Genomic DNA, 50,967 nt, shown 5'->3' with positions numbered 1-50,967 from the left:
CACGATGAGCGTGTCGGTGGATTTCCACAAAATGGATGCCGTCATGGACATTCTGATGAACCGATGTGGACAGGCGTTCTACATCGATGCTCAATCGGCCAAGCGTCTTCTGCCCGAGTTTGCCGGAGACGACGCGGGCGAGAGCGACTTGATCGAAGGCGAGGCGGAAGAGTCCAAAAAGGGACCGGGAACTCCACCGCGCTTCGCCGCATAAGTGCATTGAGGCGCAATACGTCAATGCGTATCATTGGTGCGATACATGCTACATCGGAGTTGTCAGTCATGACGCAGGAAAACGACAAGCCGCCGCTGTCGCAGTTGCCCCCCGATCTCCTTGGGGCACTCGTGAAGTTCCGTGCTGAAAATGGTCGGACGTGGAGGCATAAGTTGCTTTCCGGTTGGCTGCGGGCCGCATTTCCCGGCGAGCTGCAACGGCTGCGTAACGAATTCGGGCCGGAATGGCTCACGGGAGTGAAGGACGCCGAGTTCGACAAGCTTGCAGAGGTCGCTGCCAACGTCGAGCCGGCCGTCGGAATTCGTGGCCACGAGGCTCCGGCAATGCTCAGCGAGGCCAGCTACAAGGGCGAGTTCGGCAACAAACGTCATTTGACGCGCAAGGAGAGCGTCATCATCCCGGTATCCGCGCTTGCGCACATGCGCGGGGTGCGCGGCGAACGCCGCGACTTTACTGTGGATGAGTCGGGCAGTCAGCGGTTCGGCAATTACGAGGTCGCCGAGTGGGAGCAGTTCAAGGCGGATCTCGCGAAAAACGGCATGTCCGAGCCGGTGACGATCAACATCGATGTTGGCGAAGAGGTCTGCATCTACGAAGGCAACCATCGCATTCAGGCCGCATTGCAAAGCGGCTGGAATGTCATTGCCGCTGACATCCGCTATTACGGTGGAGCGGAGACGACATTCGAGGGCGGGTCATTCTTTCGACAGACCATCGCTCGCCTCGAGGAAGGCAACGAATCGAAGGCGTCTTCAGTGCGCCCACGCATGTAAGGAGTGTCGAAATGTTCGTATCTGAATTCATGACAGAAATCGGCTTGGCAGGGACCGACATTCCTCCACGGGTCACGTGGTCGATGGACGCTCCCGGCGCAACGGTCACCGCGAGACTCGACCGAGAGGATATGCGGGTGGAGTTCGGCGTGTATGAGACGTTGGACGGTGAGTCCACCGTCATGAGTGGTGTCGCCCTGCTGCAATCCGGATCTGACGAAGTGCGTTTCCGCGATGAAACCGACGAGATGTTCTTCGAGCGGTTCGCCGAGACAGTGCGCCTCATGCGCCTGGAGCAAGAAGAATGAACGAGGCACAAGTGAACGTCGTGAATGCTTCCACGGTGCTGGTCGAGCCGGGGCAGATGGCGGCATTCGAAAAGCGCCTGGAATCGCTCAACAAGAAGGCCGCGAAGTTCGGGTTGTCCCACATCCGAATCGTTAGCGTCGCAGATACGCTCTACGAGCGTAAGAGCGAATACGTCGGTCGCGACGCGGACAGGCTGCTCACCCACCTCGTGCCCATTCAGGGATCGCGGAATGTCGATCATCCAGTGCTTATTAAGCGGTTGGAGATCGAGTACCCGGAGATCAAGCTCGGGCATTGGCGCGTGGTCGGGAAGCTCGAAGCCGTCGAAGGTGGGAACCTTGCCTTCGCTGTCTCGCGCGGCGAATCCGATGTTGCTGCGCTGGCCGAGCGCGCCGATTGCCCTATCGAGTGCGAGCACTGCAACACCAATCGTCGCCGCAAGGACGGATACCTGCTGCGTGATGACGAAAGCGGCGACTACAAGGAGGTCGGCAGCAACTGCCTGGAGGATTTCACGGGCATCGACCCGGCTGCGGCCCTGTTCATGGCTCAGATGTGGAACGTCGTCAAGATCGCCGAGGACGACTTCGCAGAATTTGGACGCTCAACTCGCGCCAATGCTGTCAGGACCGATCGGTATCTGGCTGACGTGTGCTTCATTACCGAGAACTACGGGTTCACGTCTGCTGCGAAGGCGCGGGACACGGGCGTCATTGCGACATACGATGAAGCGCTCTCGTTGCCGCGCGCGCTGGAGCGCGACAACGGGCTGCGACAGAAGTACGAGGAACAGTTCGAGCGGCATCTGGAGAGGGCAAGCGCTGTCCGTGGATGGATCACTTCCAAGCCAGAAGAATCCATGTTTGACCGGAATCTGAAGTTGCTATTCGCGAGCGATGCACTGTCTCTCGACCGAAAACACCTTGCCTTCGCCGCGGCGGCCGTCCCCCTATACAACCGCTTCCTGGCTAACAACGTAGCTACGCGAAAGCCGAGCCGCCATGTTGGTTCGCCCGGCGAGAAAGCAGAAGGAACGTTGACGGTCGAACGTCTGATACCGCTCGAAACGCCCTACGGCGTTTCCGACCTCGTGCTGATGAAGGATCAGGACGGAAACAAGTTGAAGTGGAAAACGACTGCCTGCCCATCGGAAATCAGGAACGGTGGCGTCGGCCGCTCGATGGCCGCAACGTTCAAGATCAAGGAACACGGCGACTACAAGGGGATGGCGCAGACCGCCATTACGCATCTCAAGGTGCTCCGCTGGATCGACGCGGTTGGTAGCGATGCGGACGAAGGCGGCGTTGCTCCGGTCATCAGCGAGGATGATTCGCCAGCCGTCCGATCCGCCAAAGCTCGCTTTCTTTCCGAGCACGGCGTGAACAGCGTTGATGTGTCAGTGCCGCCTAAGGAACGCTATCGCCCATAAGCCACTTGATTTCGCTTGCTCTCAAAAGTGCGTATCATATGTGTGATACGCAGTCGTTGACCGCGAAAGGAACTGATAATGAGCCGATATGAATATTGTGTCGCCGATAGCGACAGGACTTCGGGGTGGGCGGGGTCGGGGCAAGGCGTGAATGAGCCGAATTCCTATGGTATGAGGCCGATTGAAGTGGCAGCACAAGCGGCAGATGCGGAAGAGTTCAGGATGATTTTCGCCTCTCCTGAATTTGACCCGACGCTCGTCAATCCTTTCAGATTTGCCGAAGTTGGGCGGATGGTGCGTGACTATCAGCATGGTGCGGAGGAGCGGTACGCGGCTATCCGGAAAGCACTGAGCGAATTCAACGACACGTTTCCCTACGACGAAGAGCGTCGGTGTCGTGTGCGAGCGGAAGCGCTTGCGCCGGTCGTCGCATCACTCCCGAAAATCGCCGACGGCGATTCGCCCGCGGCTCGGGCAGCGAAGGCAAGATTCATCGGCGAGCATGCCCCCGAGAGCCAGCATACCGTGGCTTCAGGCGAGCAGATCACCCCGCGCCCCGCCGCATCGCGCATGCGCATGTAAGCACTCTTCCGGGCTATTCAAGAAAGTGCGTATCGATATCGTCATACGCATAAATCGGAGCTATCAAAATGTCACTCGCGTCATTTGCTCAGAAAGAACGCGCCAAGCGTTTGATCCCTCGCCTGGACGCCTGCACCGGGAGGATCGATGAGGGAAGCATCGTCAGATCCCACGCGATGGTCTATGCAGCCTTCCTGTCGGATTACGTGGCCGGTCGAATCGATGCGGCTAACCCCGAGACGGTCGGAATGTTGAGCATGGCCGACGAGTTCTGCGATCTCGTTGAGCACGAGTATCCGGTCATCAACTGAGGTCAGCCAATGAGCGAGTTTCAAAAGAAGGCGGAAGGTCTTTTCGCGCGCTTTGCCGAGAAGCTGTCAAAGGTTGATCTCAAGTTGGCAGTCAGTCTCCCGGCTGTAATCGGCGCAACGGTAGTGGTTGCTGGTTGTGCGCTCGAAGCGCACGGCGAGCTTGGCCTTCTCCGGCACGGAAACGATGTTGGCCCGGCGCTTCGGGGGAGCATGGACGCGCTTGGCGCATACAAACAAACGCTTGGGCAATACCCGTTCGGAGAGTTCCTCCTTCGTGGCATCGAGGGCAAGCTTCCGTCGTTCGGCGGCAACACGCAGGCTCGCGGTTTCGCATTCATGGTCGCTGCGCCGATCATCAGTGCGGCAGCGGTCACGCTCTCGCGCGGCTTCCAGAAAATCAAGGCATCGCTGCACGGTCAAGGCGAGCGTATGCGCCGTGAGGCGACGCAAGCGCTTGTCGCCGTCGAACCCGAACCGGTGGACGATGAGGGGCGCTATACGTGGGCGCGGAATCGGTCAACTGAAACGGGGCAAGGGCAAGACTGGCGGCACTCGACGCAGGTCGAGATGCGAGAGCCACCGGGGACGGTTGAAATGCTCAGGCGAATCGCCCTGGCGCATCGCGTCAACGTGCTGGATCTGGAACTGCGCGGCGACAAGGTGGTACTGAACACCGCGCGTTCCGCGCAGCAACACGCGGCACCGCCGCCGTGGTCCGACAGCAATTCACCGGCATTCCGTCCGATTTGCGAGGTCGATTCGCCTTTCTGGCGCGAGACTGAACGCCAGGTCTACATCCTCAATCGATATGCGCGCCAGCATGGTTTGAATGCCGGCGCATTGTACGTTCGTGATGATGTGGTCTATGAAGACAATCCCAATGCGTTCGTGGATCGCAAGGTCTGTGACGTCAACTCGCTGGAATGGGATGCGGCGCATCGTCAGTTGATCGGAGAAGAGCTAGGCTATTCCCCGACCGGCCTCGAAGACCATAAGCGATGGGAGCGGGAGGAGCACGAAGCTTACGGCACCTCGCCAAACCACCGCACCAAAATCCGTATGTCGTAGGACGAGCGTCGGAGGCCACGTTGTGAACGGTTATTTCGTCAAGAACATTGGCGCCAACCGCGGGAAGCCGCGCATTTGGCTTCAAGGATTGGAGCTTGAAAAGGCAGGGTTTCAGCCGGGCGCAAGCTACGAAATCGATGTCAAAGGCAATTCCGTCGTTCTTACGGTGAAGGCGGATGGCACAAGGATCGTGTCTCCAAAAAAAGTCCGTGAACGGACTCTGCCTGTCATCGACTTGAATAGTAAGGCGCTGCTCGCCATTTTCGACGGGATGGCGGCCGTTAGAGTGATCCCGAAGGATGGCGAGATCTATATCGTCCCTCTCGCTTCGGAGATCAAGAAGCAAGAGCGATTTCAGCGGTTGCGAGAAAAGTTGGAGCAAGGCGAGCCGCTCGCGATCGGCAGCCTCTCGCATGGCGGGGGGATTCTTACCCACGCGATTCATGAGGGCCTGCGTCGTGCCGGTATCGAGGCAAAGCTGGCATTTGCAAATGACATTCGGCCGGAGCTAATCGAGCATGCGTCGCAGAACAATGACGCCTGGTCGCATGACACCGTTCCGCTGGCTGCGCCGATGCAGGAGCTTGCCTTTGACGATCGTGCATTGGCGCAGGTGCCGAAGGTTGAGATCCTCGAGGCCGGAATCCCGTGCAGCGGTGCGAGCAGGGCGGGTGTCGCAAAGCGAGGACTGAAGCACCCGGAGGAACATCCGGAGGTCGGACATCTGGTGGTTTCTGCGTTGATCCTGCTCAACAAGGCCGCCCCTGCGGTCGTGTTGATCGAGAACGTCGTCACCTATGCCACGTCAGCGTCAGCCAGCATCCTGCGCACGCAGCTACGCGACCTCGGCTACACAACTCATGAGCGCGTACTGCGCGGTAAGGAATGGGGGGCCATCGACAATCGAGAGCGCTGGTGCATGGTGGCCGTCACCCACGGGATCAGCTTCGATTTCGATCAGCTAATGCCTCCAGATACCGTGCCGCGTGAACTCTCGGAGATTCTGGACCCGATTGGGCCGGACGATTCGCGGTGGTCCACGATGCAGGGCCTCAAAGACAAGCAGGTACGGGACAAAGCTGAAGGCAAGAATTTCAAGATGCAGATCTTCGACGCATCGGATACGAGCGTAGGGACGCTCACGAAAGGCTACAGCCGCGTTCGAAGTACCGACCCAAAGCTTCGTCACCCGACGAACCCTGAATTGCTGCGGCAGTTCACTCCAGCCGAGCACGCGCGCATGAAGACGATACCCGCTCATCTGCTTGAGGGGGCATCGGACACCGTGCAGCATGAAATGGCGGGGCAGTCAGTGATTTGGGAGCAATTTGTGGATGTCGGCCATCACGCCGGAAACGCACTCAACCGCGTTGTAGGTAAGCCGGAAGTCACCCGTCCTGTCGTCACGGACAGTGATCCGCCAGCGGTTAGGGCTGCGAAGGAACGCTTTCTCGCTGAAAACGCTGAGTTGGTCCCGGACGACTACATGCCGGCGACCCATGACGTTCCGCAGGCTCCTATTCGCAAACTTCGAATTATGTAAGGGTCACTCGATGACTAAGCGAACCATCCTCACCGAAAAGCCTGACGTGGCGAAACACGTTGCTGAGTTTTTCGGCATCGAAAAACGTCTGCCAGGCGCGTATTTGCTGAAGAACGGCGATTACGTCACTAACAACATCGGGCATCTACTCGGAATCGGGTCTCCCGAGGACTACATGAGCGAGGCGCAGAAGGCCGCGCGTGGCTTCGATCAGTTGCCGATTCTGCCGCCGAAGTTTCGGCACTTCGCCGACAAGGAGAGGGCCGACCAGCTTCGGACGGTCGTGAAGCTGCTCAAAGAGGCGGACATCATCGTCAACGCGGGCGATATCGACCGTGAAGGGCAATTGATTGCAGACGAGGTGATCGCGTATGCCGGGATCAACCCAGATGGCAGCGTGAAACCAGTTGAGCGCGTGTTGATCACCGCGAACAACGAGGCTTCGCTGCGCAACGCCTTTGCTCCGCAGAATCGCAGAAAGAACGGTGAGCCTCAGTTCGTGAACAGGCGATTCGCCGGCGAGGCTCGCTCAGAGGCGGACTGGCTCATCGGCATGAACGGTTCACGCGGTGTGAGGGCGGCAATCGGCGTTCGCCTGGACGAAGCGCTGTCAGTCGGTCGAGTCCAGACTCCGACGCTCGGTCTCGTGGTCATGCGTGAACTGGAAATCCGCAATTTCAAGGCAGTCACGTATTACGTGCCGGAGATCGAATTGCCTGACGGCCGAGTGCTCGAATGGACCGGGCGTCTGGAAGGTGCCGATCAGGCTGGCATCGACAGCGAAGGCCGAATCATCGATCGACGCGTCGCCGAGGCCATCGTCGCACGCATCAAGGCGGGTTTGGAGGGCGTTGTCACGCACTACACCGCGATCGAGCGCGAGCAGGAACCTCCATTGCCGTTCAACCTGGCGAAGCTTCAGTCGGAAATGTCGGCGCGGCACGGTATGTCGGCAAAGGAGACGTCGAAAGCTACGCAGTCGCTGTATCAGAACCGCAAGATGGTCACCTATATCGGTACCGATTGCCAGTTCCTTCCACAGTCGATGCATGAAGAAGCGCCCGACGTGTTGAAGGGAATCTCCGGACAGTACATGAAGCTCGCGAGCGGTACGAACCCGGCTTTCAAGTATTCGTGCTGGAACGATTCCAAGGTATCTGCGCACCACGCAATCATTCCGACAGGCGAACTGGCCAGTGGCCTGACTACGGAAGAACAGCGCGTGTTCGATGCAGTCGCACGTCGCTATATGGCGCAGTTCTATCCGAAGCACAAGTTTGTCGAGAACAAGCTCGAGGCCGAGTACGGACAGGACGTGTTTGCCTCTGGATGGCGAAAGACGCTCGTGGATGGCTGGAAGGTTGTGGATCAGCAAGCAGACGAAGACGTAAAGGATGCCGAATCGTTGGAGAACAAGCCAGCGATGCGGATTCGGAATAAGTAGCTTACTAACCCAGGTCGGAGCAATCAATGAGTGTCTATATTCAACCGTTCGAGGAAGCCTTGCATAACGGTGAGCGATCGCAGGTCACGATCGGCGTCAACAAAGATGCCGTGAAGATGCTGGAGGCGGAGTTGGCGCGTGGAGTGCCGATGCAGGGAACCTCGGGCGATGCTCTGGCCGAGATGGGTCGGCGTCTGCATCGTGCGTATTCGTTCGTCCACGACATTCACATGCAGATGCGTCCTCAGTTCGATGCCAGCGTCGGGCAGGCCGATGCAGAGACGCTGCGGATGCTGCTGAAGGATGCACGCTCACACCTGGTCGATCCCGCGAGCGGACACGACGACGGGCTTTTGCTGGCGGATCTCGTGGACCGCATCGATGCCGCGCTGAATGAGCCTGCCGCGTCGAATGTATCGCGTCCGCGTATGCGCGGTTGATTCTTGACTGGAGAAACTATGGCAACGTACATCGTGATCAGCTTACCCGACGGATACAACGGGCACACTGCGAATTTTGTCGGCGAGCCGGTCGAGCGCGACGGCAATCACGTGAAGCTCAAATGCGCAGAGCGCGGCCGGGAGTACATGATCCGCTGGATTGCCGATGCAGATCTTCAGGCGGCGATTGACTCGCAATTGGCCAACGCAAAGGCATGGGAGTATCGCGACGAGAACGAGGGCGTTTCGTTCCAGTCGCTTGATCGGCTTCCTGCCGAAAAGCGGGAACAATGGACGAGCGAGCGTCCGCTCGATGCCGTGCCTGCCTCGTTGGTCGGCCTTGGCGTGGAAGCGTCCGATCAGGCCACGGAAATGGCCGCTAAGCCGCGTATGCGGCCGTAGCGAGGTCACGCCATGTCGAGAGCCCTTAGTGTGTTGGTAGCCGTCTCAGACCCGCTGCGGTGCCTTGGCATCGAGGCGCTGGTGTTAGGCGCAGGCATCGCTGATGCCTGCGATTTCGCCTCATCGACGCGGGATCTCGCTGAGAAAATGCGTCGCCTGGAAAGCTACGCGGCCGCCGTCATCGATCTGGACCTAAATGACGCGCCGGCGTTCGATCTAATCGGCCGCATTCGGTCGCTCTCACCGGCGATGGGCGTTCTTGCCCTTGATCTAGCGGCGGGTGCCGATCGCACGGTGCGGGCGCTGCGCAGCGGCGCGACCGGTGTCGTCGGTGCGCAGGCGACGCGTGCGGAAATACTGGATGCGTTGCGTGCCGTGGCCGCCGGCGTCAGGTTCGTTCAGGCGAGTTCGCTCACGACGCTGATCAACCAGATCTCCGGACAAGCTTCCGAGCCTTCCCACGAAGACCTGTCGAATCGGGAATACCAGACGCTCTGTATGCTCGCGCGTGGATTGAGGTTGGTGGACGTGGCTGGAGAGCTGTCAATCAGCGTCAAAACGGCCAGCACCTATCGTTCGCGCTTGCTCGAAAAGCTTCAGCTTCGCACCAATGCGGATCTGATCCACTACGCGCTCACGAACGGCCTGGGCGTGACCGGACCGGTTGCGGGCCGGGTGCGCGCTGGCACACTTGCCGAGAGGAGGTAGATGTTGCGCGCAGTACCATGCCGAGGAGTATAATGTCAACCAGAAGGTGTCCAATGGAGTGGATCATGCCTGCTGACAAACTCGGCCGTTATATGACCAGCGACGTGTTTCTGGCACGCGCCAATGCGGCGGTGAAGAAGGCCGTCCGTAACCTTGAAGAAAAGGGCATCGAACCTGCCTACGTCGTGCGCGAGCCGAAAGAGGCGGCGACGGAGGTGTCCGGCGATGTCGTCAAGGTGAGCGTCGGAGCGTCCAGCGCGAAGCGTAAAACCCTTAGAGTCGCATGACCATCACGAACGAAGAAGAAAAGGGCATTCCCGCAGTCATCGTCTTCGCCGGGCCGAACGGATCGGGGAAGTCCACCATCACAGAGGCAGTCGTCGGTGACCCGGATCAGTTTTCCGGAGAGTACATCAACGCCGACGACATCGCCCGCACTCTCCAAGATCAAATTCCCGATTACCGCGAGCGCAACCTGAAAGCGGCGCAGATGGCGGAGGAACGCCGTCTTCAGGCGTTGCAGGAGGGGCGCGACTTTGCCTTTGAAACCGTCATGTCCACGCCGGAGAAGGTCGCACTGATGACGCAGGCAAAGGCGCTCGGCTACCGCGTCTCCCTGTTCTTCATCACGACGGAAGATCCTGAAATCAACGTGCGCCGCGTCGCCGGCCGGGTTGCGGACGGTGGTCATGCCGTCGAGCCGGACGCGATCCGCCGTCGCTATGCTGCGACTATGGACCTGCTGCCGGCCGCGTTCGAGCATGCGGACCAGGCGACGGTGCTCGACAACTCGGAAGAGCCAGGCAACTTGCGGATCGTTGCCACGAAGGCTGATGAAGAGGTGGAGTTTCCGGTCGAGGATGCGGTCCTGCCTTGGGTGGCCGAGAAGCTGACTGATCCCTACATGCGGCGGCTCGCGTCACGCAAGCTGCTGACGGCAGCGCTATCGGATGGTCGATCTGTTCGCGTCGCCGAGGCGGCGCACGGCAAGGATTACACCGGCCTGGTGGTCCGCGTCACCGAGCACCACGCGTTGCAGGACGTGGCGGGCGAACTGCTGCTGCACGATCGGCAACTGGCCGCCACGATGACGTATGTGGTGGGCCAGGAGCAGACCGTGAGCTATCGGTACGAGCACGGCAAAATCGTGCCGGTCGATGCTCCCGCGCAAACAGCGCGACAACAGCAGTCACCGAAGCAAAACTAAGAATCGACGGCGCGGTCGCGCTCACCGGCCGCGCCGTATGCGTAGTTGTTGTCGATCCAACGTTTCGCCCACTCGATACCTCGCTGATGGGCTTGAGAGCGAAAGACACGGTTGCCAAGATCAACGAACACAAAGCGTTCTCCGTGCTCGCGCTCGACAATCGCGCATGACTGGAAGAGCCTCTGCTTTGCCAAGATGAGAGGCGCAGCGTCTATCGTCCAGCCTTTGTAGGTTGCCATGCGCTTCATTGCACCCTCAACAGTCGCGTCGTCAGGTGCTCATGGTACGCCGTCAGGCTGCGACCGTCTTGGGCTGCCTTAACGGTCTCGTCTGTACTGCTTGGGGTTGTACACTGCGGACTTCCATGATGGATCTCGCACGTGGCCATCGCGTTTGAAGAGAGGAAACAACGATGGAACCCACATTGCCGCGGCGATCATCAGCAACGCCAGCGATCGCCACGTGAATCCTGCATCGTCGCCACGTGACATGACGGACGCATTCTCAGTGAAGAAGCCGACACCGGTCGGGCCGAACACTTCAAAGTTCTTCTGCATCACGTGCCCGCGCACGCTTACGTTGCGATAGATGCAAGTTCCGTCTCCCGGCACCGTGTCTTTTGCCACACCCGCCACGCAAGCCGCTGGTACCCATACGTCAACGTGTTGATGATGGACAGAGTAGCGAATCGCCAACAGTGCAGTAACGGCAATCGCACAGCGTGCCAGGGACTTAATCCCGATTTTCATCTTTCACCTGCTGTTCATGAGCGGCTTTATGGCCCTCCAAACAGACCGCTGCGATGGCGAATGCGCAGCCGAGGGCGAGTGCTGCCATCAGTGCATACGGCAGCAAGGCGACAGAGAATAGCTCAACTTTTGCGATGGGCGCCAATGCCTCGATCGCGTTATGAATGCTCATCTCGGTTCCTCCATTTGGTGTTCGGATTAGAGTGTGATTGAGGTCATTTTCGGAGTGGAAGGCTCGACCCCTGCATGGCTTAACCTTCGATTCGTCGCGGCGGAGCTTCGCTACCGAACTCGTCTTTGAATTCTTGCCTCATATCCATCTCATAGAGAATCTGCTTCACGTCGCTGGCCTCCAGCGGATGGAAATTGAGTGAGAAAAGCCGTTTCCAGCCGATGTTGTCCGCGTCGGTGGAGCAATCGGTACAAAGCTGAAACCGGACGGTGAAGTAGTTGCCATTCCTAGTTTTAGCTATGACGCGCCATGCTTTTTCCGTTGACTTCACGGTACCCAAATTTAAGTAGGGAGCACGGCCATCATCCTCGTAGATCGCGATAATCTTCGCGTCCTTACCACTCCAATGCACGTCCGGTTGCATTGATTGGAGAGCTGGCTGCGTGGTTGACCAGTGTGACATGGCAGTCGTGACGCTCGCCTTTGCGTTTGCAACGACGGTTGCATTGGCGTCATCTCGAGCTTTCTTGGGATCGAGCAAGGCTATTTTCACAGCCGTCATCACAAAAAGGCATGCTGCTAGTATGACGGCCACACCCCGGAAGAAGCCCTTCGTGGAAGCGGGGTGCTTTGGTGCCGTGTTCTTCGCGATGTTCATGCCTTCCTCTCGTTGTCATCAATCAATCCGTGTTCACGGAACAGAGCTAGATCCTCAGAGTCGATACCATCGATGCTTCCCCCCTGCCTGAACAGACTACGCACCACGGTCGTGGCACTTCCTTCTTCCCGTAGAAGCATCGCGATCGCGCAGAAATAGCCGTTGCGCCAGCCGTCGTTCCTGTCTTGATTGTGAGCCGGGGAATGTGTCGCCGTAGCGGCCTTCTTGTCGCATTCGATGCATCGCAATTCAACCGGCAATGCCATGAAGTCAGCGAGCGGCACAAACTTCGCGCGCGTGCTCGGCCGCGATGTGTAGCGGCATCGTGAACGGCCACCGCTGTCGGTAGCGAGATGAATGCGTTTCATGGTTACGGTTTCGTCTTGTCTGACTCGATGCGATTGGCCGCTGGCACGCGGTGCGGTCGAGTGGTTTTCAGCGAAATCGCATTCGCTCGCCCGCCGCAGCGCGGGCATTCCCACTGAATGCTGCTGGCCATGCCTTGACTGTCCGGTCCCACGTAGAAAAAGCTGTCGTCACGTGCTTTGTACGTGATCGGCTTCGCATGACCGAATAATCGGCACCAAAGGCGTTTCAGCATCGTCGTTTCCTAGTGCTGGCAGTAAGCGTCGCGGCGAGCTTTCCACAGGACCGTGATGGCGTCCAGGTTGGTCGCAAAGCGTCCGAGTTCCCGGCAATCGCTATCCGATGCGCTGTCATATGGCGCATTGATTGACGCCCGCCATTGGCCGGATGCGCAGCGCTCGTACCCGCCGACGCACTCGTAACCGCCTGGCGTCGAGGTGGACGTGGGGCATCGGCGAAGCAGAAAGCCGTTGGCCTTGGCCGCGTCCCCGTTACTGTTGCGCTCAATGTAGAACTCGGCGTCATCGAGCAGTATCAGGTGCCTGTCCATTGTCGCGTTGTTAGCCATTGCTGCGATGTGCTTTCGGGCTGACCGGAATCCAGCGCAGCGGATCGCTACGGTCGCGGTCGATTGCACCATCGGACGTTCTCATATGGACGCCGGTGTCTTCACATACGAACCCGTCACGAACAGCGCCAAGCGAATATGCGTCGTTCTTGAAGTAACAGAACGAGAAGGGGTCTTGCGACGGCTGGTGAGTGTCCAGTTTGCCTGCGACCGGCTGACGGATCGCAAGTTGCGCCTGAGCGAGTCCTTGTGCTGCGTCAATGGCGGCTTGTTCAGCAGTCTGAGACGCGAACGTCGAATTGCACGCGACTGCCAACGCAGCCAACAGGAACTGCTTCTTCATGTTCTTTTTCTCCGTAGGGTGTGGACGAGTCGGACGACTCACTGCTGCCGCCTGTAGCGGCAACGATCAGGCGTCTGCGGCCTTCTGCTTCTTTACTTGCGGCACACCGCAGGTTCCGACTTCCAACGTCGTGGCGGTTCGAGGTCGGACTTCGGCGTGTAGGGCCTGACAACGACCGTGCATTTCTCGTTCGCAACCATGACAGGCACGACGTACCCTCCCTGTCCGGCGGTGGGCTCACCGGCCTGAATGGTTGCCTTCTGAACGGCAAATTCGGCTTCGCTCTTGATGTCGTAACGATCAGCGGGGTGTAGCGCCTGACCACTCGCGGCAGTCGAGAAGGCGCAGGCTGCAATGAGCGCCGACGTGCAGGCAATCTTCACGGTGGCTGTTGTCATTTCGTGTTGTCTTGGCTAGTGATGCCGCGCTTGAAGTCGGAGAACTTCTGGACTGCGGCGATCATGAGGTAGGGCGTAGCCCCGGACACTTGGATGGTGGCCGATGCATCCCCTACAGCTTCTCGAATGGCCGCGATGGTTTGCTCGAACGCTTCGCCCTGAAAACGGGCTTTCTGTTCGGCCGACGCCGCGGTGAGATTGATCGTGATTTCCATGGCAGGGTTACAGATTGCGGTGGTTGTAGTCGTAGCCCGTCACAACGCCGCGCGAATTGAATCGCACGGTCAGCTCGCTGTTCTTCTCCGAGCGGCCGAGCAGGTTCAGGCCGGGCAGGAAGGCAAGCGCCGAGTTCTCGACGCGCTGGTAATGCCACGTGGCGTTGCCCTTGTCGTCGCTCGTCTGTTCGCTCGGCTGACCGAACTTGGTGAGGACATCCTTTTTCGTGGTGCGTCCCGCCTGGATGGTCGACACTGCTGCTTCGTCAGCGACGGCGGGGGAAGCCCCAACGGCGCAGCCGTTCAGCAAAGCTGCTGCGAGGAGCATCGTTGCCGTCGTGGTCAGGATTCGTTTCATCTTCTTCTCCGTGCAGTGGTTGGCCTTCCGGCGCTGCTTGCGCTTTTTTGTCCGGTAGGTCCGATTCGTCGGGCATTTCGCCCTTGGATTTCTTGATGCCGTTTTCGGCGGCAATCTTCATAGCGTCAATAACGAACAGATCGCGCTTTTCCTTGAGCGCTTTTCTGATCCACGAGTGCGGCACGTATGCTTCACCGTTGTACACACCGATCACTTCCGGGGGATCAGAAAGAGAGCGCTTCTCAGCGCCGTCTGCGCCGTCAGGATGAAGCAGGGCGGGAATCATCGCTTCGCCGATGGCTTCGCAATAGCCGACCCAACCCATGTCAACGCCGCTGTTGCTGACGATGTGGAAAAACGCCACGGGCGTCCGTCCACTCCTGGCTCGCATGGCTGCCATCGTCAGAACGGCGCTTCGATTTCAGGCTCGTCCGACGCGGCTGCCGGACTTCCTGCCGTAGCAGCGGGCCGGGAAGCGGCCGGTGAGGGCGGAGTTGAGTCGCGTTGACGCTCGGCTTCTTCGCCAGTCGGGAAAACGACATTGGCAACGACCTCGGTGATGTAGCGATCCTGGCCGTCCTGCTGGTACTTGCGCGTGCGGGTGCGCCCCTCAACGTACACTTCCGTGCCTTTCTTCAGGTTGCGCGCCACTTCAGCCGGCGGGCCGAACACCGAAACACGGTGATAGTCTGCGAATTCCTTCCAGTCGCCGCTGCCTTTGTCCTGATAGCGCTCGTAGGTCACGAGTCTGAGGTTGGCGACCATACCGCCGCTCGGAATGCTGCGGCCCTCTGCGTCAGCGGTAAGGCGACCGAGAAGGATTTGCTTGTTGATGCTGCCCATATACCCCCCGATTAATTGCGTATCGTATATATGATGCGTGAAATTTGCCTGACGCGCAATGTCGGTTTTAGCCCGACTGGTTGCCTGAATCGGACCACCGGATACGGTGCTTGTCGTTGAGATCGCGGTGCAGTTTCAGATCTTCGGTGTGCGAGTAGATGGATGTCGTCGAGATACTTTCGTGCCCCAAGACCGCCTGCACCGTGCGCAGATCCGCTCCGGCATTCAGCATGTCCGTTGCGGCGGTGTGGCGCATCCAGTGCGTCGAAGCGGCCTTGAGCCGCGAAGCGCTCTCCGGATCGCTTCGGGCGAGCACCGACTCGGCATGCTTGAAGATCTCCTTGAACAAGACCCAAACCGACTGTCGCGTCAGCGGCCGGAATGCCGTTTTGGTGCGAAGCGAGAATACGAGCGGAGTCGCCTCGGCCGGCGCAGGCCATGGCGATAGGCCGAATGCCTCGCGGTAGCGTGAGATCTCGGGCAGGAAAGGGTCCGGGATCGGGATTGAGCGTTCCTTGTCGCCCTTGCCGATCACGGTCAGGAAATAGCGTTTGCGCGCGTCCTCGCGGTCCTGAATGGCGGAGAAGCCTCCCATCGTGCCGTTGATCGCTTCCGCGGTGCGGATGCCGGTCATATAGAACAGCGTCGCCATCCATCGCCAGCGGGCATGGTGTTGCCGCTGAAAGACGGTTTCGCGGGGTAGTTCCTCGATAGCGGCGAGCACCGCGTGCCACTGATCTTCGGTCAGAAAGCGTGATTGCGAACGCTCCGGCTTCTTCAGGCGACGGCGGTTGCGAATGATGGGATTTCCTGCCAGGTAGCCGACGCTGCGCAGCCACTCGAACATCGACCAGATAATGCCCTGCGCGTAACGGATGCTCGATGGCCGCAGCGGTCCGGCGAAAGGCCGATAGTCTTTCGACACACCGCCATCCTTGTCGCGCCGGCCACGCTTCGTCCCGACCCACACGGATCGCGGTTGAGGATCGGTGAGGAACGCGAGATACGCGTTCCAATCCTCGTAGACGACGGATGACAATGGCTTGCCGCGGCTCGCCAGCACCCATATATAGAAGCGCACGACCTCCTTTTCATAGGCGTCGTAGGTCTTCTGCTGATCGGTGAACTGGCTCAACCAAAGCCGCATCGCCTCCCAATCGGTATTGGCCGTGATCTGCTGCCTGCCGCCACCCCGGTTCGCGCCCGAACTGCCATCGAGCGAGGGCGGAAGCGTGGCGTTGAGCGCGAGCGCGAACGCCTGGTTGGGAGTCGTCGTAAGTGCCGTCATCGTTACGCTGCTGCCTGGGTCTTGTGTTGGGTCACCACGTCGTCCAAGCTGAACTCGGCATCGCTGTCCTCGGCATCGCCTTCTGCCGCCGCCGTGGTGGCTGCTCGCGCCCGCTTGTTCTTCTCGCGCTTTTCGGATTTCGCGTACACCTGCTGCACCTCGTGGTGCGCGTCGAAAAGTGCCTTCAGGCTTGCGGCCGACATCGTGACCGTCTTGCCTTCCAGTTCGTCCTCGTTGCCGGTCAGGAGCGTTTGGAGATTCTCGCGATCGCTTTCCGACAGCCGAGTGTAGAAGGTATCGAGCGAGGAAACCACCTTGCTGACGACCTGGCGCGGGATCGCCGGTCCGTAAAGGGACTTGGCCGTTACCTTCTTGCCGCCGTTGGCGCGCTCCTTTTCAAGACCATCGATGAGAATCTCGAGCGTCTTCTTGCTGCCGTGCTTGCGCAGCAGCGGGATTACCACGTCGGCAGACGTCTGCTCCAGAACGAGCATTTCCTGAATCGCAGTATCCGACTCAGCGAGCATGATGCACTGCTCGACGTGCGTGTCCGAGCGGCGCACGTGCGCGGCGATACGCTGGACAGGCCAGCCCCAATTCGCGAGGCGTCGGTAGCCATGACCCGATTCCAGCGGCATCAGTTGCAGGCCCTGTTGTCCGGTGGAGACCATATGGGCGACGCGCTCTGCGTCGTTCCCACGAAAGTGCCGGCATTCCACAAACTGAATATCGTGACCTTCATCAATCAGTTCCAGATCCATCAGGAGCCGGTTTTCACCATCAACGAGGAACACTTCGCCGTCTTCGACCCGAACGTCCAGCGGCGGGAATGTCGCACCGGCGAGCTTCGCTTGCTTGAGGCTGTCGATGTACGTGCGGCGGGTAGGGGTCATCTGCCCGTACAGCTTCGAGCGGACGTTGAAGCCCTGTTCGATCTGGATGATGCGTGGATCGACCTTGAAGTGAGTGACCTTCGCAACGCCGTCGATGCTCTTGTCCTCGGCCATTGCCTTGAGGGAAACGTGGTTTGCCATTCTGATCTCCAGTCGCGGGGGCTTAGTAGCCCCCAAAAAGCGAGGATTTTCCTCAAAAAACACGTATCACTATAACGATACGCAATCTCCGGGACGTTTCACGGCAAAACTGCGTCCCCGCCGCATCCCTTGCGCAGCAAAGCATTCCCGGCGAAATGAGGCCAATGTTTCACGGAAATGCGATGATCTAACCTGCACCGCGCCTACTGAGTGACATAATAACCGTTATGTCAGATAAGAGCAAGTGAGGATCATAATAATGACGTTGTACGTAATCATGAATTGACGCCGTTGCGATGCTTTTCTATGCTTGTTGGTGTGTGTCGGCCGTTTCAACGCCCCGTGCTCGCGCCGGCGAGCCATGAATTGACTTGGAGAGAAGCTGCTATGCGTAAGGCACCGGACGGACAATCGATCGACCCCGCAGCCGTTGAGCGCGAGATCGCGCGGATCAACGCTGCAATAGATGACTTCGCGGCGGAAATGAAGGTGGTCATGGCGCGAAAGGCCGCGGAGGGGCGCGTCGGGTGGGACGACCCTGCCCTGCGCGCGACAATCGTCAGTGACTTGATCGCGCACGCCATCTGCGCGGACAAGTCACCTGCACATGGGGTCCACGCGGCAAACTACGCGATGATGCTGCGCTACATCAGCGCATCAAAGCCTTCGATAGCGTAGCGTTTGTTTTGATTTGATTGCGCATGATATCGAATGCTATCATCCGATATGATTCGATATCAAATCATGGGGAGTTATCAACAGTTTCTGTTGATAGACCTGTTGATATGCTGCAAAATCCCGCCGCAAAGGGTTGATTTCGCGAGAATAGTTGCCCTCGCCTCGCGCAATCGAACCATTTGCTATCGAATGCAATCATATGATTACAAGTGATTGCATTCGATAGCGTGTGATATCAAATCGAAGCGGAGCAGAATGAAATCTGGTACGAACAGACCTCGCGACCTTGACCTAGAAGACCGCATTCGTGCGGAGGTTGAGCGTATCCGCGAGGAACACGCCTATCGCGGCGACTACCGGAAGCAGCTTCGAGCACTGATCGAAACCCTTTTCTTCAAATTCGGCGAGCGCGCAGGCGCTACTCGGCTGGTTTCGCTGCTCGCCGAGGATGGTCGATCGCCAAGCACGAGCACGGCGCAGGACGAGATCAACCAGTTCTGGAAGCGGCTTCAAGAGAGCGCAAAGGTCCGGATTGAGCGCCCTGACCTTCCTGACTTCCTTCTCGAAGTCTTCGGCCAAGTCGCCGCAACGGTGTGGGAGAACGCTCTCGCCCAAGCAGACGCCGCGCTGGCCGGATTTCGGGCTGAAGCCGAGGCATCCGTAAGCGCGGCTGAAGCTCGAGCGGCCGAGGCGGGTCGTCGGGCAAGCACGGCGGAAGCTGCGGCGCACCAGGCTGCTGACAGAGCGCTGGCGGCCGACGCTCAGCGCGAAGAGTTAGCCGTCCAGCTTGCGGCCGAACAGGCCGGCCGACATGCCGCAGAACAAACGCTAGCCCAAGTGCGGGCCGAAAGCGATGAGCGCGAGCGCAAGCGTGCCGAGGAAGCTGCCGAATTGCAGCGCACCATTCAGGAACTCCGGGCCGCTTCCGATCGTGTTGAGCGAGAGCAACGACGTTTGCTTGTAGTCATAGATGACTACAAGACCGCCGCTGCCCGTGATCGCGAGGCGAGGAAAGAGGCAGATGAGAACAATCGTGCGCTGAACATCGCCATGCAAAGCATGCAGGGAAATATCAATCGGCTTTCCAACGAACGAGGAATCCTCGAAGGGCGAGCCGAAGCGGCTGAAAAGCTGGCCGACCGCCTTCAGAAGGATCGAGATACGGCTCTCGCCCAACTGGCGGAGGCCGCTGCGCGCGTAAGCGCGGCGGAAGCGCGCGTTCGCGAATTGGAGGCAATGCTGGCCGCACAGCGGAGTGGCGGTCGCGACGCCACTCCTGCATCCGCAGCCTAGAAAATCCGCTATCAAATGATAGCATTTGATATGATTCGATATAGTTACAAAGGGGCAATCGAATGAACGTGAATCCTGCCGTCAACGGAGACGAAGGCGCGGTCTTCGCAGTGGCCAGCGAAAAAGGTGGCACTGGCAAGAGTACGACTGCGACCAATCTCGGCGCTTACCTCGCCGGCGAAGGCCACGACGTAATGATCGTGGACTGCGACCCGCAAGCTACCACGTCTAACTGGATCGACCGCAGGAACAAAAAGATCCTCGGCGGCGCTCCGGTCGCGAAGATTCACTGCACGCAGAAATCCGGGAATGTCTATGAGACCGTTCAAGATCTCGCGACGCGCTACAAGTACGTGATCGTTGACGTGGGCGGTCACGACAGCAGGGAACTTCGAACGGCCCTGACGGCAGTGGATAAGGTTTATGTGCCCTTCGCCGCAAGCCAGGCAGATCTCGAAACGCTCGACCACATGAACGAGGTCATCAGCTTGGCGAAGGGGCTCAATCCTGATCTGCGCGCGTTCGGCCTGTTGAACATGACCCCGCATGATCCATCGCCGAAGGAAGTGCTCAACGCTAAGGCATTTCTCGAAGAGTTCGACCAAATCCGATTGGCAGAGACGACCATCGGCTATCGGAAGATCTACAAGCAGGCTCTGCTCGAAGGCTTCGGCGTGGTAGAGATGGACAACTCCAAGGCGAAGGCTGAGATCCAGTTGTTCGCATATGAGGTATTGGCATGAGCAGTGGATTTGTCCGTCCCAACAGGAAACCTCCTGTAGACCCGGCTGCACTGGAGCGCTTTGCGTCTGGCGCGGACGAACGGCGCGCTGCTGTTGGCTCTGCGGAGCCTCCGCCCGCTGAGACCGCCGCGGCACCATCATCTGCGCCCACTCCCCAAGCGGCGGCCGCGCCAGTTGCGGCCGCCGCACCCGCTCCGGTGGCTACGCCTGCGCCGGCCCCGGTTGAAGCGGCAAGCGCTGCACCGGCCGCCGTCGAGCGGCGCGTCGCCACGGCCAAATCGAATGCGCCCGCCGAAGTCGCCGAAAAGGCTTCTGAGTCGGTGCTCTGGCGCGTCACGCCTTCCACGCTGGACCTCTACAACTTCGTATTCGAGAACACCAACGTCAAGAGCAAGCAGAAGCTTCTGGATTTGATCTTGATTCCTGAGCTTGAGCGCCGCGCCGAAGAGATTCGCAAGGGACTCTGACGCGATGAAACCGCCCGTCGAGCCACCCGTTCACGGCCCCGTCCGATGCGAAGAATGCCGGCATTTCACCGGCACCTCGCTATCCTGGGGATGCTCGAAAGGGTATGAGGCCCCGAATCGGTACGTCTACCTCAAGGATGCGTGCGCGGATTTTGCCGCGATGACGCGCGACGAACTCATCTACAAGCGCTTCCGGCTCAACGCCGAATGGGTAGGCGACGCCGACATCAAAAAGCATCGCGGCACGGTGCGACGTACGGTTGGATCGCTGCGCAGCGCGCTCGATCTGTTCGGTCAATATTTGTCGTCCGAACAGATCGATGCGATCAAGCAAGCTCGCCAGGCCCTCGATGTATTGGGTGATGACCTCGAACGCGCCGAGAAGATCGCCCGGAAGGTGAAGCAGGACGCAGATGCGCGACGCGAACAGGAGACGGCCGAACGGCAAACCAAACTCATACTCGCGCAGCTTGGCGTTGCTTCGATCGATGCAGCAGCCACGGACGAGGTGCTGAAGCTGGCCGAGGACATCTCTGAGTTTGCGGGGAAGGCCGCGAGAGCATGGTGGGTCAAGACCACCGGAAGGACCGAAAATTCATTCGACTTCTACATCAACTACAGTCTCGATGAACTTGCCAAGGTTGTTCGGAACAGTGCCGAGCCCGACAGACGGGCGAAGATGCAGCGACTGATTCTGTCGATCGGGCAGCACCTCGACAAGCTCAACGATGCGTGGCGGGATCATCCAACTCTTGAAGACTTCCGGAAATTCCGAGTGTTCCAGGCTGACCGCCGCAAGATTGCTGCGATGGCGCGCCCTATATCAGACTAGACTGACCGGCACCTACGCTTCTGCGCGTCACCGTTCGACACCCCGAGGCACTGCACGACCTTCAGCCGGCCGCGTAACGCTAGAGAGCCATCATGACCCATCGCCCGTACAGACCGAAGAGCCCGACTCTGCGCGCCACCTATGAGCAAATGCTAAAGGTCGGCGAGACACGACGGCCAACCCAAGGCGGCCTGTCGAACGCCTACTGCACTGCGCGCGATACCGGCATGATGCCCACGTGGTGCCCGCCGGGCACACCCTCGTTCGCGGCAGCAAAAGCTGGTCTGCAACGCCGAGCGGACATACTCAAGGGCATGACCTACAAGGGGTTTGCCGCCAAGATCGATTTCGACGAGCGCGATAGAATTTTCGTCGGCCGCGTGCTCGATGCGGATTCGGTCATCAGCTTTCACGGCACGACAGCAGACGAACTGACGCGAGATTTTCGCGCGGCTATCGACCACTATCTGACCGAGCGCAACGGGCACACGCAAGAGTAACGCATCGTCAGTCGTGCGCCGTTTTCTCGCTGCGCTCACGGCGACGGCCGGCGAAGTGAACCCCTCTCCCTAAGTGAGTTCACTTCGCCTGCTTGATCTCGTCGTCAGGCCGGCCGCCGTCTCGACGCGCGCCGGCCGAAGCCCGGCTCTTCACGTCAGACGCACCGCCGAATTCGCCGACGCGCCATCGCTCCGTCTGGATGAGACAGCGAAGCACGTTCATTGCCACCAACGTGTCCTTGTACTCGTTCCGGATCACGCGAAACAGATCTTCAATCTCGCCCATCACGCGCCGCGCGCGAACCACTTCGAGGATGACACGCCGAATGTCCGGATCGCGCACGCGACGGTACAGATCGACCAGTTCGGCGTGCATCGGCGAATCGAACTCCGGCAGTGTCTTGATGCCATACGGCTCGACCCTGCACGCTTCACGCCATGCCGGCGGCCCCACCCGCTCGCGGCGCGTGTGCTTCAGCTTGCGCCCGAAGTCGTTCTCGAGGAGCGTGTGACAATGACCCGCTTCCGCCTCCGTTAGCCAGAACGGGTACAGCTTCACCTCCCCGTTGTCGAGGTCGGTGTACTCGTATCGATACTCCCAAACCGTCCCCATTTTTTACACCGTCACCTGTACGAATATACAGTATATCGAGTATGGCGCAGAGGAAGTCCATATCGGAACTCGAGGTGCGTTCAAGGGGCGATTTCGCAGCCCCCAACGGCCGGAATCGCCCGTTCACGTTGTTGGCCGCGGAGAAGCCGATGTTCAGAAAATCGACACCGGGTGGTGAGGCGGGGTCAGACGGGTTATGATGTGGACGAGCGTTAGGCAGGCGCTCGCAACCCGTCTTCGCAAAGCTGGCAACAGCACTGTCGCGGCAACCTCATTTCCATGGCCTTCTTTGGCCCTGGAACGCAGCGGTGGACGGGTAACGCTGCACACAGGGCCGGAGAACCGTCATGCCCAGCATCAATGCACGGCCGTCGACGTTGGACGGCATCAAGCGCCTCGCGAAAACCATCAAGCGCGAGCACGGAATCCCCCATCACCTGGCTCTCGACGAGGCGTCCCGCGCAGCGGGGTTCCAGAATCTGCGTCATGCGCAGAACCAGATTGAGCATCCAACGACCCATGCGGCATACCTGAGTGCGTATTGGGCAAATGCCGGCGGTGCCGGGCGCGAGACCCTCACGATCAGGCTGCCCAAGCCGCTGGTCGATGTCATCGCAAGTCATCAGCTGAGCACGGCGAAAAACCTCGGATGGTTTTTCCTCGAATCGGTGGATCACATCGAGTTGAGGACGGACGTCAGCAATCAGCAGCTCGCCCGCGATGCACTGTTCGCTGCTGCGCGCACGCTGCGCTTCATGGCGGCGACCGGATTGCGCCCGACTACAACGCAGCAGCAAAGACGCCCCATGCGCATTTTCGATGACCTGCCCGGGTTTGACCACGCTTCGCGGTGGGTCGACAGGGAGACAGGCGCGTGGATTTTTATTGATGAGCCTTATGCGCTCCTTGAACCCGAGAAGCGCCACAGCTGGGTCGCCGAGCACGGAATTCACATGGCGACGCCGGAATGGGAAGGTCTTCACAACCCGACGACGATCCCGCACGTTTTCTGTTCCAGTCAAACGCTGCTTGCTAGGTTGTCGAAACAACTCGCCCAGCTCGGTGGTCGCGGGAAGGAACCCGAATGGGACGGAGAATCGGCCCGCTACTGGTCCCAGTTCATCAGTCCTGCCAGACAGGCTAAGGGCAAAAGTAGACGGGCACGACAGATGCCCGCGCCGCGCGGTGTGGAACGTAATGGCGCGCTACCGTACGGATCGCGCGTGGGCGGGATAGAGTCTCGGTGGCGGCCGGCCAGGCGGATGCCGCTCGACATGCATCTCACCGTGGGCCCACTCGTGCACGCACTCGACCACCATGGTTTTCCGGGCGGACCACGCAGGTCTATCGAATTTGTGCGGACGACGCTGGATGACTGGATACAGTTGGAATATCCAGGCGACGAAATGTCAGACGAGCAGTTTCGTGCGGCCTACTACGGTACGCACCAGGAACCGATCGTCGATCAAGGCGGCCAGATTGAGGCCGTTCGCCGCATTCGCTCGCTGCTGAGTGAGGGATACCCGGACTGCAGACCCAGGCGGGCGCTACTCGATCGGCTCGCCGGCGTTGAGGCCGCACTGTTGAAAACTGGGGCGCGCCGGCAAGACTAAGCCCTCGGGTGGGGCACCACAATGTGGCTGCCCCACCCTGTTACAGTCGGCCTACCGTCTACCACGCACTGTGACGCCGAACCAGCGTTGACGCTACGCTGCTCAAGAGCACCTTCGTGAGCGGGAAATCGCCTGCGAAGCAAGGGCGACGTGCTCGCGCTTAGCGTACGAAAAATTCGCTTCAAATGCCACGCAGCGCCATCAAGGGACGATATGGAACAGCAAGCGAAGCCCGCCGCAATGGACGAAGAAGAGAAGACGACCGCGATCGGCCTCGCGCGCTACGCGTATGAGTACATCGAAGCAGCAATGCTCGTGGATGACGACCAAGCGAAAAGGAATCCGGGGGCGCAGATTTCGCCAGTGCCGGCTTATTTCTTGGCACATCACGGTATCGAGTTGACGCTCAAGTCCTACCTGCGCCACTCCGGAATCACTGTGCGCGAGCTGCGGAAAAAGCAGTACGGGCACGACCTCCACGCCTGCTATCGGAAGGCGAAAGAGCTTGGATTGCTCAGCATATTCAGGGAAACGGATCGCGACATAAAGGCAATGGAATTGCTGGTCCTGCTCAACATCGAACACGGCCTGCGCTACATCCAGACCGGCACGAAGCACTTCCCCCTGTGGAGCATTGTCGAGCCGCTTGCTGTCCGGCTCCACCAGGCCGTAGCTCAGGCCGTCGGCTACCACTCCTTCACGAAAGCCTACGGAGGCTACTAACCGATGTGCACCACCTACCGCGCGCCAAACGAAGATCCGGGCATCAACGAACTAAAGCTCGGCATCGGCGACTTGTTTCACCGCGATCCTTGGCCACTGGATGTATGGCCCGACTACACCGCGCCGGCCGTGCTACCGGACGGCGATGATGCGATGGTCGTCGCAGGTGTGTACGGCTTCTGGCCGAAGTTCATGCAGCCTGAGAAGACCCTTCCGAACGGCAAGAAACTGCCCAAGTTCAGCACGTACAACTCGCGCGGCGAAGAGGTCAGCATCAAACCAACGTTCAAAAAGGCTTGGGCTGACGGACAGCGATGCCTGATCCCCGCTGCATATGTGCTGGAGCCGTCCTACCCTCATGCGAAGCTGGATGAAAAGGGCAAGTGGATCAAGGGCCCTTGCGTGTGGCAGAGGATCGGCATGGCCGATGGTTCGACGTATTGCGTCGCGGGGATCTGGAAACGATATCCAGATCGCGACGGCCGGCCGCTGATCGGCGTCTCTATGCTGACGCTCAACGCCGACAATCACCCACTGATGAAGCAGATGCACGGTCCCGAAGACGAGAAGCGCTCGATCGTGATCCTGCGGCCGGCCGACTACGACGAATGGTTGCACACGAAGAACGTTGAGGCCGCGCGCGCAATCATGCAGTTGCTGCCGGCCGATGAAATGCGGGCTGAGCCGACGGACTCACCGAAACGCGCCAAGGCGAAGGCCGCCTAGCTCCTTCGCATACGATCAGGCGAAATGAGGTACTCCTGAAGCTTCGCCAACACATCGGATTCTGCCCCACCGAAGTCCCACACGGTCGGCCAGCCACCGTACTTGTTCGCCAGGTCGTGGTCCACGTACCACCGGTTCTGTGAAGCTGGTCGAACGGCTATCAAATCGCCTTCGATCAGATCGGAGTCCACCACCGACAGCCAGAGATTATCGCTGCCTTCCGGGTCGTCAGATTCGTGCGGTTCCACCTTGACGAAATACGAGGGAAACGCCCGGAGTATCTGACTGGTCATGCTGTAGAGGCCCGCGGCCAATAATCCCGCGTCTGTGAACCTCAACGCACCCCAATCATACGACTCGTCGGGATCGCATTCGCTCGCGTTCTGCCACCCGTCATACCACTCACCGTGCTGCCACGTACCAGGCGGAAACGGATTAGCACTGAAGTCCACCCGCGCACAGTAAGCCTCGCCTCCCTGATCGAACGGCAACACTTCATTGGGGGAGTCCATTTCAGACCTTCGTCACCGGGATCGTATTGGCTGTTATCTGCTCGACATCTGCAACCTCGAGGAATTCTTCTCCTTCAAGCTGCACCCCATCGATATTGAGGCCGCTTCTTTGAGCTTCCCGCTGCGCGATTTGATACGCTTGCGCTCCCGCCTGCAAGACGGACCTTGGCTGCCCCTGGTTGGGAACAGGCACAAGCATCGCACTGCCGGCATTGGTGTACTCAAGGTCTACGTTGGCGACCGATGTGCGGCTTGCATCAGGCCGCGGGGTAAGTACCGCGCGAACGCGTGTGCCGTTAGAGAGCAGAAAGTCGATAATCTGCGTAGGCTGGAGCAACGTGTTCGGATAGGTGGTCTTCGTCATTGTTAGATCTCGAAGGTCAGGTGCGCAAATTGCGTTTCCACGAACCGACGTATGCCACCGCCGACGCGATCGTCGCGGCAGCGAGCGAAGCGATAAGCCAACTCGCGCGCGCGGACGCTTCCATCAAATGTACAGTCGCCGGTGCATCGGTGTGGGCCATACGGATTGCCGCATGGGCGCTCGCGGCTTGCTGCTGGACAATGTACAGCAGCGCCAAGAGTGTCACGGCCGGCATCGTCCATGCCAAGTATGCAATTGATGCACGCTGTATTTTTTGCAGACTCAAAAATTCGAGTAGCTTGCTCATCTGAATTCCTTCGCCGATTTCACTTCGTCGCATCGAGACGCGCGTACAGGTCATCGATTTCCGCCTGCATCATGCGGTTCTCTTCCTCGTTCGCATCCATCTCGTCTGAGAGCACACTGATCCTCGCCAGCATTTGCTCTTTGGTCATGCTTTCCTGTTCTTGCATTGATCTCTCCCCTGAGCGCCGCGCATCGCATTCAAAGCGATGTCGATTAAATGCGCATAGGTGCCTGCGTCGCCGTGCGGATTGCCGCGTGCATCAGTCAGCTTCCGAACTTCGCCAGTTTGCCGGTGCCAGTCGAACTCAGCGGCGCTCCACAACTGTCGCTGTATGTCTTCCAGACTGGCGGGCTTTTTCGCTTTCATTTGTACGAGACAAAAATCATGGACAAACGCGTCGAATTCCCTCGAAGCCGGTGCCCATGGGCGTAGCGCATTCGTAGCAACAGTGTTTCCTCGGTCTTCGCTTTCCATAGCTCCCTCGATGATGAGCGCCCTACTTACGCTCGCGGGCACGCTCGATGGCTTCGTCCGCGATCGTCTTTGGCGTTTCGAACGTCACGCCACCATCCCATTCCAACGCGACGGGTGCACCGCAGAAAACGCAAACAGATGCCTCGCCGTCGTGGGAGTCATCATCGAGGTGTTGTTCGCCCCGACGACCGCACGCAGCGCATTTGTACACGTAGAGAACCTTGCTTGGTCGCGCCATTTAACGCCCCCGTTTTGTCGGATCAGTGAAGCAACTCGTGCACGTCTTACCGCTTCGCCATACCAGGCGCCATACTGCCTCCGATGAAGAACCGGCGGCCCTCAATGAAGCCTCGAGGCAGTTGGCATCGCCCATTCTCGCGCGCCAGCTTCATTGCCCACGCCTGCTTAAAGCATCCCTTCGGCTTCACGCTCGTATCGAACATTGCCTTGTCGAGCCAGCCCAACTTCACTTTCACCACGTTCTGCGACATTTCTTCTCCTTGCGCCGGCCGCGCCGGCATTTTTCGTTAGCTCCCTGCGCATGTTGCGCGCAGCTTGTTCAAAACCTCTTGGTAGTTCTCGTGCAATTCGGGCCAGTCTGGACCGGGTTGCAGCGCCGAAGTGTCCAAGCGTTTCGACGCGATTGCCAGCCGCACGCTTGGATGGCGATGCCCGACCGTGGCGAGCCAACCCGCGCACGCGAATTCTTCATTTGGCTTCGACTGGTGACACGCAAAGATGGTCGCGCCAAAGTTCGGTCCCATGCCGCGCTTGTCAGGGCATGTTGCGGCCAGACTCTCCGCGATCGATGCCGACCAACTCGTATTCGCCAACGTCGTTTCGATAACCAACACCGATCATGAGTTGTTCCGCGCGGGCCTGTTGCTGCCCGCGTCGGGCAGCGAGGGTAAAGCCCCAAGACCGGGTTATTTTCTCGTCAGGGCTTCTTGGGAGCCAGTTCTTTGCCGGTCAAATCGCCCGCATAACACACACCAGTGAGAAATCGTTGCAGGCTTCTCTCGTCTGCTGAGTGCAGATACCCCGTCTTGATCGCGTCCGAGGCGAGAATTGAGAGATTGATATCGAGGACGGGCGGACGTTCATACGTTGCGTTCACGATTGCTTCGACCGGCTTCTTTTGCTCTGCGGCCTTCTTCGCCATGAGCACTGCGCCAACGCTGTGCGTGTCACAGGCGACGTAGCGGTCCGCATTGAAGCTGGTCACGGGTTCGGCGTTGGCGAAGCTCACAAACGAGAGCATTGCGGCAAATACGAGGCTTTTCTTCATTTTGACTTTTGAATTTTTCCGGCTACCGGCCAGTGCGGAGCGCTCACGCGCTGAGTTGTTTTCCTAGTCTCGTCGGGCAGCACCGCGCATCTCAGCCGTCACGCGCTCCATCAGACCCGCGCGCATCGCGAGATGCAAGACCGCCCTGGTATAAGCCTGCACGTTCGTGCCGGCCTCTGCCACCTGCGCCTTGATGAATCGGTTCATGGATTCAGGTGCGCCAATTACGATCGACACCAACTGATCAAGCGGATCGATGTTGCTCGCGCCTGCCTTGGCACGCTTACGCGGCTGCGCCGCCGCAACCGCTTCCGCCACGAGATCATCCAGGTTGAGTTCCTCAGCAATCGTGTTCGTGCTGCCGGCGAACACCGGAACGACGGATTTCAGCAGCTCATCCAACGCCGCCTTGTCAACCAGAACATTCATACGCATCAATCCCTCTTTAATATCGACATCCGCGCGTCGATCATGAGGGAAAGCATACCGCCGAGCCAGCGCAAATGCAACATCTATGTTGCATTTGATTTTAGTGCAAGCACCAGCCCACGGTATGCGTCGGCCTCCTTCATGGGCACTTCCTGCCCGGTTTTTTCGTACCTGCCGATTTGTTGGCGCGTCAACCCCCAGCGCTCCGCAAGCTGCGTTTGGGTCAATCCGGCCTTCTTGCGCAGCGCCTGCGCATCTTCGCCGTAGAGCACGTCAGTATCCCTCATGGTCGGTTGTCAAATGGAACGCCTATGTTCCATCATCATACCCCACCATATCGCAATATCGGCCGAAACTGCCCAAGTGTTTAATCGCGGAGAGCGATTTTGGGCCACGACGTTGCGCCGCTCGCGCGCAAAAACGTCAAGATAGGAGTCGTGTGATTAAGGTGCTCAAGTCCTAGCTTGGGTCGCCGGAAATGCCTGCGCAGCCCCGCACTGAACTGAGCCCCTTATTTTTTTGGTTCATGATGGGTTCGGCTGCTTCACCGCGCCTGGTCAGCGTTCACATCCGCTTCGAAGACCACGCCATTTCGCTCCGGATCTCTCGGGGGCAAATTGCGCCGCAGATCGCGCATCAAGCCGATACCTCGATGCAAGGCCAGCCCGCAAAACTCGCCTTCCGGCATCCTGGCGTTGTCAGCCGCCTCGCGCATGCGCCGGTAGTCCTCGGGGTGCATATCGAGCACGACTGCCACCTTCTTGACCCTTTCCATATCGATCACCTCACATGCGCAGACGCGCCGGCGCGGGGCTGTCTGCTGCATTTTCGGCCGGCGCAACGTAGTCGTAAATCGGCCACCCGTGGGTCTCGGAAAGGGCATTGGCATACGCCGCGGCAAGTTCATGAGAACCGTGGTCGCCAACGCATTCAACCCCACCCGTCCGGTAATGGACGTACACAGAGAAAAATTGAGGGCTGCCGTTATCGACTTCGCAGAAACTCGCATCCGGATTGGATGGGTCCACGAACTCGCTGACGCCCTGAATTTCGAGAGCATCAAAGCGTTCGGGGCGGCTTCCGATGATGGCGTCCGCGAATCGCTCGTCCATGGTCTCGCTGACCCTTTGAAGCTCCGCGTTCTTCGCCGCCAGCGCCTCCCGGAGCAGCGCGACGTATTCCGGCCCCAACGCATTCGCGTTCGCGCCGGTGGTCGCCTCCGCCTCAAGTGCGAAGCCTATGGTGGACGCAGTTTCCCACGGAGAGACGCCGCCAGACGCCGGCCAGGCGAGATGCTTCGTCTCCTGCCAGAAGCGTTTCAGCGCATCTTCCGTTGCTCCCGCTCGGACGAGGCCGGCAATCAGTTCGCCGCGAGACTGGCCGACACCGCCGACTTCCTTATCGAAAAGGTGCTTCCATTTGACCACTGCGATCGCTTTCGAGAGCGGCTGCACGACGTTCGGCTCTTGAGACATTCGAAACCCTCACAATATGCGTATCGGTATAACGATACACATATTATCGCACTCGTCAAACGACCGATTCAGTGCAGGAGATCGACGGAACGAAGAGCGAGGATCGCAAACGCGTACATGAGAACTTCCTTGCCGGCGTATATCACACGATCGACGGCCACCGCGCCTTCAGCGTTCGATATCCGCCAGGCATGTTTCGCCACGATCACGGCCAGAATCGCCGTGAAAACCCAAGGCGTCACAACGTCCGGCATTACGGCCGCGCCAACCCCGAGCAGAAACCCGTCGCGAATACCCGCGATCACGTCGTGCAGTGGTGCCGGGTACAGCCCGAGACTCAGCACGAATGGCTGGCCGGGCTCAGTTGGCATATACGAGGGTCGGCCGCGATCGGCGCTCTGCGCGAGCGATGGCCACCGCTTCACAAGCACCGGACCGACCAGATGCTGCCATGCCATACCCGCGACAAGCGGATAGAACACGGCAAGCAGGACCAGGCAAAGCGCGTATACGCCCCCGCAAAGAACGGCTGTCGAAAACAGATCTGCGCGACTGATCAAGCCCTCCGGCTTCGGGACCGCCGCGACGGCATGGGCGATCGCCGGTTGAACTGCGCTCTGTCGAGCAGCAAGATCAAGATGTAGGATCGCGGCCTCGATCGAAACCACGATCAGGATACCGATAGCTGCCGAAAGAATGAGTTTCCCAACCTTCATGTTGCCTACTCCAGTCGTGGATCGCGTTCAGAAGAGCGCCTGTTGCGACAGATCGCATTTCGGCGAAATCACTGAAGCACGGTCGACGCGCACCGGCTCCTCCAGCTTTGTCGGCTCATAGATCGTGCCACCGCTTTTCAGGTTCTTGAATAGCGCCTCGATCGCATCGAGCGCGCTGACGTATGCGATCTGCTTCCCAGGCACAAACCAACCGGCGTTGTGCGGGATGCTGTCGTTGAAACAGCACCCGAGTCGTTTCGCGAGAATCCCGAGCGCGTCGGCAATGTCGTTGGGCACGGCATGAGAGGGTTCGACAGAGAGCACGCACTTCGGCACTGCCGTAGTTGCGAGCGACAAAGCCACTGGCGGCGGCCCGTCGACCGCGCCCCCCTCCGGTGGACCGCCCGAGCCGATCGGCTCCTCCCACCTCATCAAGCGTTCGAGATCGGCCAAACTCATCGAGCGCGTACCGGTCACGTCCACCACCACTTTCCACGAAGAAGTCTTCTGCGTCAGGACGTATCCCGTGATCTCGTACCCGCCAGGATGAAAGAGACGCTCCGTTCGCTCACGAACCTTGCAGGAAACGGCGTGCTGCGGCAACGCCAGATCCTCCGCTTGTAACGAGGCTTCGTCTCGCTGTTCCAGTGACATTCTCGAATCTCCGACACTCATGGCCTACAGCGCCAGCGGCAGGCCCGCAAATAAGGTGAAGGCGCCCGCAAGCGCAATGAACGGACCGAATGGCATTGCTTCGTCACTCGATGCCTTGCCACGCAGCATCAACCACACGCCGTGCGCAGCGGCCAACACGAAAGAAAGAAGAAATACCTGGCTCACCGACGCAACGCCGAACCATGCGCCTATTGCCGCGAAAAGCTTCAAATCGCCAAATCCGAGGCCGTCTCTGCCGCCGATCGCGCGCGCGGCGTACAACACAACGGCCAGCGCTGCGTAACCCACGACCGCCCCTGTCACGGCCGCCCCAAACGTTGCGAAGACACCTGCGAAATTGATGGCAATCCCTATCGCAACCAACGGGAGAGTGATCACGTCCGGAAGAAATCCTGTCTCCGCGTCGATGCACGCCAACGTCAGCACACTCGCTGCGAACAGGTAGCCGGCCAGAGCTTTCACAGACACGCCGAAGCGCAACATAACGAAGACGGCCAGCATCGCGGACAGGATCTCGATCAACGGGTAGCGCCAATGAATCGCCACGCCACACTGGCTGCATCTGCCGCGCAAGAGCAGATAGCTCAGTACAGGAACGTTTTCCCACGCTCGAAGCTGATGCCCGCACGCGGGGCATCCCGAACGAGGCACGACCAGGTTGTAGCTGCCTGACGCCGCTGCTTCGGCGTGAGGCTCGCGACTCGCCCACTCGCGGGTGAGCATGATCGGCAGTCGATGAATCACCACTGTGAGGAAGCTGCCGATCACGAGACCGACGAGCGCAACGAGGCCGGAACGGATCGGCATGGGCACGGCGGCAAACTCGGTCATCATGTGTTGCATGTGTCCACCGACAGCCCTTGGTCATCCTCAGTCGGTTTCGAGCGCGAAGCGACGGCACCGTCACCGATATGCCCATTTGCTTCGTTTAACTCCACGAAGACACGATCGATCTCGTTGTTGTCACCCGGCTCGCAAGCGCCGCGAAACGTCACCCGCTTTTCCCTGCTGCGCCGACTCATACGCCCTCCGCTAGCTGCTTGCGCGCTGCTCCCAACGGGACGACCGCCTCAAGCGCTACGCACCCTGAAACGCCCTCCACCATCACCACGGCGGTGTGCCCGCTCAGCACCCAGGCTTCGCTACGCGTCTTCGTCGCAACGCCCTCGCCTTCGCCGATGATCCGGTGGTACTTCACGAACGCGCCGACGCCATGCTGGCGATTCCAGTCGGCCACTGCGCGCTCAAGTCTGATCGAAGTCTTGTTCATGACGCTCCTCGTTTTCGCCTAGCTGCAAGCCGCGCTAACTTCTTCTTCCCATGATTCGATAGGGGTGTTGCCATCGAGATACGGCTCGATCCACGGATCACCAGGCTTGCACGCGCCGGTATTTGCCGTATAGGCACGCTCGCCCCACTGCCCCCACGCGAGTGCGTCGATCCGCTCCAGCCACGCCTCATACGGCAGGTCGCGCTCCACCTTCTCGACGCTGATGACGGGATACTCGAGCGATCGACCATCATCCGAAAAAGTGACGGTGTCGCCCTCTTCAAATACCTTTGCCGTGAGCGCTCGACCTTCCCATGTCAGCCGCTGAAACGGGCCGCAATAAACGATCACTCCATCGACCACGTAAAGCGTGGTCAGGTCTTGCCCGCGGTCCATGAGTTCGACCTTGTACATCTTCGCGTCGCGCTCGCACACGCGGGCGGGATTTTCAATACGTGCATGCTCTTCCATGAACACCTCCACTGATCCAAAACACGGCTTGATATTAGGTCAGTTTATCTGACCTAGCAAGTGCGATCTTCGATCGGGTCCGGCCGACTCTTCATGATGCTTTCCAGATCTTCGAGATCCGCGAACCTGACGATTTCGCCCTCGCCCACAACCCGCCCTCCAGACCCATAGATCTGAATCGAGCAATCTTCTCCCCACACCCTGCGCATGCGTCGGATCACGTCGTCACGCGCCGTTTCATTCGAAAACATCCCGCCCCTCCTTCCCCGCCAACGGGCGATTCGCCGCCCGACCTCGCCGATACGCACACCGAACCCGAACCCACACCATGCTCGCCGTCAGGAAAGGCGCAACACTTCGCTGGACGCACCCACGCCATGATGCAGACGGGCGGACTGACCGGCATCCTTGCCGGCGAGAAAATCCATGCAGAGACTGCGATCGATCTTCGGGTTCGGCGTCCGATCTCGTGGCTCCAACTCAGGTGAATCCGCTGTCTCCGGGTACTTCAGCTTGATATACGTTGCGATCGCGGCATCATTCTTCGTGTCGGCAAACTCTCCCACCTGGCGCGCGACCGTCGCGACCCAAGCACGACAAAACATGTCGGCTCGCTCGATCTTTCGGCTGCTCGCACAGCGCTTCAATCGCGCCGCGATGTATTCGGCGCGCGCCTTTTTGCATTGTCGAAACAGCACCTCGAATGCGTAAGCGGCAATTTCGGCCGACTGTCCCACGCCGACGAAGCGCCAGTGCCCATTTCTTCGGCTGCTCTCGAAGATGACTGCGCATCCGAACGCCGCGCCAACCGTCCCGACCAACGCCGCTTCCCACAGCGGCGGCCGACGTTTTGCCCCTGCGCCCGTGGCAGCATCGGTAACCGATGCTGCTTCGACCTGATCCTCGTTGATGCTGTGCAGTCGCATGAGCGCACGCGCTTGCCTCAACGCAGCCGCAGCTTCGTGCTCGTTTGAGCTTTTCGACAGCGCAAGGCATTTCCTGATCTTTTCGAAGACTTTCGCCTTGTCGGTGGTCATTCGTCACTCCATCGATAGCTGCGCTCAACGATCGCTTCGCGATCGGATAGCAGGATTCGTGCGGGGATGAGCATTGCCGGCGTCATTTCGAAGAACGGCGTTGGACCGCTGGCTAGTGCCAGGGCGTGGGAATACAGGTGGAATGCCCCGTCAGAAAGGCAGTACGTCGCCACGGTGACGCGAGCGATAAGCAACGGTGAAATGCCGCTCGACATTGGCTCGCTTCCAAAAAAGAGCCGGATGAACGATGCACGTCCATCCGGCAATCCGAGGGCTATACCGGGTCAGCATCCGACGCAGAGTGGGGCCTCAGGCCGGGTGCTTTCCCGCTACGGAAATGCCGGTATAATACAACCGAAAATTCCGTATGATTGTAACGATACATGCAAACAGACAGGGAGTCAAACCATGCAGATCCGCTTGCCTGACCCCGTAGTACAAGAGGTCGTGACTGAAATCGTCGACGCGACTGGCGATGCCGATCTCGCGAAAAATCTCCTTCGTCTTTCAGTCACCGCGCCACATCAGATCTGCGACGCAACCGTAGCGGTCGCCAGTGCGACGCTTCTCGCGAAAACGGCCATGCCGCAGGAACAGGAGAAGTTTCTGAGCGCGATTCGGTATCAGTTGGCCCCCGTTCGTCAGGACCACACGCTCGTTGCACTCGCATTTGCTCTGGTCGACGCTGAAGCAGCCACGACCGACGATGTGTTCCGCGATCGGCGGATCATCTCCGACGCGCTCTTTGAGTCACGTCTTGCGGATATCAAACAACTTCTGCGCCATTGAGGTGACCTCATGAAAAGCCTCCAGCGTCTCCAGCAACACATCCTCGCCACTGATCGCGCGTTCGGCCAAGGCATTGCAATCACGCCGCGAGCGGAAAGATTGCGCGCTGCGTTCCGCCGCGGCGTTGTCGTCGGCGCGACGGCCACCGCAACCCTGATGGGGGCAGCAACTTACGTGAAGGTCGGCCCCGGCTCCTACGACCCGCAGAAGCTGTACCTCGGCGATGCGACCGACAGCCGGGTCATGGCAAGCATCTACGACCACCACCGCAAGCTGATGGCCGCTCGCGAACGTGTTCACGATATCAAGCTCGCGATGATCCAAGGTGAAGGGCCCGAAAGCCTCGAAACGCAGGCCGACCAATTTCGCAAGGCTCGCGCCGACGAACAGCGTATCGCTCACGAATTCGCGCAGCAGACCTACGGCCTTTCCACGGAGCAGATCCGCCATATCGTCGGCGACGACGATTCAGCCCCGGACGACTCGGAAATCGTCGCCCAGGCAACTCCCCGCTTCCGCCCCTGAGAGGCCACCATGCTCGCGCCGCATTCCATCCGCCTCTTCTTCGATCGAGACGATGCCTTCCGCTGCAACGCAGAGGACAGCGCCCAGGTTGACGCGTACATTCGCGCTATGCGCGTTGTACAGCAGCGCACCGGTGCCACACCTCGATCGGCTCTCAGCAACTGCGCGCCTGTCCATATCGAGTCGTTGTCCGGCCCACTCTCGGTCATTCGCGTTTCCGGCGTTCCTCACCAGCAAAACCCTGCGCACGATCCTGTAGCGCTCTCGCCGGCGGAACAAGCGCTTTTCATGAAGCGCGGAGACCACTTCATTCTGAAGACGGAGCGTGAAGGTATCGAGCATGCAGCCTACATCGCGCTCGATTACTCCATTTCGCCGCGGCTCATCACATCGGACCGCCCGATCGTGCTACGCAATCCGATCGACGCCATGATCTCGGATCTCAACGCAACCCGGTTGCTCGAACTGGTACAGCATCGTGAATTGACGGCCGCCGAGCAGTTCATGGCATGTCAGACCATGCCAACGCTCTGGAAGCGTTACGGCGGTGCGCCTGTCGCGGCAATCCTGAATCCGACCGTGCAAGATGCAGCCGAATGCTACGAGTTTGCGCAACACTTCACGGACCCCTACCAGCGCATCCGCTCGATCTCGCAACTGAATTCGGAATGGTCAAGAGTATTCCTCGGTCCGCAGGCTTCCACGCAAGCCCCGGCGGCAGTCAATGACGAGGAAATCACACTGAACGACCTGCCCCTCCCGCTTCCTCTCGAATCCGCAACGCAGCCGGTCGAGCAGCGACCGCGGATGCGCATGTAGTCGTTGGGAAAATCCACGTGAGCACGCCAAAGCAACGTCTCGGCCGCCCGGCTGCCCGTGCGCCGCGAAAGCGCAACGGCGCGCTCACGCGACTACGCGCGCAGATAGACGAGGGACTCTCGCGCATCGTGCCGAAGGCGCTTTGCCGAGCGACACTTGAGACCTATCCGGGGAACGGCGAAGGCGTCCTCTACCGACTTGGAACTCAGCACTATGTGTGGGTCCATTTTTTCGGGAATGCCACGTCCCGCAGCCAGTATCGCGCGATCGTTACGACCGCGAGAAAAGTAGCGCTCCAAGCATCCAAGGAATGCGTGCTGTGTCAAAACGCCGATGACGTCATTGCGGCATTGCTTGCCGAGATTCGCCGGCTTCAGAAAGCTGGCGTAATGTAGCACCCGATATCGAGCGATATCAGATGCTATCATTTGATATCACTCAGCCTCAACCAGGAACTTGTCGCGGTTCCGCGCCTTTGCGATCCAGCCAGGTGCGCGCCCCTTACCGCTCCACGTCGCCCCGGTCTTCGGATCACGATACTTGACCGCAGCGGCCGGCTTCGCACGCGCAGCGCCCTTTGCCGCCCGCTTACGGCCGAATACGTCCTGCGGAGTCAACCCATAAGTGGCTACCTTTTGACGAACGTCTTCGAGCACCTCCGCAATCTCCGCTTCGCGTGCTGCCTTAGCCTCTTCCTGAAGCGATTCGATCTGCGCCTGGATTTCCGTGTAGCTACGACCTGTCATTTTTTTCATTCCTCTTTCAGATGTTTGCCGTGGATTACGCTTTCCACACGGCCAGTTTCGAAGCAGCAAAAAAGCCAATACCGATTCCGTTGCACAGCGCCCCGAGCAGTCGCCAGTGAACGTTGCTGCCGAAGGCGAGCACTGCCGCGCCACCAACCGTCAACGCGACCACAATGAGCAATACCTGGCGCGCCAAGCGCGTTGTTTCAGCCAGTTGCATAGTTTGTTCAATCATCATTTTCTCAAATGCGCAGCCTCAGGCGACGGGTAGGAGCCTCTGCGACGAACCATCCCTGCGTTTCCCGCCATTCGAATACAGTTTCTCCGCCAACCTGAATTGAATCACCCGTTTGCGCAAGCGCGTCGCGCATCGTTGCGCACGGCTTCGCTTCGCCGTCCGTGACAACTTCGATACTCACTTGCCCCGTTGACTGCACATCCGCCCTTCCGAACGGACTGCTCATTTCTCCGAGGCGGTAGTCGAAATCCTTAATTCCGAGGCCATCAGCGGCATTCAGATACCGCTGAACGAGAGCGCTGTACTCCCGGTAGAACGAGTTTCGCAGCGCCAGTTCGCCGAGCGCCGCAAGTTCTTCATCAATGTCGTTGCTCGCCATATGAATGATTCTATTTATGGTCCGGAGATCGAACCTCAGACGCGTGCGGAAGACCGCGAAGCGCATCATCGAAATGTCGTTTGCGCGCCGGATCATGAATGATCTTGCTGATGTACTCGGCGCGGCAACCCCACCATTCCGCCAACGCGCGGTTGGTCCAGCCCTTCGCCGCAATGGTCGCCTTCGCCTCGTCTGTCGTCAGCAAGCGGCCCCGGCCGGCTTCAAATTCCGGCTCTTGCAGTAGACCATGCGTGATCGCACTCGCCTTGGCTTTCGCCCTAACCATCCTTTTCCCCGACCTTGAACAATAGTTCAATGTTAGCTCACAGCCGACCGGCTGCGCACCACTACATCTTCAACTTCGGCGCGTGCTGGTACGTCGTCTGCCAGAACTGTTCGAGTCGATCGATCTTGTCGCTCGCCGCTGCACAGAATTCCTTCATGGCCGCGGGGCCACGATGCTCCAGCCGGCCCACGTCGTCTCGCAACGATGCGAGTCCGTCTGCATACTCCGTCTTGAGCTTCTTCATGATCGACTCCAACACGTCGATCGTCGCGCCTTTGACGAGTCCTCCAGTTCGAGCGGCCTCCAACGACTCGGAGAACGCCTGATAGGAGGCCACAAACGCCTTCGTGACGGGTTTGGTAGAGTCGATCTCACGGCTATCGCCAAGCGCCGCATCGACCGCCTCTCGAAACCCCTGTGCCGCCGCAGCGATGCTCTTTACCCCGTTGTCGACTCGGCCGACGCGGAACATCGCAAGCCGGTTCGCCGGCGACGGGACGCCTGCTTCATGATGAATCATCTGGTCACCTCGCGTTTGATGCACGCACTCGTTGAAGCTGTGCCTCCAGCGCCGGCCGGTCGCCGGATCGCCCAAGAGCAGCGAGGATCTGTCCAAGCAGGACGTCAATATGCTTGCTCTTCTGGAACTGCTGATACTGGAGATCCGCCATGAACGCCGATACGAAAAGCTGTTCGCGCTGGAGCTTCGTCGGGTCGGCCAGCGCGGCGAATTCGATCTGCCAGTACGGATTTCTCCAACGACGCCCCGCCTCGAACTCCATCAGTTCGGACTGGCTCATCGTGCCGGTGCTCTTCGCAACGCTCGAAGCGGTCGCGTTGAAATACTGCGCGGCCGCGTCCGACTGCTTGATGTCTTGAATCAGTTGCGCGCTGCCCGGAAACGGCATGTGCGAAGCGATCTCGTCGTTCATGGCCTTCTGCGCCGAAGACATGTTCGCCTGATACGCCTTCTGCATTGCGATGTACAGCTTGCCGACTTCAGTCGTTGCCTCGGCCTTCGAAATGTTCTCCGGCGGATTGGGATCAATCGACATGCGCGCATACGCGCGCGCGGCCTCCTCCTGATCCTTGGTGAACGTCAGATCGGCGTCCTTGCCCGGCATGCCGGCCCCGGTAAAGAGCGAGTCCGCATTTGCATCAGCATCCGGCATGGAGGATGACGAGCAGCCAGGATACCCAAGCTGCACCTCGACAGCGGTGCAATACTTCGCCTGGTGGATTGCGGTCGAGGCCCGCCGCGACGCTTCGACGGCGGGCGCAGGGCCGTTCAGTGCCTTGTTCAACGGCGCGCTACTCACGCCCGCCCCACCGCCCGGCCGATAGCTCGAAGCGGTCGTATTCGCGCTGTGCGAGGCTTGCATCGCATAGTTGCTGGTCGACGTTGCGCAGGGATCGATAGGCAATTCGGTCTCGCGCGCGACTTGATCCCGCTCTTGTTGCCGCTGCACCTCGAGCGCCATCTCGCGTTGCGTCTTTGCGGCCTGCACGATGCTGTCCGACACCTTCGAGCCGATGCTCGCAACGTCCGTATCGATCTCGTGCAGGATGGTCGAGAGCGATGTTCCGAGAGCCGTAATCGCGCCTACGATCGTCGTGGATGCGACTTGCACTGCCCCGACGACGCAGCCATCACAAACGGCATACGCACTGCTGGACTGCATCAAGGCAGCAGCCGACAAAACTGTCAGAGAAACGATCTTCTTCATTGAAAGAGCCTCGACAAGCTGCCAGTGATGGTAGAAAGGACACCGCCGGACGTAGGCATCGCCTGATTGAGCCCTTCGGAAACCGCACCGGACAACAGACCGCTCGAACCGCCTACCGCGTTCGTCACGCTCTTCTCGATGTTGTCGATCTGCTGTTGCACCGCAGCCTGCGCTTGCGCCATCGCCTGCTGTGTGGTCGCCCTCGCCTTGTCCGCAAGTGATTGACACGACGACTGTTTGATCTTGTTGAATGCCGCATTCAGCAGAACGCTGTTACCCAACCATTGCGTCGGGAACTGCGGAAAGTTCTCCAGGCACGCCGTCTGCAACTGATCGAGCAATTTAAGCTGCTGCAAGTTCGTGTCGATGTTGTTCATGCGCCGTTGCTGCTCCTGCGCTTGAGCGTTCGACATTTGCGTTGACATCGCGCATGTTCCTGCGATCGCCTGCCCCGTGATCGAGGAGACGAGGGCCGCGATTGCGAGCAACCGGGCGGAATGTCGGATCGTCATTGATGGTCTCTCTCAGATATCGGACGGTTGCCATGCCGCGCGCGCACGCTTATCTGGCGCCATCCAACAGTATTCGAAGATCGGGTACAACTCGATGGTTTGACCACGAACCGGCTTGAATACAAGTTCCGCCGCTCGCACCAGGAGCAACAGAATCGGCTGATCCGCGTCGTCCGGGAGAACGACCGACTTACCGAGCAATGCACTTTCGTGCGCAACGATCTCTGCTTTGATCGGCTGGTTGAAAGCGCGCTGACTTCTCGTGCTCGCGACTTCCACGATCAAGGGAAGAAACCCCTCGCGATGGAAAACCTCCGACGCATCGCATTGCTCTCCGCTCAACTCGAAGGTGCATTCAAGCACCTTCTCGTAGTAGCGTGCCAAGGCTCGATGGTGCTCGACCGGTATTCTGAAACCGTCCATATCTCACCGCACAAAGTACATATCGTAGTAATTATACGTATTACGGAGGGCACGACAAAGCGCGTCGGCGACTAGCCTGTTGTTCCCCTTTGTCGTGATCTGCACGCTGGCCCTCGGTGTTCGAGATCGAACGGATCTGCGTGAGCACACGGGCCGGAGCGCCGAGCGTTGCATCGCGCATCGCCTCAAGCGGCACGTCGAGCGCATCGCAGCACAAAGCGAACGTCACCACGCCCCGATCGCCCTTTCCACCTACCCACAGCAGCGCACTCTGACGATCCGCGCGCCTTACTGCCGCCGATGGCGTCCGGTCCAGCGGGTCGGGGTCCGGCCGGGACAGATCCAGCGCGGCAAGTTCAAGCATTTCGACCGCAAGGCTCTTGAAAATCTGCGCAGTTGCCGTCCGCTTCTCGTCTGCCTCGAAAGTCGCACGGCTCACGATTGCACCTCGCCAGCACGCAGCTTTCTCAACACCAACTGATGCACGGCCTCGCCGTCGCCGGCGAACGCAGGAACCAGCGCCGCGGAGTCGGCGACACTCTTTCGCTCGATGTACCGGGCGCTAAAGAACTTCCACTCGTCGGGGGTGAGACTGTCGCGAACGCGCTCAATGAATCGAATGAGATGAGACACCCGGACTCCTATGCCGCCTTCGGACGCGGCGCTATGGATTGAACATCATCGCTCACCGCCTCGGGCGCAAGCTCCTGTCTCGTGAACGCCATCAGGCCGTCGAATGCGGCACGCAACGACTCCCGATCCGCTCCAACTGGATACGGAGCGTTGGAGCAAAGTTCGAACCGTGCCTCTTCCGTTCCGTGGACAAGATAGTCGTCCTGCCACCCTCTCCCGGCGCATTGATCCTGCACATACGCCTCAAAGCCACGGGCAGCCATCTCACGCACGGACGACCAGTACGCCTTCGCCTTCTTCTGGTCGAACTTCTCCGCATCCTTGAAGAACTTGGTGTTGACGACTCGCTTCATGTACTCGGACTGCAACAGCGCATCTCGATCGGTCGCGACTCGATGGATCTCGGGCAATTCCCGGATAGCAGTCGCAATGCGGATGAGCGTCGCTGCAACGGCCTTTTCTTCAGCGCGCCCCAGGCGGGTTTCGGGGCGCATGTTCGACAGCCGCTCCACGAGTGGATGTCGCTCGCCAGGTCGCAGCCGCGGCACCCGGTCTTCGACCACTTCTTGAAACACTTCCTCGGTCATGCGCTCAGCGGCGCTGTGCCGAGCCTGATATGACTGATCCGGCATCAGCACGCCAAGGACGCCCGTCACATGGTTACAGACTTGATATCGCGTGGCTTCGAGGCGAGCCGTCGCGGCCGACCTTGCCTCGTCTTCGGTATATCGACGGATCGTGAGCGCATTTACGCTGTTCACGAGTGGCAGCAGACGCTCGCGAAGGTCGGCAGGAACATAGCCAGCCTGTGCGATCTCATTGAGGCGGGATGCGCCGCGCGTGCGCTGCTGGGTCAGGAAAAGCTCCGATGCAAAGTAGCTATTGCTGGTTTTCGCCTGACACGGAGATACCGCAATCATCTCCCGAACATGCTCACCCAAGTAGTCATCAAGGGCGTGGAAAAACTCGTGGGCGAGCGCTCCGGCCCCCTTCAGTCGCGTGAGATTGATCACCTTCCGCGCCGGTTCGTAGTGTGCGAGCGCCCGGCCGACGCCGCGGGAACCGAACGCAAGGGCAAGCGTACCGCCGAGACTGAGGAAGGTCTTCGGCACACCAAGCACGCGCGCAAGCGTCGAGAGCGAGTCATACGCACGATTGAGAACGTCTTGCCGCTCAATATCCGGTAGCCAGTTCCCGAATTCGCACGCGCGGAATCCGAACGTCTCCAGAAAGTCATCCGGCTTGATATCGCGGCCGCCGCGCTCGTCGGGCGCACCCGTGCGTTTGATGTGATCAAGATGGGGACGCGAAAGGTATTGGTTCGCTTCCTCGTCGTCACGCGAAGCCATAGTCGTTGCACGCTTCTGGTTCGTGCGCGCCTGGCGCTGCTCGATGAAGGCATACAACCCTTCCGAATCCATCTGCGATGGCGACACCCATTGATCGTTGATGTGGAAGCGGTGGCCGTCATACAACGCTTTCGCGCGACGATACCCGCGCTCCGAATCCAGTAAGTAGTTGGACGCGAAGCGCCAACCTCTCGGATCGCTGCTGATGACTTCCTGATATTCGTCGGCCACCCTCCTCGACACGGATCTGTCGCGACGCGTGACCTCGATAATCCCGGCGTCAATGAGACTGCGCTCGAAAGCCGACTCGCCCTCATCCGAAATCAATTGCTCACGTGAGTGCAGCGCGTCCGCGCAGTCTCTGACCTTGGAAACGAAGTCGATGTACGCGTCCGAATGTTCCGGGTTCGTGATTTTTGACTGAATGTCCTTGCGAAGCGCGTTTACGAAGAGCGCAACACGACAATCAATTCCCTCCTCGCGGAATTGATCCAACGACTTGCGCGGCCAGATGTTGTCGCGAGTGACCAACTCCAGCTTCTCGCGGTCGTTCATACCGTCGAGATCGGAACGCGACAGGGCCTTTGCGTAAAAGTCCTTGCGTGCCCCACCGATCTTCTCTCCGGCATCCTCGATACGCGCACGCTGCCGCTCGGCGCTCTTGACCGCGCGCCGGGGTGTCGGCGCAGTCGGCCGCTCTTCCACGTCGGAGTCGTGTCGCTCCTGCCCCTGCTCCGGCAACTCACGGCCGGTCTGGACGGACGCAGATACCGCCTTGGAGACTTCGTCCAACACGGCGAGCCGCCGACGCTGGAACAGGATATGCCCTTCCTTCGTGCGCAACGTCTGACGCAGCGCGACAAGCGCGTCACCCGAATAGGCCACGCCAATGTCGTAGTTCGACAGCGCGTCGATCCCACGAATCCGCAGATCGTTGTACCGCTCGATGTCGTCCGAAAGCTGCTGCTTTGCTGCGTCGGCAAGGGCATCCAGATGACTGCGAGCGCGCTCCCCACCCGCGCGAGGCACGCGGAATTCATCGATGTACCACTGCCTTGTTTTCGAGTCGATCACGCCGTCGTAGCCGGCCGACAACGACTCTTCCGGAAAGCCGGAGATAATCGACGCCACTTCACTCGGAGCGACCTTGGCGCGAATCTCCGCGACGGTTTCTTCGAAGGTCTTGGGCTTCTGCTCAGGCGCTGCCGCGGGATTCGGACTGGCGGAAGGGGAACCGCGCCGGATCAGAGCATCCAGCGGCGTGGCGTCGTCTACGAGATCCAAATCCTCGTAACCGATAAGAAAGTCCGACGTATCCATCTCGGCGATGTCACGTCTTACTTCGAAGCCAGGGAACCAGGCTTGAAGGTCGCTCGTCTTGAACGAGGAGCGATCGCCAAGCCACATTCCAGTACTGACCTGCTCGAAACCGAACGCCGACAGATCACTACGGCTATAGCCGCGAACGACGAGACGGTTGCGGCCGTCAGGCGGGCACTGCGCCGCAATCAGCATCTCAGCCCCGTCGTAACGCGAAAGGTTCACCCACCGCCGTGCCGCCACGATTAGCCCTTAAATGTTTGCCGGAAACGTTGGGATGCCTTATTGGCTTCCACCTCCTGCAATACAGGCTCCAGCTTCTCAGAAGCTGAGTTGAACCAGCGCTGCGCATTGACCATGTTCTCGCGACTCGGCTGCACGCCGATGCTCATATAGCCCGCGAGACGAGCCAGATGGCGGCCAGTCTGTTGCAGATCCCGCACTAGCTCGATGTTGTCGTCCAATGCCATGTGTAAACCTCTAAGTGTGATGCACTTCAATCAGATCTTGTTCAGTATCGGGATCAACCACGAACGTCTCTTCGTCGGGCGTGTCGCGGTCGTCCACAAGGCGCACTTCATCCGCCTCGCGAAAGCTCACACGCAGCGTCCGTAACGCCGCCGCAACGTCAATGGCTTCGCCGGTCAGTGTCCGACGCATCGAGTGCGGCTCCAGAACGAAGTCGGGGTACAACCGACCATGGATGCCCTGAAAGCAGACGAAATCGATTCCCTCGCCGTCGAGAGTGACCGTCGCCATCAGATTGCCATTCAGCCAGGCTTCGAAATCGATCCGCCCCTCGGCCGCAGCCGTTTGCTGCACCAGGGCACGCCGATCCCGACTCGGCGCGAACTCGCTAACCAGAGCCAGCATCTTGACCTTCAGAATTCCGTATAAGCCAGCGGCATCCATCATCAGTCGATCCATTTCGAATGCTTGCACGATGGGAAATTGGAGCACCCGACCACCTTCTTTCCAGAAGGAAGACGCTTACCGACCATGCGACCTTTCCCGCACTTTTCGCACGTCTCGCCATGCCCCGGCAACGTCTCATCAATTTCCGGTCGCGGCTTGTCCTCTGCCGCCTTGATTCCCAAGCGGTCCAGATCAAACTTCACTCCCTTGAGAGCCTCGACAAGCTTCGTCGCGTTTCCGCGAATCATCGCGTCGAACTGCTGACGCGTCATCTTCCCTTGCTCGATCAGGCCAAGCGCCATTTCCCACTTTGCCGTTGTAACCGGATCGGAAAGCTCCCGCGGCAGACGCTGGATTAATTCAATGCCAAGGTCGGTCGGCTCAAGGTAGCCGCCCTTCCCGCGGACAACGTACTTGCGCTGCCTCAGGGTCTCGATGATCGCGTCGCGCGTCCGATCAGTGCCTATGCCCTTTGTGTCCCGGAGAACCTTCCGATCAGCCTCGTTGCTCACGAATCGGTGAATATTGGTCATGGCTGTGATCAACGTCCCGTCATTAAAGCGCTTCGGTGGCGTCGTCTCGGTCTCGCGCAGTCGCGCGACACCGCCCGTTAACTTTTGACCGACCTGATAGGACATAGGCACCATCCGCCCTTATTGATGCGCGCCCGTCGCTTGCGCGACCGCGTCCAGCATCGCTGCTCGGGTGATCTGTTCGTCGTCGCCATCGGCGGCCGAAGCGTCCGACTGGCCTTCGCCGCTTTTCTTCGGACGCACCACGCGCGCGCTCGTGAAGCCCAACTTTGCGTGCAGCGCGGCATCGCATGCATCCGTCACCCACACAGGGACCGGTTGCGCGCCGGCAATGTTGTTGAGGTCTTCGTCAACGGGATTGAAGATCACCGTATCGAAGAAAACTTCACCGCCGTCGCCGCGCGTGTTCACGACGTTGCCGATCGCGACAGGGAAAAAGCCGATTTCGCCAGTACGCGGATGAACCTTCCGGGTGGTCAGCGAAATGTACTTTGCGCCGGTCAGCGCACCGCCATCGTCCTTGCGCTCGTTCACAAACGCGAAAACCGGAATCCGCCCGTCGCCGAGTCCCAGGTCGATGTGCCCGGTCAGGACAGCCTTACTGTCCGGCTTGCTGGACGGCACGAACACGGCCGTCTCGAACCACTTCTCGCCGCGCTGCACGACTGCGCGCAGGACGGGCTTTACTTTTTCAGCCACACCAGCAGTGCTCATGATCGCTCCACCAAGGAAAAGATGAGTAATGGCAACGCGCATTCCACGATATCGGCGACTAAAACATTTCCGTAGCCTTGTAACGATACGCACAATTGCTTAACCAATAATATTCCGTTTCCCTGTTGTTGTCCAGTCGCCACACTTCTGGTAAGCCCGCCAGTCGTGCGTTTGCGCCCGATGCTCGTGTGTCCAACTTAGGCAGACGGTTAGTTGCATAGGATGCGCTCTTGACTCCCGTAATTACTCACCTTTCGACCACGTAATCAGCAGCGCTTGCGTGGTCATATAAACTGACCTAGAGTGCAGGGCTAATACCCAAAGACACTACCCTCATGACGAAGCTGGAGCCGTTCCCCAAGGGCGATGTTCGTCGTCTGCTCGCGCTTGCGCTCGCAATCGCCGAGGACAAGCGTGCAACGCTGACGACCCTTTCCGCGCGAACCGGCCACCACAAGCAGACGATTCAAGACGATGTTGAAAAGCTTCGCGATCAACTCGGCATCGCTATCGAGAAAGATGGGCCTGTCTATCGCCTTGTCTCGTGGGGACCAGTCATCAAGCAAACCGGTCTTCGAAAGTTCTTGCTAGGTCAGTTAAACTGACCTAGCATTTTGTCATTGATGTGTACGGAGACTTTCGATGACAACTCTCGTTCAGGTCGCACCCGGCGTTTTTTTCGCAGCCGAGGTGCTCAATCCCAAGTGGGGACAATCATTCCTGGCAGCAGAGCGGCCTACGAAACGCCACGGGATCGAGAGCGGCGCGGACCATACCCAAGAAAACCACGATCAGGATGTCAGTAGGGAGGACCGAGGCGAACAAATGGCGCTCCTCTGAGGCCAGAGCACGCAGTCACCCTTCCAGAATGGCATCGATCTTCGCCATCCACTGCTCCGCATCCTGCGCGCCAAACATATGCACGTCGAATAGCGGTGTTTGCGGATTCGCGATCGCGATGCTGATGCGGTTGTTGATCTTGGTCCCGTTTTTGTCGAGCCAATTCCATGTCCGCGTCCGAACATCGCCGTAACTGAATGTGTGCGTTGAGTCCCATCTGACAAACGCTACCTCCCGACGCGAGTCATCGAAAAGCACGCTCACGCCCCCGCGCGTGAGGGCGTGACTGGCGCGAAAGCCCTTTCGGCCAAGATCGAGAATGCGGTGGTCCGTCTGCGCCTTTCGCCGCGACGATTGCCTGAAACCAGCGACGAGGAATGCAACAATAGCCGCCGGTATTACGATCCACAGAAGCAATTCCATTTACGTAAGCCCTCTCATTGATTCTTATCTGTCCCCGTTAACGGCAGGCGAGGCAGATCCTTGATAGCCGCGTCTACTCCTTGCCCAACGGCGGCACCGCCTGAAGATGAGGCACGGGCCGCGCCGAAGGCACCGCACGCAACAACTCACCGTAATACGGTGCAGCAAATCGCGCGTCGCCGGCATCGACCACGGGGAACATGCCAGCAGCAAAGTGCTGGCCGGCCTTATAGGCAACCGGCAATCCGAACGACAGTGCGCAGAGCACTGCGACAACCGCCACGACCAGCCCCGCAGTAGACAGCACTCTCCCAACGCCATTGGCGACCATCCTGCCGACGCCGGACGGCTGAGACGGCTGAGACGGCTGCAAGCCGGCATCGAACCGATCGGACTCTTCCGGCAATTCGACCACGGGAATCGCGGGCTGCGTGATGCCCAGACTTACCTTCACTGCGTCCTGAATGCGACCGATCAAGGCCAGGGCTTCCGACTCGGTGAGATCCTCGGCGAGGGTTCCCCCCTTGCGTCCGGAATCCTCGCCGTCAGTGGCCACTACACAAAACACCTTTTCTTCGATGTCACCGCTTGCCTTGTGTGCGGCCCGGATCGAGAGACGCTTGACCGCGTTCCCCCACGAGTCCGGTTTCCAGTTATACGTAGCCAACGATCGGTCGCCAGAGATGACGATCTCGTCTTTCGTTGCGTCCACACGCAACGGCGTTCTTTCTGCGCGCGGACCCGGTCGCCGGTCGTCGGCGTCACGAAGCATCACCGCCTGCTCGCCCCGCCCATGCTCCGCCGCCGTCAGCAATGCCTCGTCGCGCATGATCTTTGCAGATGTCAAAAGAAAGGGCGCTTGATCGGTCTCCTGAAGCCGGACCCCCACTGCGTCCAAGGCGCTCAGCATTTCGTCCCGCATAACCTCTCCGAATCCATCCTCGAGGTAACGACGCGCACGCTGCTCAGCATCCTCTCTGTTCCACGGCGACAGTGACGCCTCTTTGCGCAACACAATGGCCTCAGCCAACACCTCGGCAAGCAACTCGGGCACGGTCGCCGCAGTTTCCGCTTTGGCGAAAAAGTACCCTAGCTCTCGCGCGGCATCCTGAACGGCCTCCAGAAGCTCCCCATAATGGCTCGCGAGGACACGCGAATGCACCTGTTCAGCGAGATCCAGTTGCGTGACATCGACTGCTTGCTCCGACAATTCCATATAGCCTCCTTTGCTTTCTTCCACTGCTTCGACTACCGCTCCAAGGACGCGCACGCTTCGGCTGCTGCAGGGCAAATCAACAACATGCCCCTGCCTCGGGATGGTTTGATCGCCAGGCCAACCACGTGTGCCGGATAGCGCAATGCGAAGAACCCTTGCCTCACCGATACGTATCCCGTCGCAACCGCGGTGATGACGTTCCATGTACGACGCACCTTGAATGACAACGACCTCGCTCGCCAAAGCGCTATTTTTTCCTCTTGCGACTCACATGAGCCGACGAGTTGATCATCAACATTTCCCACGCGAGTCTCCTTCTGCCTTTGGGCAATGGTGCGGCTGCGCAGCCTCAACGCGGACAACATCGCCAGCAGCGATCCGATCTAGAATCGTTCTCTCCGCTCTACGAATCTCGGTCACTGTAGCGGTCTCTAGCTGATGATCGTGAACCTCCAGGGCCGGGCCTATCGCGCGATACGCCTCTTCGTTGACACACCATCGGCCACCCAGTCGCCCTTCGGCCCCAACGCGCGCCAGGCATTCTTGGGCGAGGCGGATACAGGCCGCCTGCTCGTTACTGAAACCAAGCTCGCAGAGCACGAGAGCGAGATTCAACGCATAGGCAAGCTGATTCATGCCCGTGTCTGTCCCCCGCCCGATTCGCATCTCCTCGAGAGCAAGGTGATACGCCAACTCGACCTTCATGGCATGACCAGGCGGAACGAGAAGACGATCTCCGAAAAGGCGCAGGAAAGTGGTCGGATCTCGCCTGGATTGCCGAACTCGATTACCGCGCTTCCGCATGCCCCCTCCATTCAGTACCGAAACGCTCGAACCAGCGTCCGCACAGCGCCCCGCGCGAGCCGTTCGTTGGGCCAACGCTCCCGCGTCCTCCCTTCTTCGACGAGCGGCGCAACAAGGCCATACACACTGCTGATCGGGCTCGACGGGCCGAGACCTAGTTGCCACATCGGAACAGGACCGACCGAGAGTCTTTGCCCGCCCGGCCGGGGCGTCGGCAACCCAATCGCAACGGCTTTCACTTGGTTAGGTAGCGCCGGAAAGGGATCTACGCCGGTGACGTGCGTCAGTTCCGCGATCGAGATGACCGCGTATGCCTCTCCGGGCTGATTGACCGTTACGTATGCAGCGGCACCGCGTTGCGGGTCGTAGATCGCCTTCCACACATGCGTAGGAACCTCGACGCCTCTGCCGATAGACGCACGCGGACCGATGAATGCAGGACCGGTCACCACATAGAGATCGCCGTCATACTTTGCGAGGGCACGCGTCGCGATTTCGATGCCTTGCCACAGATGTCGATTGTTGTCAGGTGACTGTGGGACCATGTTCGCCAGGGAAAAACTTTCGAACTGCGAACGTTCGTCCGGCATATCACCACTCGGCGACATGTGACCTTCATCCCTTCCCGAGCCAAGATAGTCCTCGCGCTCCGCGCGATCGCGCGGACTGATCGCGGCCTCGGAATGGAACACATCGACTCGTCTCTGCCGGTGTGCCGCCTCGACAGAGGCGCGCGTCAGATGCTCCGCCGACCAGATCGCGGTTCGGCTCACACCAGACTCCGCAACTGAGTAGAAGGCGAAGCACATTTGATGCCCCCGCTCGGCGAGATCGGCCCGTTGAAGATCCGGGGCCTGTCCGCCGGCGAAGAACTGCGGACAGTTCGTAGGTGACGCGCCGGCCACACCGGACAGCAGTGCAAACAGCACCGCGCTAGCACTCATGCGACATGCCTTCATTTCGATACCGGCTTTCGTTCGCCGGCCTCCATTCCAGAATCCAAACACTGCGCAGACTTCATTGTCGATTCTCAATTTGCTCAATTGCGGCGTCGCTGTAGCGCTTGGCAACGATGCGCGCGATGGCATGCGTCACCTTCGGCACGGATGCGTTGCACGTCCCGCGCA

81 protein-coding genes (1 of these 81 only partly in view) are annotated in these 50,967 nt (G+C 59.4%); 29 read left to right on the top strand and 52 right to left on the bottom strand.

Annotated elements, in window-relative coordinates; genetic code table 11:
• The 14 genes from F3J14_RS04280 to F3J14_RS04215 form a co-directional block, all read left to right on the top strand.
• On the top strand, positions 1–214 hold the final stretch of the coding sequence (locus tag F3J14_RS04280) for a strawberry notch C-terminal domain-containing protein (protein ID WP_166721938.1). It extends 5,249 nt beyond the left edge of the window; the window shows 214 of its 5,463 coding nt (coding positions 5,250–5,463); the start codon falls outside the window, past its left edge; the stop codon is at positions 212–214.
• A gap of 68 nt (positions 215–282) precedes the next feature.
• On the top strand, positions 283–1,008 hold the full coding sequence (locus F3J14_RS04275; RefSeq protein WP_166721937.1) for a hypothetical protein: 726 nt from the start codon (positions 283–285) through the stop codon (positions 1,006–1,008).
• A gap of 11 nt (positions 1,009–1,019) precedes the next feature.
• Entirely contained in the window at positions 1,020–1,316 is a 297-nt protein-coding gene (locus F3J14_RS04270) for a hypothetical protein (RefSeq protein ID WP_166721936.1), read from the top strand.
• Positions 1,313–2,746: a hypothetical protein gene (locus F3J14_RS04265; protein WP_166721935.1), complete on the top strand. Its 1,434-nt coding sequence runs from the start codon at positions 1,313–1,315 to the stop codon at positions 2,744–2,746. Before F3J14_RS04270 ends, F3J14_RS04265 begins: the two co-directional genes overlap by 4 nt.
• 78 nt (positions 2,747–2,824) lie before the next feature.
• Positions 2,825–3,328, top strand: coding sequence for a hypothetical protein (locus F3J14_RS04260; protein WP_166721934.1), 504 nt, complete (start codon positions 2,825–2,827; stop codon positions 3,326–3,328).
• 68 nt (positions 3,329–3,396) lie between these two features.
• Complete coding sequence (locus F3J14_RS04255) at positions 3,397–3,639, top strand: hypothetical protein (protein ID WP_166721933.1); 243 nt, start codon at positions 3,397–3,399, stop codon at positions 3,637–3,639.
• Between the two features lie 9 nt (positions 3,640–3,648).
• On the top strand, positions 3,649–4,707 hold the full coding sequence (locus tag F3J14_RS04250) for a hypothetical protein (protein WP_166721932.1): 1,059 nt from the start codon (positions 3,649–3,651) through the stop codon (positions 4,705–4,707).
• 22 nt (positions 4,708–4,729) lie between these two features.
• Positions 4,730–6,250, top strand: a complete 1,521-nt coding sequence (locus F3J14_RS04245; RefSeq protein WP_166721931.1) for a DNA cytosine methyltransferase — start codon at positions 4,730–4,732, stop codon at positions 6,248–6,250.
• A 10-nt stretch (positions 6,251–6,260) separates the two neighbouring features.
• Complete coding sequence (locus tag F3J14_RS04240) at positions 6,261–7,694, top strand: DNA topoisomerase (protein ID WP_166721930.1); 1,434 nt, start codon at positions 6,261–6,263, stop codon at positions 7,692–7,694.
• 26 nt (positions 7,695–7,720) lie between these two features.
• Entirely contained in the window at positions 7,721–8,134 is a 414-nt protein-coding gene (locus F3J14_RS04235; protein WP_166721929.1) for a hypothetical protein, read from the top strand.
• Between the two features lie 18 nt (positions 8,135–8,152).
• Complete coding sequence (locus F3J14_RS04230; protein WP_166721928.1) at positions 8,153–8,536, top strand: hypothetical protein; 384 nt, start codon at positions 8,153–8,155, stop codon at positions 8,534–8,536.
• A gap of 12 nt (positions 8,537–8,548) precedes the next feature.
• Positions 8,549–9,244 (top strand): response regulator transcription factor, encoded by a 696-nt coding sequence (locus F3J14_RS04225; protein ID WP_166721927.1) that lies wholly within the window; start codon positions 8,549–8,551, stop codon positions 9,242–9,244.
• A gap of 65 nt (positions 9,245–9,309) precedes the next feature.
• Positions 9,310–9,531: a hypothetical protein gene (locus F3J14_RS04220; RefSeq protein WP_166721858.1), complete on the top strand. Its 222-nt coding sequence runs from the start codon at positions 9,310–9,312 to the stop codon at positions 9,529–9,531.
• Positions 9,528–10,451, top strand: coding sequence for a zeta toxin family protein (locus tag F3J14_RS04215; protein ID WP_166721926.1), 924 nt, complete (start codon positions 9,528–9,530; stop codon positions 10,449–10,451). Before F3J14_RS04220 ends, F3J14_RS04215 begins: the two co-directional genes overlap by 4 nt.
• Here the strand turns inward: F3J14_RS04215 and F3J14_RS04210 are convergent.
• From F3J14_RS04210 to F3J14_RS04140, 15 genes are all read right to left on the bottom strand, one after another.
• Positions 10,448–10,690 (bottom strand): hypothetical protein, encoded by a 243-nt coding sequence (locus F3J14_RS04210; protein WP_247682120.1) that lies wholly within the window; start codon positions 10,688–10,690, stop codon positions 10,448–10,450. The genes F3J14_RS04215 and F3J14_RS04210 overlap by 4 nt on opposite strands.
• A gap of 78 nt (positions 10,691–10,768) precedes the next feature.
• The gene (locus F3J14_RS04205; protein ID WP_166721924.1) at positions 10,769–11,200 is read right to left on the bottom strand and encodes a hypothetical protein; all 432 of its coding nucleotides are present in this window, start codon (positions 11,198–11,200) and stop codon (positions 10,769–10,771) included.
• Positions 11,184–11,372, bottom strand: coding sequence for a hypothetical protein (locus F3J14_RS04200; RefSeq protein ID WP_166721923.1), 189 nt, complete (start codon positions 11,370–11,372; stop codon positions 11,184–11,186). Before F3J14_RS04200 ends, F3J14_RS04205 begins: the two co-directional genes overlap by 17 nt.
• A gap of 79 nt (positions 11,373–11,451) precedes the next feature.
• A complete protein-coding gene (locus F3J14_RS04195) occupies positions 11,452–12,030 on the bottom strand; it encodes a hypothetical protein (RefSeq protein WP_166721922.1) in 579 nt (192 codons plus the stop codon).
• Positions 12,027–12,398 (bottom strand): hypothetical protein, encoded by a 372-nt coding sequence (locus F3J14_RS04190; protein WP_166721921.1) that lies wholly within the window; start codon positions 12,396–12,398, stop codon positions 12,027–12,029. The genes F3J14_RS04195 and F3J14_RS04190 overlap by 4 nt, the downstream gene beginning before the upstream one ends.
• Before the next feature lie 2 nt (positions 12,399–12,400).
• The gene (locus F3J14_RS04185) at positions 12,401–12,631 is read right to left on the bottom strand and encodes a hypothetical protein (protein ID WP_166721920.1); all 231 of its coding nucleotides are present in this window, start codon (positions 12,629–12,631) and stop codon (positions 12,401–12,403) included.
• Positions 12,632–12,640: 9 nt separating this feature from the next.
• Complete coding sequence (locus F3J14_RS04180) at positions 12,641–12,964, bottom strand: hypothetical protein (RefSeq protein ID WP_166721919.1); 324 nt, start codon at positions 12,962–12,964, stop codon at positions 12,641–12,643.
• A complete protein-coding gene (locus F3J14_RS04175) occupies positions 12,957–13,307 on the bottom strand; it encodes a DUF3365 domain-containing protein (protein WP_166721918.1) in 351 nt (116 codons plus the stop codon). The genes F3J14_RS04180 and F3J14_RS04175 overlap by 8 nt, the downstream gene beginning before the upstream one ends.
• Positions 13,308–13,399: 92 nt before the next feature.
• On the bottom strand, positions 13,400–13,705 hold the full coding sequence (locus F3J14_RS04170; protein WP_166721917.1) for a hypothetical protein: 306 nt from the start codon (positions 13,703–13,705) through the stop codon (positions 13,400–13,402).
• The gene (locus tag F3J14_RS04165; RefSeq protein ID WP_166721916.1) at positions 13,702–13,920 is read right to left on the bottom strand and encodes a hypothetical protein; all 219 of its coding nucleotides are present in this window, start codon (positions 13,918–13,920) and stop codon (positions 13,702–13,704) included. Before F3J14_RS04165 ends, F3J14_RS04170 begins: the two co-directional genes overlap by 4 nt.
• 7 nt (positions 13,921–13,927) lie before the next feature.
• Entirely contained in the window at positions 13,928–14,176 is a 249-nt protein-coding gene (locus tag F3J14_RS04160; protein WP_166721915.1) for a hypothetical protein, read from the bottom strand.
• A 10-nt stretch (positions 14,177–14,186) separates the two neighbouring features.
• Positions 14,187–14,642: a hypothetical protein gene (locus F3J14_RS04155; protein WP_166721914.1), complete on the bottom strand. Its 456-nt coding sequence runs from the start codon at positions 14,640–14,642 to the stop codon at positions 14,187–14,189.
• 38 nt (positions 14,643–14,680) lie between these two features.
• Positions 14,681–15,121, bottom strand: a complete 441-nt coding sequence (gene ssb, locus F3J14_RS04150; protein ID WP_166721913.1) for a single-stranded DNA-binding protein — start codon at positions 15,119–15,121, stop codon at positions 14,681–14,683.
• Positions 15,122–15,188: 67 nt separating this feature from the next.
• Positions 15,189–16,409, bottom strand: coding sequence for a tyrosine-type recombinase/integrase (locus F3J14_RS04145; protein ID WP_166721912.1), 1,221 nt, complete (start codon positions 16,407–16,409; stop codon positions 15,189–15,191).
• Positions 16,410–16,411: 2 nt separating this feature from the next.
• Positions 16,412–17,443, bottom strand: a complete 1,032-nt coding sequence (locus F3J14_RS04140) for a hypothetical protein (RefSeq protein ID WP_166721911.1) — start codon at positions 17,441–17,443, stop codon at positions 16,412–16,414.
• A gap of 387 nt (positions 17,444–17,830) precedes the next feature.
• Between F3J14_RS04140 and F3J14_RS04135 the strand changes: the two genes are divergently transcribed.
• The 6 genes from F3J14_RS04135 (at position 17,831) to F3J14_RS04110 (ending at position 21,956) form a co-directional block, all read left to right on the top strand.
• Entirely contained in the window at positions 17,831–18,121 is a 291-nt protein-coding gene (locus F3J14_RS04135; RefSeq protein ID WP_166721910.1) for a hypothetical protein, read from the top strand.
• Between the two features lie 255 nt (positions 18,122–18,376).
• Positions 18,377–19,414, top strand: coding sequence for a DNA-binding protein (locus F3J14_RS04130; protein ID WP_166721909.1), 1,038 nt, complete (start codon positions 18,377–18,379; stop codon positions 19,412–19,414).
• Positions 19,415–19,476: 62 nt separating this feature from the next.
• On the top strand, positions 19,477–20,157 hold the full coding sequence (locus F3J14_RS04125) for an AAA family ATPase (RefSeq protein WP_166721908.1): 681 nt from the start codon (positions 19,477–19,479) through the stop codon (positions 20,155–20,157).
• A gap of 197 nt (positions 20,158–20,354) precedes the next feature.
• Positions 20,355–20,624, top strand: coding sequence for a hypothetical protein (locus F3J14_RS04120; RefSeq protein WP_166721907.1), 270 nt, complete (start codon positions 20,355–20,357; stop codon positions 20,622–20,624).
• A gap of 4 nt (positions 20,625–20,628) precedes the next feature.
• Positions 20,629–21,456 carry a hypothetical protein gene (locus F3J14_RS04115; protein WP_166721906.1) on the top strand — a complete coding sequence of 276 codons (828 nt, stop codon included), beginning with the start codon at positions 20,629–20,631 and terminating at the stop codon, positions 21,454–21,456.
• 92 nt (positions 21,457–21,548) lie between these two features.
• Positions 21,549–21,956, top strand: a complete 408-nt coding sequence (locus tag F3J14_RS04110) for a hypothetical protein (RefSeq protein ID WP_166721905.1) — start codon at positions 21,549–21,551, stop codon at positions 21,954–21,956.
• A 79-nt stretch (positions 21,957–22,035) separates the two neighbouring features.
• Here the strand turns inward: F3J14_RS04110 and F3J14_RS04105 are convergent, their stop codons facing one another.
• Positions 22,036–22,569, bottom strand: coding sequence for a hypothetical protein (locus F3J14_RS04105; protein ID WP_166721904.1), 534 nt, complete (start codon positions 22,567–22,569; stop codon positions 22,036–22,038).
• Between the two features lie 347 nt (positions 22,570–22,916).
• On the opposite strand from F3J14_RS04105, the gene F3J14_RS04100 reads away from it, so the two are divergent.
• The 3 genes from F3J14_RS04100 to F3J14_RS04090 all read left to right on the top strand — a co-directional run bounded on the left by F3J14_RS04100 (position 22,917) and on the right by F3J14_RS04090 (position 25,631).
• The gene (locus F3J14_RS04100; protein ID WP_166721903.1) at positions 22,917–24,182 is read left to right on the top strand and encodes a DUF5623 domain-containing protein; all 1,266 of its coding nucleotides are present in this window, start codon (positions 22,917–22,919) and stop codon (positions 24,180–24,182) included.
• A gap of 213 nt (positions 24,183–24,395) precedes the next feature.
• A complete protein-coding gene (locus F3J14_RS04095; protein WP_166721902.1) occupies positions 24,396–24,905 on the top strand; it encodes a hypothetical protein in 510 nt (169 codons plus the stop codon).
• A 3-nt stretch (positions 24,906–24,908) separates the two neighbouring features.
• Complete coding sequence (locus F3J14_RS04090; RefSeq protein ID WP_166721901.1) at positions 24,909–25,631, top strand: SOS response-associated peptidase family protein; 723 nt, start codon at positions 24,909–24,911, stop codon at positions 25,629–25,631.
• On the opposite strand, the gene F3J14_RS04085 is transcribed toward F3J14_RS04090, so the two are convergent.
• From F3J14_RS04085 to F3J14_RS04000, 18 genes are all read right to left on the bottom strand, one after another.
• On the bottom strand, positions 25,628–26,143 hold the full coding sequence (locus F3J14_RS04085) for a hypothetical protein (RefSeq protein ID WP_166721900.1): 516 nt from the start codon (positions 26,141–26,143) through the stop codon (positions 25,628–25,630). The two genes, F3J14_RS04090 and F3J14_RS04085, sit on opposite strands and share 4 nt — an antisense overlap.
• A gap of 1 nt (position 26,144) precedes the next feature.
• A complete protein-coding gene (locus F3J14_RS04080; RefSeq protein ID WP_166721899.1) occupies positions 26,145–26,507 on the bottom strand; it encodes a hypothetical protein in 363 nt (120 codons plus the stop codon).
• 16 nt (positions 26,508–26,523) lie between these two features.
• Positions 26,524–26,814 (bottom strand): hypothetical protein, encoded by a 291-nt coding sequence (locus F3J14_RS04075; RefSeq protein ID WP_166721898.1) that lies wholly within the window; start codon positions 26,812–26,814, stop codon positions 26,524–26,526.
• 19 nt (positions 26,815–26,833) lie between these two features.
• Positions 26,834–26,980, bottom strand: coding sequence for a hypothetical protein (locus F3J14_RS04070; protein ID WP_166721897.1), 147 nt, complete (start codon positions 26,978–26,980; stop codon positions 26,834–26,836).
• On the bottom strand, positions 26,959–27,288 hold the full coding sequence (locus F3J14_RS04065; RefSeq protein WP_166721896.1) for a hypothetical protein: 330 nt from the start codon (positions 27,286–27,288) through the stop codon (positions 26,959–26,961). The genes F3J14_RS04070 and F3J14_RS04065 overlap by 22 nt, the downstream gene beginning before the upstream one ends.
• Before the next feature lie 284 nt (positions 27,289–27,572).
• Positions 27,573–27,779 (bottom strand): hypothetical protein, encoded by a 207-nt coding sequence (locus F3J14_RS04060; protein ID WP_166721895.1) that lies wholly within the window; start codon positions 27,777–27,779, stop codon positions 27,573–27,575.
• A 446-nt stretch (positions 27,780–28,225) separates the two neighbouring features.
• Entirely contained in the window at positions 28,226–28,576 is a 351-nt protein-coding gene (locus tag F3J14_RS04055) for a hypothetical protein (RefSeq protein WP_166721894.1), read from the bottom strand.
• A gap of 63 nt (positions 28,577–28,639) precedes the next feature.
• Entirely contained in the window at positions 28,640–29,005 is a 366-nt protein-coding gene (locus F3J14_RS04050) for a hypothetical protein (protein ID WP_166721893.1), read from the bottom strand.
• Between the two features lie 83 nt (positions 29,006–29,088).
• Positions 29,089–29,277, bottom strand: a complete 189-nt coding sequence (locus F3J14_RS04045) for a helix-turn-helix transcriptional regulator (RefSeq protein ID WP_348771935.1) — start codon at positions 29,275–29,277, stop codon at positions 29,089–29,091.
• 272 nt (positions 29,278–29,549) lie between these two features.
• A complete protein-coding gene (locus tag F3J14_RS04040; protein WP_166721891.1) occupies positions 29,550–29,780 on the bottom strand; it encodes a hypothetical protein in 231 nt (76 codons plus the stop codon).
• A 10-nt stretch (positions 29,781–29,790) separates the two neighbouring features.
• Positions 29,791–30,480: a hypothetical protein gene (locus F3J14_RS35395; RefSeq protein WP_211080323.1), complete on the bottom strand. Its 690-nt coding sequence runs from the start codon at positions 30,478–30,480 to the stop codon at positions 29,791–29,793.
• A 68-nt stretch (positions 30,481–30,548) separates the two neighbouring features.
• The gene (locus tag F3J14_RS04030) at positions 30,549–31,196 is read right to left on the bottom strand and encodes a hypothetical protein (RefSeq protein ID WP_166721890.1); all 648 of its coding nucleotides are present in this window, start codon (positions 31,194–31,196) and stop codon (positions 30,549–30,551) included.
• Positions 31,197–31,223: 27 nt separating this feature from the next.
• On the bottom strand, positions 31,224–31,850 hold the full coding sequence (locus F3J14_RS04025; protein WP_166721889.1) for a hypothetical protein: 627 nt from the start codon (positions 31,848–31,850) through the stop codon (positions 31,224–31,226).
• A gap of 24 nt (positions 31,851–31,874) precedes the next feature.
• Positions 31,875–32,714: an A24 family peptidase gene (locus tag F3J14_RS04020; RefSeq protein WP_166721888.1), complete on the bottom strand. Its 840-nt coding sequence runs from the start codon at positions 32,712–32,714 to the stop codon at positions 31,875–31,877.
• A gap of 175 nt (positions 32,715–32,889) precedes the next feature.
• Positions 32,890–33,141, bottom strand: coding sequence for a hypothetical protein (locus tag F3J14_RS04015; protein WP_166721887.1), 252 nt, complete (start codon positions 33,139–33,141; stop codon positions 32,890–32,892).
• A gap of 18 nt (positions 33,142–33,159) precedes the next feature.
• Entirely contained in the window at positions 33,160–33,612 is a 453-nt protein-coding gene (locus F3J14_RS04010; RefSeq protein ID WP_166721886.1) for a hypothetical protein, read from the bottom strand.
• A gap of 338 nt (positions 33,613–33,950) precedes the next feature.
• A complete protein-coding gene (locus F3J14_RS04005) occupies positions 33,951–34,649 on the bottom strand; it encodes a DUF2786 domain-containing protein (RefSeq protein WP_166721885.1) in 699 nt (232 codons plus the stop codon).
• Entirely contained in the window at positions 34,646–34,864 is a 219-nt protein-coding gene (locus tag F3J14_RS04000) for a hypothetical protein (RefSeq protein ID WP_166721884.1), read from the bottom strand. Before F3J14_RS04000 ends, F3J14_RS04005 begins: the two co-directional genes overlap by 4 nt.
• A gap of 193 nt (positions 34,865–35,057) precedes the next feature.
• Here F3J14_RS04000 and F3J14_RS03995 point away from each other — a divergent pair, with 193 nt between their 5' ends.
• The 4 genes from F3J14_RS03995 to F3J14_RS03980 are packed head-to-tail and all read left to right on the top strand — an operon-like array spanning position 35,058 to position 37,177.
• Positions 35,058–35,438, top strand: coding sequence for a hypothetical protein (locus tag F3J14_RS03995; protein WP_166721883.1), 381 nt, complete (start codon positions 35,058–35,060; stop codon positions 35,436–35,438).
• A 9-nt stretch (positions 35,439–35,447) separates the two neighbouring features.
• Positions 35,448–35,963 carry a hypothetical protein gene (locus F3J14_RS03990; protein ID WP_166721882.1) on the top strand — a complete coding sequence of 172 codons (516 nt, stop codon included), beginning with the start codon at positions 35,448–35,450 and terminating at the stop codon, positions 35,961–35,963.
• Positions 35,964–35,972: 9 nt separating this feature from the next.
• Entirely contained in the window at positions 35,973–36,782 is an 810-nt protein-coding gene (locus F3J14_RS03985; RefSeq protein ID WP_166721881.1) for a hypothetical protein, read from the top strand.
• 17 nt (positions 36,783–36,799) lie between these two features.
• The gene (locus F3J14_RS03980) at positions 36,800–37,177 is read left to right on the top strand and encodes a hypothetical protein (protein ID WP_166721880.1); all 378 of its coding nucleotides are present in this window, start codon (positions 36,800–36,802) and stop codon (positions 37,175–37,177) included.
• 39 nt (positions 37,178–37,216) lie between these two features.
• On the opposite strand, the gene F3J14_RS03975 is transcribed toward F3J14_RS03980, so the two are convergent.
• From F3J14_RS03975 to F3J14_RS03905, 15 genes are all read right to left on the bottom strand, one after another.
• Positions 37,217–37,528: an H-NS histone family protein gene (locus F3J14_RS03975; RefSeq protein WP_166722001.1), complete on the bottom strand. Its 312-nt coding sequence runs from the start codon at positions 37,526–37,528 to the stop codon at positions 37,217–37,219.
• Between the two features lie 34 nt (positions 37,529–37,562).
• Positions 37,563–37,763: a hypothetical protein gene (locus F3J14_RS03970; RefSeq protein WP_166721879.1), complete on the bottom strand. Its 201-nt coding sequence runs from the start codon at positions 37,761–37,763 to the stop codon at positions 37,563–37,565.
• A 7-nt stretch (positions 37,764–37,770) separates the two neighbouring features.
• On the bottom strand, positions 37,771–38,145 hold the full coding sequence (locus F3J14_RS03965; protein ID WP_166721878.1) for a hypothetical protein: 375 nt from the start codon (positions 38,143–38,145) through the stop codon (positions 37,771–37,773).
• A 10-nt stretch (positions 38,146–38,155) separates the two neighbouring features.
• On the bottom strand, positions 38,156–38,431 hold the full coding sequence (locus F3J14_RS03960; RefSeq protein ID WP_166721877.1) for a hypothetical protein: 276 nt from the start codon (positions 38,429–38,431) through the stop codon (positions 38,156–38,158).
• Between the two features lie 61 nt (positions 38,432–38,492).
• Positions 38,493–38,951, bottom strand: a complete 459-nt coding sequence (locus F3J14_RS03955) for a hypothetical protein (RefSeq protein ID WP_166721876.1) — start codon at positions 38,949–38,951, stop codon at positions 38,493–38,495.
• Between the two features lie 4 nt (positions 38,952–38,955).
• Positions 38,956–40,158: a conjugal transfer protein TraW gene (gene traW / locus F3J14_RS03950; protein ID WP_166721875.1), complete on the bottom strand. Its 1,203-nt coding sequence runs from the start codon at positions 40,156–40,158 to the stop codon at positions 38,956–38,958.
• Positions 40,155–40,670 (bottom strand): hypothetical protein, encoded by a 516-nt coding sequence (locus tag F3J14_RS03945; protein ID WP_166721874.1) that lies wholly within the window; start codon positions 40,668–40,670, stop codon positions 40,155–40,157. The genes traW and F3J14_RS03945 overlap by 4 nt, the downstream gene beginning before the upstream one ends.
• Positions 40,671–40,682: 12 nt before the next feature.
• Entirely contained in the window at positions 40,683–41,054 is a 372-nt protein-coding gene (locus F3J14_RS03940) for a hypothetical protein (RefSeq protein ID WP_166721873.1), read from the bottom strand.
• A 79-nt stretch (positions 41,055–41,133) separates the two neighbouring features.
• A complete protein-coding gene (locus tag F3J14_RS03935) occupies positions 41,134–41,532 on the bottom strand; it encodes a hypothetical protein (protein WP_166721872.1) in 399 nt (132 codons plus the stop codon).
• The gene (locus F3J14_RS03930; protein WP_166721871.1) at positions 41,529–41,726 is read right to left on the bottom strand and encodes a hypothetical protein; all 198 of its coding nucleotides are present in this window, start codon (positions 41,724–41,726) and stop codon (positions 41,529–41,531) included. The genes F3J14_RS03935 and F3J14_RS03930 overlap by 4 nt, the downstream gene beginning before the upstream one ends.
• Before the next feature lie 8 nt (positions 41,727–41,734).
• On the bottom strand, positions 41,735–44,590 hold the full coding sequence (locus F3J14_RS03925; protein WP_166721870.1) for an LPD1 domain-containing protein: 2,856 nt from the start codon (positions 44,588–44,590) through the stop codon (positions 41,735–41,737).
• 50 nt (positions 44,591–44,640) lie between these two features.
• Positions 44,641–44,865, bottom strand: coding sequence for a hypothetical protein (locus F3J14_RS03920; protein ID WP_166721869.1), 225 nt, complete (start codon positions 44,863–44,865; stop codon positions 44,641–44,643).
• Positions 44,866–44,875: 10 nt separating this feature from the next.
• Positions 44,876–45,322 (bottom strand): hypothetical protein, encoded by a 447-nt coding sequence (locus tag F3J14_RS03915; RefSeq protein WP_166721868.1) that lies wholly within the window; start codon positions 45,320–45,322, stop codon positions 44,876–44,878.
• Complete coding sequence (locus F3J14_RS03910; protein WP_166721867.1) at positions 45,310–45,948, bottom strand: DNA topoisomerase; 639 nt, start codon at positions 45,946–45,948, stop codon at positions 45,310–45,312. The genes F3J14_RS03915 and F3J14_RS03910 overlap by 13 nt, the downstream gene beginning before the upstream one ends.
• A gap of 15 nt (positions 45,949–45,963) precedes the next feature.
• On the bottom strand, positions 45,964–46,599 hold the full coding sequence (locus tag F3J14_RS03905; RefSeq protein WP_166721866.1) for a hypothetical protein: 636 nt from the start codon (positions 46,597–46,599) through the stop codon (positions 45,964–45,966).
• 293 nt (positions 46,600–46,892) lie between these two features.
• On the opposite strand from F3J14_RS03905, the gene F3J14_RS03900 reads away from it, so the two are divergent.
• Positions 46,893–47,162, top strand: a complete 270-nt coding sequence (locus F3J14_RS03900; RefSeq protein WP_166721865.1) for a helix-turn-helix domain-containing protein — start codon at positions 46,893–46,895, stop codon at positions 47,160–47,162.
• 37 nt (positions 47,163–47,199) lie between these two features.
• A complete protein-coding gene (locus F3J14_RS03895; protein ID WP_166721864.1) occupies positions 47,200–47,397 on the top strand; it encodes a hypothetical protein in 198 nt (65 codons plus the stop codon).
• 15 nt (positions 47,398–47,412) lie between these two features.
• On the opposite strand, the gene F3J14_RS03890 is transcribed toward F3J14_RS03895, so the two are convergent.
• The 3 genes from F3J14_RS03890 to F3J14_RS03880 form a co-directional block, all read right to left on the bottom strand.
• Positions 47,413–47,820 carry a hypothetical protein gene (locus tag F3J14_RS03890; RefSeq protein WP_166721863.1) on the bottom strand — a complete coding sequence of 136 codons (408 nt, stop codon included), beginning with the start codon at positions 47,818–47,820 and terminating at the stop codon, positions 47,413–47,415.
• Positions 47,821–47,893: 73 nt separating this feature from the next.
• The gene (locus tag F3J14_RS03885; RefSeq protein WP_166721862.1) at positions 47,894–49,240 is read right to left on the bottom strand and encodes a hypothetical protein; all 1,347 of its coding nucleotides are present in this window, start codon (positions 49,238–49,240) and stop codon (positions 47,894–47,896) included.
• Positions 49,241–49,851: 611 nt separating this feature from the next.
• Positions 49,852–50,784: a DNA/RNA non-specific endonuclease gene (locus F3J14_RS03880; RefSeq protein ID WP_166721861.1), complete on the bottom strand. Its 933-nt coding sequence runs from the start codon at positions 50,782–50,784 to the stop codon at positions 49,852–49,854.
• Between the last annotated feature and the right edge of the window lie 183 nt (positions 50,785–50,967).

Origin of the sequence: Burkholderia sp. Tr-862 (assembly GCF_011753085.1) — a bacterium.
Taxonomy (GTDB): domain Bacteria; phylum Pseudomonadota; class Gammaproteobacteria; order Burkholderiales; family Burkholderiaceae; genus Burkholderia; species Burkholderia ambifaria.
Note: the sequence above shows the minus strand (reverse complement) of the source record. Positions and strands in the feature narration are given on the sequence as shown.

Coding starts and splice junctions, on each gene's coding strand:
- F3J14_RS04275 (WP_166721937.1), top strand. CDS start 283: ATGACGCAGGAAAACGACAAGCCGCCGCTGTCGCAGTTGCCCCCCGAT.
- F3J14_RS04270 (WP_166721936.1), top strand. CDS start 1,020: ATGTTCGTATCTGAATTCATGACAGAAATCGGCTTGGCAGGGACCGAC.
- F3J14_RS04265 (WP_166721935.1), top strand. CDS start 1,313: ATGAACGAGGCACAAGTGAACGTCGTGAATGCTTCCACGGTGCTGGTC.
- F3J14_RS04260 (WP_166721934.1), top strand. CDS start 2,825: ATGAGCCGATATGAATATTGTGTCGCCGATAGCGACAGGACTTCGGGG.
- F3J14_RS04255 (WP_166721933.1), top strand. CDS start 3,397: ATGTCACTCGCGTCATTTGCTCAGAAAGAACGCGCCAAGCGTTTGATC.
- F3J14_RS04250 (WP_166721932.1), top strand. CDS start 3,649: ATGAGCGAGTTTCAAAAGAAGGCGGAAGGTCTTTTCGCGCGCTTTGCC.
- F3J14_RS04240 (WP_166721930.1), top strand. CDS start 6,261: ATGACTAAGCGAACCATCCTCACCGAAAAGCCTGACGTGGCGAAACAC.
- F3J14_RS04235 (WP_166721929.1), top strand. CDS start 7,721: ATGAGTGTCTATATTCAACCGTTCGAGGAAGCCTTGCATAACGGTGAG.
- F3J14_RS04230 (WP_166721928.1), top strand. CDS start 8,153: ATGGCAACGTACATCGTGATCAGCTTACCCGACGGATACAACGGGCAC.
- F3J14_RS04225 (WP_166721927.1), top strand. CDS start 8,549: ATGTCGAGAGCCCTTAGTGTGTTGGTAGCCGTCTCAGACCCGCTGCGG.
- F3J14_RS04220 (WP_166721858.1), top strand. CDS start 9,310: ATGCCTGCTGACAAACTCGGCCGTTATATGACCAGCGACGTGTTTCTG.
- F3J14_RS04215 (WP_166721926.1), top strand. CDS start 9,528: ATGACCATCACGAACGAAGAAGAAAAGGGCATTCCCGCAGTCATCGTC.
- F3J14_RS04210 (WP_247682120.1), bottom strand. CDS start 10,690: ATGGCAACCTACAAAGGCTGGACGATAGACGCTGCGCCTCTCATCTTG.
- F3J14_RS04205 (WP_166721924.1), bottom strand. CDS start 11,200: ATGAAAATCGGGATTAAGTCCCTGGCACGCTGTGCGATTGCCGTTACT.
- F3J14_RS04200 (WP_166721923.1), bottom strand. CDS start 11,372: ATGAGCATTCATAACGCGATCGAGGCATTGGCGCCCATCGCAAAAGTT.
- F3J14_RS04195 (WP_166721922.1), bottom strand. CDS start 12,030: ATGAACATCGCGAAGAACACGGCACCAAAGCACCCCGCTTCCACGAAG.
- F3J14_RS04190 (WP_166721921.1), bottom strand. CDS start 12,398: ATGAAACGCATTCATCTCGCTACCGACAGCGGTGGCCGTTCACGATGC.
- F3J14_RS04185 (WP_166721920.1), bottom strand. CDS start 12,631: ATGCTGAAACGCCTTTGGTGCCGATTATTCGGTCATGCGAAGCCGATC.
- F3J14_RS04180 (WP_166721919.1), bottom strand. CDS start 12,964: ATGGCTAACAACGCGACAATGGACAGGCACCTGATACTGCTCGATGAC.
- F3J14_RS04175 (WP_166721918.1), bottom strand. CDS start 13,307: ATGAAGAAGCAGTTCCTGTTGGCTGCGTTGGCAGTCGCGTGCAATTCG.
- F3J14_RS04170 (WP_166721917.1), bottom strand. CDS start 13,705: ATGACAACAGCCACCGTGAAGATTGCCTGCACGTCGGCGCTCATTGCA.
- F3J14_RS04165 (WP_166721916.1), bottom strand. CDS start 13,920: ATGGAAATCACGATCAATCTCACCGCGGCGTCGGCCGAACAGAAAGCC.
- ssb (WP_166721913.1), bottom strand. CDS start 15,121: ATGGGCAGCATCAACAAGCAAATCCTTCTCGGTCGCCTTACCGCTGAC.
- F3J14_RS04145 (WP_166721912.1), bottom strand. CDS start 16,409: ATGACGGCACTTACGACGACTCCCAACCAGGCGTTCGCGCTCGCGCTC.
- F3J14_RS04140 (WP_166721911.1), bottom strand. CDS start 17,443: ATGGCAAACCACGTTTCCCTCAAGGCAATGGCCGAGGACAAGAGCATC.
- F3J14_RS04135 (WP_166721910.1), top strand. CDS start 17,831: ATGCGTAAGGCACCGGACGGACAATCGATCGACCCCGCAGCCGTTGAG.
- F3J14_RS04130 (WP_166721909.1), top strand. CDS start 18,377: ATGAAATCTGGTACGAACAGACCTCGCGACCTTGACCTAGAAGACCGC.
- F3J14_RS04125 (WP_166721908.1), top strand. CDS start 19,477: ATGAACGTGAATCCTGCCGTCAACGGAGACGAAGGCGCGGTCTTCGCA.
- F3J14_RS04115 (WP_166721906.1), top strand. CDS start 20,629: ATGAAACCGCCCGTCGAGCCACCCGTTCACGGCCCCGTCCGATGCGAA.
- F3J14_RS04110 (WP_166721905.1), top strand. CDS start 21,549: ATGACCCATCGCCCGTACAGACCGAAGAGCCCGACTCTGCGCGCCACC.
- F3J14_RS04105 (WP_166721904.1), bottom strand. CDS start 22,569: ATGGGGACGGTTTGGGAGTATCGATACGAGTACACCGACCTCGACAAC.
- F3J14_RS04100 (WP_166721903.1), top strand. CDS start 22,917: ATGCCCAGCATCAATGCACGGCCGTCGACGTTGGACGGCATCAAGCGC.
- F3J14_RS04095 (WP_166721902.1), top strand. CDS start 24,396: ATGGAACAGCAAGCGAAGCCCGCCGCAATGGACGAAGAAGAGAAGACG.
- F3J14_RS04090 (WP_166721901.1), top strand. CDS start 24,909: ATGTGCACCACCTACCGCGCGCCAAACGAAGATCCGGGCATCAACGAA.
- F3J14_RS04085 (WP_166721900.1), bottom strand. CDS start 26,143: ATGGACTCCCCCAATGAAGTGTTGCCGTTCGATCAGGGAGGCGAGGCT.
- F3J14_RS04080 (WP_166721899.1), bottom strand. CDS start 26,507: ATGACGAAGACCACCTATCCGAACACGTTGCTCCAGCCTACGCAGATT.
- F3J14_RS04075 (WP_166721898.1), bottom strand. CDS start 26,814: ATGAGCAAGCTACTCGAATTTTTGAGTCTGCAAAAAATACAGCGTGCA.
- F3J14_RS04070 (WP_166721897.1), bottom strand. CDS start 26,980: ATGCAAGAACAGGAAAGCATGACCAAAGAGCAAATGCTGGCGAGGATC.
- F3J14_RS04065 (WP_166721896.1), bottom strand. CDS start 27,288: ATGGAAAGCGAAGACCGAGGAAACACTGTTGCTACGAATGCGCTACGC.
- F3J14_RS04060 (WP_166721895.1), bottom strand. CDS start 27,779: ATGTCGCAGAACGTGGTGAAAGTGAAGTTGGGCTGGCTCGACAAGGCA.
- F3J14_RS04055 (WP_166721894.1), bottom strand. CDS start 28,576: ATGAAGAAAAGCCTCGTATTTGCCGCAATGCTCTCGTTTGTGAGCTTC.
- F3J14_RS04050 (WP_166721893.1), bottom strand. CDS start 29,005: ATGAATGTTCTGGTTGACAAGGCGGCGTTGGATGAGCTGCTGAAATCC.
- F3J14_RS04040 (WP_166721891.1), bottom strand. CDS start 29,780: ATGGAAAGGGTCAAGAAGGTGGCAGTCGTGCTCGATATGCACCCCGAG.
- F3J14_RS35395 (WP_211080323.1), bottom strand. CDS start 30,480: ATGTCTCAAGAGCCGAACGTCGTGCAGCCGCTCTCGAAAGCGATCGCA.
- F3J14_RS04030 (WP_166721890.1), bottom strand. CDS start 31,196: ATGAAGGTTGGGAAACTCATTCTTTCGGCAGCTATCGGTATCCTGATC.
- F3J14_RS04025 (WP_166721889.1), bottom strand. CDS start 31,850: ATGTCACTGGAACAGCGAGACGAAGCCTCGTTACAAGCGGAGGATCTG.
- F3J14_RS04020 (WP_166721888.1), bottom strand. CDS start 32,714: ATGCAACACATGATGACCGAGTTTGCCGCCGTGCCCATGCCGATCCGT.
- F3J14_RS04015 (WP_166721887.1), bottom strand. CDS start 33,141: ATGAACAAGACTTCGATCAGACTTGAGCGCGCAGTGGCCGACTGGAAT.
- F3J14_RS04010 (WP_166721886.1), bottom strand. CDS start 33,612: ATGGAAGAGCATGCACGTATTGAAAATCCCGCCCGCGTGTGCGAGCGC.
- F3J14_RS04005 (WP_166721885.1), bottom strand. CDS start 34,649: ATGACCACCGACAAGGCGAAAGTCTTCGAAAAGATCAGGAAATGCCTT.
- F3J14_RS04000 (WP_166721884.1), bottom strand. CDS start 34,864: ATGTCGAGCGGCATTTCACCGTTGCTTATCGCTCGCGTCACCGTGGCG.
- F3J14_RS03995 (WP_166721883.1), top strand. CDS start 35,058: ATGCAGATCCGCTTGCCTGACCCCGTAGTACAAGAGGTCGTGACTGAA.
- F3J14_RS03990 (WP_166721882.1), top strand. CDS start 35,448: ATGAAAAGCCTCCAGCGTCTCCAGCAACACATCCTCGCCACTGATCGC.
- F3J14_RS03985 (WP_166721881.1), top strand. CDS start 35,973: ATGCTCGCGCCGCATTCCATCCGCCTCTTCTTCGATCGAGACGATGCC.
- F3J14_RS03975 (WP_166722001.1), bottom strand. CDS start 37,528: ATGACAGGTCGTAGCTACACGGAAATCCAGGCGCAGATCGAATCGCTT.
- F3J14_RS03970 (WP_166721879.1), bottom strand. CDS start 37,763: ATGATTGAACAAACTATGCAACTGGCTGAAACAACGCGCTTGGCGCGC.
- F3J14_RS03965 (WP_166721878.1), bottom strand. CDS start 38,145: ATGGCGAGCAACGACATTGATGAAGAACTTGCGGCGCTCGGCGAACTG.
- F3J14_RS03960 (WP_166721877.1), bottom strand. CDS start 38,431: ATGGTTAGGGCGAAAGCCAAGGCGAGTGCGATCACGCATGGTCTACTG.
- F3J14_RS03955 (WP_166721876.1), bottom strand. CDS start 38,951: ATGATTCATCATGAAGCAGGCGTCCCGTCGCCGGCGAACCGGCTTGCG.
- traW (WP_166721875.1), bottom strand. CDS start 40,158: ATGAAGAAGATCGTTTCTCTGACAGTTTTGTCGGCTGCTGCCTTGATG.
- F3J14_RS03945 (WP_166721874.1), bottom strand. CDS start 40,670: ATGACGATCCGACATTCCGCCCGGTTGCTCGCAATCGCGGCCCTCGTC.
- F3J14_RS03925 (WP_166721870.1), bottom strand. CDS start 44,590: ATGCTGATTGCGGCGCAGTGCCCGCCTGACGGCCGCAACCGTCTCGTC.
- F3J14_RS03920 (WP_166721869.1), bottom strand. CDS start 44,865: ATGGCATTGGACGACAACATCGAGCTAGTGCGGGATCTGCAACAGACT.
- F3J14_RS03915 (WP_166721868.1), bottom strand. CDS start 45,322: ATGGATCGACTGATGATGGATGCCGCTGGCTTATACGGAATTCTGAAG.
- F3J14_RS03910 (WP_166721867.1), bottom strand. CDS start 45,948: ATGTCCTATCAGGTCGGTCAAAAGTTAACGGGCGGTGTCGCGCGACTG.
- F3J14_RS03905 (WP_166721866.1), bottom strand. CDS start 46,599: ATGCGCGTTGCCATTACTCATCTTTTCCTTGGTGGAGCGATCATGAGC.
- F3J14_RS03900 (WP_166721865.1), top strand. CDS start 46,893: ATGACGAAGCTGGAGCCGTTCCCCAAGGGCGATGTTCGTCGTCTGCTC.
- F3J14_RS03895 (WP_166721864.1), top strand. CDS start 47,200: ATGACAACTCTCGTTCAGGTCGCACCCGGCGTTTTTTTCGCAGCCGAG.
- F3J14_RS03890 (WP_166721863.1), bottom strand. CDS start 47,820: ATGGAATTGCTTCTGTGGATCGTAATACCGGCGGCTATTGTTGCATTC.
- F3J14_RS03885 (WP_166721862.1), bottom strand. CDS start 49,240: ATGGAACGTCATCACCGCGGTTGCGACGGGATACGTATCGGTGAGGCA.
- F3J14_RS03880 (WP_166721861.1), bottom strand. CDS start 50,784: ATGAGTGCTAGCGCGGTGCTGTTTGCACTGCTGTCCGGTGTGGCCGGC.